The organism is Bradyrhizobium huanghuaihaiense, assembly GCF_007830635.1.
GTDB classification, from domain to species: Bacteria; Pseudomonadota; Alphaproteobacteria; order Rhizobiales; family Xanthobacteraceae; genus Bradyrhizobium; species Bradyrhizobium huanghuaihaiense.
Window position 1 is genome coordinate 165,463 of the sequence record NZ_VLLA01000011.1, and the last position, 54,788, is coordinate 220,250.

Genomic DNA, 54,788 nt, shown 5'->3' on the forward strand with positions numbered 1-54,788 from the left:
TCGACCATTTCAGCGATCATCATTCGGATGAGCGCTTCGTCTTCGACCAAGAATATGTCCAGCATAACGCACTCGGACCTAGATCCCTCCCCGCCCAGCGAAGCAGTACAAGACAGCCCAGAAGCACACACGATCAATAGCGCGCCGCAGTCAACTGGCTGCGCGTTTGGGTGCACTTCACGTCAGCAATCGTGGAAAGAGTGTGCCGAGCGACGGCATGGCCTGCCCCACTTGGTGGATGCAGATACTTCGGTGCCTCGCTCCTTTCGGCAGCTATCAGGCACGCAATTCGCTCGACCGGTGCAGAGAGGCTACTCCGTCTTCTGTCGAACGCCTAACGAATAACGACGGCGCGTATGCATGTTGGGGCAAAGAATACCTGACAATAAGTATCAGTCCGCTGCCCTCGCATAGGTTCACTCGCGAAGAGGGCTGCCGGCCGCATCAATGCAACCTGCGATTTCGCCACCTCTTTTATAAGGAGCCGCTCGTGCCGGGTTCTACTGGTGGCGTGGCATGAACGGCGCTTTGGTTCGAGGTCGCCAAGTTTGTGCACACTGAACTTTCGGCATCGAGCCCCGTTGTTGTTCATCGCCAAACTCGATGCTGGCATTGGCGACTGAGAGACTGGTGCTCCCGCCCCCAAAGAAATTGGGTTGCGAGCATGTGCGAAAAGTGCCTCGAGTTAAATGAGAAGATCACGCACTATCGCCGAATTGCAGAGGCGTTTCCGTTCGACACGCTTACGGCCGATCGTATTGCAAGCGAAATCTGCAACCTTGAGCACGCACGGGTCTCGGCGCATGCCCTTGTACCGCCCCCCAAATAAGGCCGCCTCAGCGGTGTCTTTCGAGGTCTGCGCAGGCGACTCAAACCGTCGGATGAGCAGACTGGCGAATTTATGCCAAGCGCTCGCTTTAGCCGTAGGGTACCAGGCGGCTGAGATTGATCTCGCTAATTGCTTAGAAGGCTGCTACACCGTTCGCATCACCGCGCGCTACGTGGCTGTTATCGGTGACTGAGAGCTTTGCGCTCCCGCCTCAACCCAAGAGAAGGCGGTCAGATGTCAAATTCCGGCAAATTCGACATTCGTGAGTGGCTCGTACCACCTTTGTTGGTACCGGTCTTCCTCGTACTGCTGATTGCGGTGACGGTCCTTTTATAGCGGTAAGTCCGTTCAATCACCATGCGTCAGCACTGCAAACCGGGGCGTTGAGCCAGTTCAAGCCAAACGGGAGCCCAAAATGGCAAACACGGCAATCATTAGGGATGCCTACGGTATTCCGGCAATCTTCGTTGGTTCTAAAACTGGCCGGGACGATGCGCCCTTTGTTTTTGTGAGGGTCGGAGGTGAGGAGCGCCGGATGCGTTGGTCCGAATGGCATGCTCTTCCGGCCTGGACCGGCGAGAGTCCAACCTGGGTGAGTAAAACCAGATAGCTGTGGAGTGTTTCAGCATGAGGATGGTTCGAACAGGCACATGGATCGCGGCGCTTTTGCTGGCATCGGTACTGGGCATATACACGCCAGCAGCTTTTGCCGCGGAGCCGAACTGCCGTGCCATCGAAAGCACCAGTGCGCGCCTCTCCTGTTACGATGCGGCGTTCCCCCCAAGAACCAGGAAGCCCAATGAAGCCAGCATCGAGTCGTCGTCAGGCTACAAGGATCCATTTCTCGCGGAAGAAGCCCGAACCGCCGCGAAGCTAAAGAATATTTGCCGCGGTTGCTGAGCTTCGCTTCCGAACATGCGCGCCAATTAAGAGACCCTGTAAGATGACGAACGATGCTAAAGATCGCCGAGTGGGCCGCCAACGAAAGCGCGCTCTTCATCTGGCGGGCACGGTTTTGGATGGGAGGGCTGACCGCTCTGCGAGTTCTAAGGACCAATCGGCGAGAAAGCAGCGCCTCCTTGACGGGCCAGCGGAATTCAAAGCGGTCCGCGTCGATCGTTCGAAGAAGACTTCGAACGATGCTGAGTGATCGAGATTTGTCACGCGTACGGTTGCTTGGGCCCAGAGTCATGATGCCTGCCAGCAATCAAACCCCTGGCTATTCGGTAGATAAAAGCGCACTGTCCCACTACCATCGAGCGGCCCTTAGCATCTATCGGTGGTGTGAACGCAAGTTGCGCTCCCGCTCAACCCCGCAGCGGAGCGTCAAACATGCCGGCTCAACGGTCCCCAGGACAATCCTTGACATTCGAATACCGCCTCGCGCAAGAGGCGATCAATCTCCGCCTACAGGCCGAGGGGATGCCCGTTGGCGTCCGCCGCACGGAGCTTCTGCGAAAAGCCCGGCAGATCGATGTGGCCGGGGAGCTCAATAAGTGGTTGACGTCCCCGGGACTACAGCCGCCATCTTGACTTTAGGTCTCGTTCTTATTCGACGTGTTGAACTTCAGCACGCCACGTGGAGACCAACCTTTATCGGGATTTTATTCTCACCCTCCCGGGGCTGGTAAGCCGCCGCCTGCGCTTTATTTAAGCGGGCGGCGTTTTTGCTCGAGCTGCTATGCCATTGGACGCGATGTCTGGCGGCTGATCGTGATTTCCATGTGGCTTCTAGGAACGCCGCTGGGAGAGCGGCTTTAAGCTTAATCACCTTTTTGGATCCTGGGCTACTATCGGTGACTGAGAGCTGGTTGCTCCCGCCTCCAAGCCGCGGGATGCACATGTGCAACAAGTGCGACTAGATAGACAACGAGATTGAACAGCTCCGCGGGTTGATAGCACCGGGAATGGACGCGCTTAGCCTAGCGATGATCCGATGCGCCATCGAATTGCTAGAAGCTGATAAGGCGGCCTTTAAGTGCCACGGGAGCGCGCACAAATAAGTGCGCCCGTAGTTCGCAATCTTAGTCGATGTCTGCTCTTGGCCCCTGAGCCGAACCGAGCTGCCCCGTGCTGTGATGTCCGCTCTCGGCCGTAAACCGGAACGCAAGGTCGCGCTTGCGTCGCCTGTCGCCTATGATCCGGTGGCGAAGATCGCGGCCATGGGCAGTGGACGCCATCCGCGCTGGCGCGAAGGTGCTCAAGCGATGCGTGGCCCGATCGGGCCGGCGCGGCTTAGTCGAAACTTGTCTCGGAAGGTTCATGCCCTAGCGGAATATTTTGTGGCTCCTCAGCGCCGATGAGCAGTCATAGGATTGGATTGCCCGAGCCAACGGGCTCCAGTTTCAACGCGTTCGTTTTGAACGCGTACGTAGCGCCGGGGGATCGCTCGTCAAAGCCGGCAGCATCCGCGAATAAATAACAAAGGGGGGTATCATGTCCGCGTTGTCACGCCGCGATTTCCTTGCACTTTCGACGTCAGCCGCAGCAGTTGGTCTCGCTGCGCCTGCGCGCGCTGCCATGGGACCGAACGACAAGTACGATCTGGTGATCCGCGGGGGAGAGGTCGTCGACCCCAGCCAGTCGCTGCGCGCCGAGCGCGATATCGGCATTCGCTGGGGCGTGATCGAAGCCGTCCAGGAGACGATCCCCGCCGAGCGCGCCCTGAAGAGCATCGACGCGTCGGGCAAGCTCGTGATGCCCGGCCTCATCGACCTGCATTGTCACGTCTATCCGTACGGCTCGGCAATCGGCATTCCCGCCGACGAGCTGGTGCAATTCCAGGGCACGACGACCGTCGTGTCGGCAGGCGACGCCGGGGTCAACAATCTGGCGGCGCTGCGCCGTTTCATCGTGGCCCAGACGCGGGCGCGGATGTACGCCTTCGTCCACATCGCGAACAACGGCCTTTCGGCGTTCCCGGTCGCCGAGCTCTACAATATCGACTCCGCGCAGACCGAGGCCTGCGCCATGGCTCTCGCCGAGAATTCGGACTTCCTCCTCGGGGTCAAAGTGCGGATGTCGGAGAACGTGATCTTCAAGCACGGGCTCGAGCCGCTCAAGCGCGGGATCCAGGCGTGCGAGATGTGCGGCTGGCCGGCGAAGATGATGGTGCATATCGGTGGCGTCGAGTCCAAGGAGCTGATGTCGCAGATCCTCGACCTGCTTCGCCCGGGCGACGTGCTGACGCATGCCTATTCGGGTGCCCCCAACATGTCCAACGTCTTCACCAATATCGTCCAGGAGGGCAAGCTGCTGCCCGCAGCCCTGGCGGCCAAACAGCGTGGCGTCATGTTCGACGTTGGCCATGGCGGTGGCAGCTTCGATTTCACCGTGGCGGAAGTAGCGATCCCCGGTGGATGCGCTCCGGACACCATTTCCTCCGACATCCACGTCTTCTCCGGCAATTCGCCGGGCATTCCCTTCCTGCCCAACGTGATGAGTAAGTTCATGACGCTCGGCTTCACGCTGGAGCAGGTGGTGGCAATGGCCACGACAGCCCCGGCGAAGATCATCAGCCGCGCGCCGAAGATCGGCACGCTGCAGGTCGGTGCGCCCGGCGACGTCGCCATCATGGAGCTGGTGGAGGGGCCGGTCAGCTTCGTCGACACCCGCAACAACAAGAGAGACGGGAAGGCCCAGCTCAAGCCGATCCAGACTGTCATCAACGGTGTGCCGTTCGGCCGGCCCTATCAGGCGCCGTTCGCAGTGAGGTAGCGAGCCGGCAGGCGCTCAGCGGTCGTTGAGGCTGCGTGGAGGAGCGCGGCGCGGTGCGGCGGGAGGGGTGCGGCCGCGGGGACGAGCGGTTGCCGCCGATCTTGTCGCGCGCCTCGAGTCATCCCTCCGGCAGGCCGCCTTGCCGGCCGGTTCTACCGATCCGCCGGCGGCGATCCCGTGGAGCAGGCGCAGAGGATGCGCGGCTGGATGTCGGCGGCCGAGTGGATCTTTCCTTACGACGCGGAGAAGGCCGCTGCGGCCGTTCTGTCGTCCGGCGAAAAGGCTCCATCTGGTGCCGCACGGGCGTAGATCCCAGGTCCCGGCCGGGCTTCACCTCCGGGCCGGCGAGGTGATGAATGGCGCGGGTCCCGTCAGCAGCCGCGCTGCGTGAAGCCGGGGCTGATATGGGCGCTCGCGGCGAGCGCGCCGCTGTTTCAGTGAACACGGCGCCGGAACGGTCCTATAATACGCGCCTCAACCTTGCGGTTGCTCGTTACCTGCCATCGCTGGCGGAGGCCGCCGTTCGCGTATTTGCGCTCGAGTACAGCTTCGCAAGCGGACGACGCTGAACGACCCGCCCTGCGGAGGTTTTGACAGTGGACCACGGCATCACCCTTTGACTTCGGCGCGCCTCTTGCAGATCGGAGGAGAAACGCGATGGTCGAGATATCTCCGCGGCAACCACAAACGTCTCTCGTTCGTGATGCGGGAGACGACAAGGCTCCATCTGCACGTCCGGCGGATGGTGAAGATCAGAACTCGTTCCTTTATGCGAATTGTGCTCTTGGTCTCTTTCCAATCGACCCGGTCGATCTTCACGATTTCGCAAAAGGGCAGCTGTTGGCTTTGGCGATTTTTGTGCCTGTTGCGATGGCGCTTTTCATTTTTCTTGCCTCGTAAGGGCTTCCGCCTGACGGGCGCAGCGGCGAGTCCATTATGGAGCATTGGCAGACGTCACGCCGGCAAGTGCAGCCTGCGCCTTGCAGCTTCGCTCAAGCTGACGGGGCGGGCGTGAACGTCAATTCGCGCGATCGCGGTTGAGTACGCTGGCGCGGTCTTCGCCGGGAGACAGTCGTCATATCCGTTGGGCGGACAGCCGCGCCACGAGGAATTCGATGGCGGCACGGACCCGCCGAGGCATCGCGCCGGTTCCTCGCTTGGGCCAGACGATCTGGAGCGGCATGGGGGGCGGCTCGTGGCCGACAAGGATCTGCTCGACGATCCCCTGATCGATGAGTCTGCGGACCTGCCAAAGCGGGGCGATCCCGATGCCAAAGCCGGACGCGACGGCCGCGTTGCGGGCCGCGGCGCTTTCCGACCGAAAGCGACCATGGACTTCGATACGCTGCCTGTCGCCGCCGAATGCCCATCTGTCATCGTCACCGGCTCGCAACACGCATTCATGCCGGGATAGTTCTTCTGGATGCTCGGGCCGACCATGGGCCGCGAGATAGACTGGCGAAGCGAACACGGCCCAGCTCAGTCCACCGAGGCGGCGAATCCGCAAGTTCGAGTCCGGCAGATTGCCGATGCGAACGGCGAAATCGAGCTTCTCGGCGACGAGATCGACACGCTCGTCGGACAGGACGAGTTCGAGGTCGATCTCCGGATTCCGCGTCAGGAATTGGCTCAGCACGGGAGTCACATATTCAGGGCCGAACAGGCTCGACGTGCCGACGCGGATGGTGCCGGCCAGCCGCCGGTTGCTGGCGAGCAGGTCTTCACGCGCGGCGTCGATGGTCGTGAGCGCGAGGCGGATTCGATCGGAAAATTCGAGGCCCGCTTGTGTTGGATTTAGGCGCCGCGTCGTGCGCGACACGAGCTCCACGCCAAGGTCGTCTTCGAGCCGCGCAAGCGAACGGCTCACCGATTGCAGCGATCTGCCGAGGCGCGTTGCCGCGGACGTCAGGCTTCCCTCGTCGAGGACAGCCAGAAGCACCGCGTAGTCTGCAAGCGAGGCCAACGTCATTCTTCCGAAAAGTGAGATAATATATCCATATCTCCGCATATTATCATCATAGATGTGATGTGTTGTGAATGGGCTCCCAACCACCCGGAGCTTCTCATGACGAAATCGGATTCCCGCGCAGCAAACGTCCCTCAGGCCCTGACGCCTCTCTATGGCGCGCCGATCACGCTCGACGAGGCGACGCGCGTGGCCGATGCGGCGCGTGCCGAAGCGCAACGTCATGGCTGGCCCATGGTGATCGCCGTTGCCGACAGCGGCGGCCATCTCGTCCTGCTGTATCGTCTCGATCAGGCGCAGCATGGCAGCGTGCTCGTCGCGCAGCAGAAGGCGAAGACCGCCGTCGATTTCAGGCGGCCGACCGGGGCGTTCGAATCCGCGCTGGCGGACGGCGGCCTTCACTGGCGATTGCTGGGCATGACCAACCTGACGCCTCTGGAGGGTGGCCTTCCGATCCTTCGCGACGGCAGGGTGATCGGAGCGATCGGCGTCTCGGGCATGCAGTCAACCCAGGATGCGCAGGCCGCCGCGGCAGGCGTTGTGGCGTTCGGAGCGTAATGGCTCCGGCGCGGGATCGCGGCGCGGAACAACGGCTCTGCGCGGCTGGGGATAGCGAAATCCGTACCCCGCCGGGCTTCCCCTGGCGGCTGGTATGCCCTATGACGCTGCAACGCAAAAATCCCCCCAAAAGACCCCATGATCCGCCTCGACAACGTCAGCAAGCAAGCCGGCCACCAGATCCTGTTCATCGAAGCCTCCGCGGCCCTCAACAAGGGGGAGAAGATCGGCCTTGTCGGGCCGAACGGCGCCGGCAAGACCACGCTGTTCCGCATGATCGCCGGCGAGGAACTGCCCGACGAGGGGCAGGTCTCGACCGATCGCGGCATCACCATCGGTTATTTCAACCAGGACGTCGGCGAGATGTCTGGCCATAGCGCCGTGGCCGAGGTCATGAATGGCGCCGGTCCCGTCAGCGAGGTCGCGGCCGAGCTGCGCGCGCTCGAGGCCGATATGGCCGACCCCGAAAAGGCCGACCAGATGGACGAGATCATCGCGCGCTATGGCGAGGTGCAGCACCGGTTCGAGGAATTGGACGGCTATGCGCTCGATGGTCGGGCGCGCGAGGCCCTGTCCGGCCTCGGCTTCAGCCAGGAGATGATGGACGGCGACGTCGGCAAGCTCTCGGGCGGCTGGAAGATGCGCGTGGCGCTGGCGCGCATTCTGCTGATGCGTCCCGACGTCATGCTGCTCGACGAGCCCAGCAACCATCTCGACCTCGAAAGCCTGATCTGGCTGGAAAAATTCCTGCACGACTACGAAGGCACGCTGCTGATGACCTCGCATGACCGCGAGTTCATCAACCGCGTGATCTCCAAGGTGATCGAGATCGACAGCGGCTCGCTCACTACCTACACCGGCGACTACGAATTCTACGAGCAGCAGCGCGCGCAGAACGAGAAGCAGCAGCAGGCGCAGTTCGAACGCCAGCAGGCCATGCTCGCCAAGGAGATCAAGTTCATCGAGCGCTTCAAGGCGCGCGCCTCCCATGCGGCGCAGGTACAGAGCCGGGTGAAGAAGCTCGACAAGATCGAGCGGGTCGAGCCGCCGCGCCGCCGCCAAAGCGTCGCGTTCGACTTCCCGCCGGCGCCGCGCTCGGGCGAGGACGTCGTGGCGCTGAAGAACGTCCACAAGGGCTATGGCGCCAAGCGCATCTATGACGGGCTCGACTTCATGATCCGCCGCAGGGAGCGCTGGTGCGTGATGGGCGTCAACGGCGCCGGCAAGTCGACGCTGCTCAAGCTGGTCGCGGGCGCGAGCGAGCCCGACCAGGGCACGGTGGCGCTCGGGGGCAGCGTCAAGATGGGATATTTCGCCCAGCACGCGATGGACCTGCTCGACGGCGAGCGCACCGTGTTCCAGTCGCTGGAGGACCAGTTTCCGACCGCGGGGCAGGGGTCTTTGCGCGCGCTCGCCGGCTGCTTCGGCTTCTCCGGCGACGACGTCGAGAAGCGCTGCCGGGTGCTCTCGGGCGGCGAGAAGGCGCGGCTGGTGATGGCCAAGATGCTGTTCGACCCGCCGAACTTTTTGGTGCTGGACGAGCCGACCAACCATCTCGACCTCGCCACCAAGGAGATGCTGATCACGGCGCTGTCGGATTTCGAGGGCACCATGCTGTTCGTCTCGCATGACCGCCACTTCCTGGCGACGCTGTCGAACCGCGTGCTGGAGCTGACGCCGGAGGGCATCCACCAGTTTGGCGGTGGCTACACGGAATATGTCGCGCGCACGGGGCAGGAAGCGCCGGGGTTGCGGTCGTAGGGGGTGGCTTGTAGCCCGGATGGAGCGTAGCGCAATCCGGGATTTCTCCCACGCGAGCGGTCGTGCGATGCGGATGGTCTGGACCCGGATTACGCTTCGCTTCATCCGGGCTACGAGAGCGCCGGCGGGATTCCGTAGCCCGGATGAAGCGAAGCGTAATCCGGGATCACTCTCCGCGTCTGCCAAAATTGCCGGTGATCTCGCCGCTGCCGCCCCAATCGGCGGGCAGGATGCCGGCACGAATGTAGCGATGGAGCGAAGAGTAGGGCCAGTCGATCGGTGAGGCGACGAGGCCGTGCTTGACGGGATTGAAATGGATGTAGTCGGCACATCGTTCGAAATCCGCGTCGTCGCGAATGGTGTGCTCCCAAAATCGTCGCTGCCACAGGCCGAACTCGCCGCGATGATTGCGAACAACAGGCACGCCGGAAGCGACGAGCCGGTGCGTGAACAGGCTCTTGATGCGTCGCCATCGACCGGAGAAGTCCGAGTCATTTTCCGGCAACGTCATGATGACGTGGAGATGGTCAGGCAGGATCACGATCGTGTCGATCGTGAACGGCTTTTCGATCCGGGTCGTCTTAAATGCTGCGCGCAACTGCGCGACGTTGTCCACCAACGCGGACGATCTTCGATCGTCCATCGTCGCGGGAAGAAGTAAGCGCCGCCGGGTACGAAATTTCGCCGATAGCGAACCATGCGAGAGTTTCCCGGATTGCGCTTCGCTTCATCCGGGCTACAACCAAATCGAGAGAGTTGCAATGAATTCGCGGGATGCGCGCCGATCGGCGCTCATCCGTTCGGGGCTTTTGATCGTTTGACGGTGGCTCGGCTGGCGATCTGCGCGCTTCAATGAATGATGCCCAGGCTTCGCCCGGCCGCCACCGGCCGGACGATGCCGTAGCCGTAATCGTAGTTGGGCACAGCGGCGCCCTGGGGCCGCGCCGTCGCCTTCAAGACCGCAATCATGGTTGCCGGATCCGTCGCCATCGGCGATTGCACGGTCCGCAGCGCGGCGATGCACCCGGATGCGACGCCGCATGATGTCGACGTTCCCGTATCCGGCTCGAAGCCACGCGGGCCGCGCTGGATCTTCGAGCCGAGAAACTGCGTATAGGCGGTGATGTCGGGCTTCCTTTGAGGCATGCCCGCGATAGACGGTCCTTGCGAGGAATAGCAGACGCGCGCGTCCAGGATGTCGCAACCGGCGAGCGTCAGCACTTCGTCATAGGCGTTGGCGCCCATGATCATGCCCTCCGTCCGCTGCAGACACACGGCATTGGGACAGCCGTCGCCGCAATTGCCGGCGGCGAAAACCACGTCGGCCCCGAATGCCGTGAGCAACCAGATGTACAGCCTGAAGGGGTGATTGGGATTGTCGATGTAGCGCCTGGAATCACCGGGCGGAAAATCGTCGAGGCTCGGATGAAAGATACCCCAGCTATTGTTGACCACGAGCGCGGTCTGCGGAATGGCGCCAGTGACCGCCCAGCGCCAGATCAGCATCAAGTAACCGCGCATCATTTCCGAGATCGTCGCGCTGACAGTGTGCTCCCCGGCCGGCCGCCCAAGCAGCAAGGGATAGTCGAGCAGCGTCACCTTCGGGGCCACCGCGAGCACGCCGTAGGCACACATCGTTCCGTGTCCGATGCGATGGAGTCCCGGCGTCGTCGCCACGGTCGGAGGCGTCCACGAATTGCCGACATCCAGGTCCAGGTTGAGGCCGAATCGCGTCTCAAGATGTGACTTGCAGATGCCGGTATCAACGATGGCGACGGCAACACCCGCGCCGTGAAGGCCGTTGTGCTGCAGCGTCGGGGTGTTGAGATCCTGCCGAACCATCTCGGTATCGCCGGTGGCCTTGTTGGCAGGGGGTAAAGCAAGCTGGCCGCGCACATCAGGATCCAACCAGACTGGCTCGCCATTGTTGAATCCCGGCTTGGCGAGGCTCTCGGGAGAAACGTAGGCGCGGATCAGGAATTTCTTCGATTTATCGAGCGCGAGGAGCGCGGACGCATTTTTGCCCCTGTCCCTGGTCGAGACTGCAGGTCGCTGATCGGCGCCGTCCCAGAGCGGCAAGGCGCCGAACTCACCGTCGATCAAAAAGTCGGGCGCCGCGTTCCTTTGAATGTATTCGCGCATCGCGCCGACCGGACTATCGCCCTTGAGCAGGTCGTTTGCCGCCCTCACGAGCATGCCATCCTGATTGCGCTGCGCCAGCACCCGCACATAGCCGGTGTACAATTCCCAAGGCGTCATGGCTGCCTCCGCTGCCGTGGTCAGGTTGCGCGTGGTCTCACTGCCATTCTTTCTGCGCGAGTGCGAACGTGGCCGCGTAGAACGGGCAAGCGATCAGAAAGCGCCTTATGACGATCGCGGCCCTGGCGCCCGCGTCGATGTCCTCGCGATAATGCAGTCCCGCGATCACCCGGTTCATCCCGACTCGCGCGGCCAGCGCGCGCAAGGCCTCCGCGTATTGAGGGAGCAGGTCGGCCAGGCATTCGGAGGTGAGCGTGCCAATGAGCGCGTGCCCGGCCGGATAGGCCGGGTGCCCCGGGACCTGGACCGGCGGATACAGCGTCGGGCAGACCTGGCTTGGTCGCGGCTGGTACCAATAGGGTGGGGGGGCGGCACCAGCCGGGTTCGGATATTGGAGCTTGAGCTGGACCATAGCAAACTCGCCGACCCGGGCCATGATCTTCATCAGCAGGAACGTTTGCGGGTGGGACGTGGCGCTGATGTTGAGAAGCTGCAGCCATCGCAGCTGAAAATTCTGGTTCTCCTCCACGATCTCGCCGAGCGCTTCCGGCCGCTCCGCGACAGCCAGCACCAGGACCTCGTCGATCATCTTCGCGGTGACGGGGAAGGTGGGTGGCGGCAGCGCGACCGCCGCCTGCCATTGCTTGCCGCCGATGGTCTGGGCCAGAAACTCCGGCATGATCGCGATGGCGCGCAGATCCGGATCCCATTCAGAGTCTCGGAACTTGGCGTAGTAGTCCCGCGGGATGGTGATCTCGGCAAGTGGCCGATCGGCCCGCATCGCGAACACGGGCGATCCACCGCCGCCCGAGCCGCCTGACCAGTTTCCTCCGAACCAATTGCCACCAAACCAGTTGCCTCCGAACCAATTTCCCCCCATGACGGGATCCTCCTGTGGTTCGCTGCAAATGCAGCATGGTTTCAATCCGGCAAGCCTGCCTCTCGCAAATGTTCGATGAAGCGTTCCCGCAAACCTATTTTGAACGGGCATCGCTCACGATAGGCCGAAAGCTTGAATCGAGGCTGTATCTCCAGAAGCGTCCTGGTAACGCTCCGGGCCTCATCGTTCTGACCCTTCGCAATGTAGGCGGCTGCCAGAACACGCAGGTTGGCGGACAGCCGTGCGTTCAGAGCTGCGGTCTTGCGGGCCCACACGACCGCCTCGTCGTAATTGCCGTTGATGTAATGCGCTTGGCCGAGGAACATCAGGTAGAAATATGCCTGCGTATCGGCCGGTGACAGCCGCAATCCCTGTTCAGCGCGCGTGATCGCTGATTGGCCCTCCTCAAGGTAGCCGTACACGCCACTGCTAAGGGTCCAAGCCATAGCATTTCCGGGTGACGCGCTCAACGCTCTGTCAAAGAGGTCGAGCGCTGAGTCGTAGTCCTTGAACAACAGCGCCTTGGTGTGTCCGAGAACGGCCAGCGCGAAGCCGTCTGCCGGCGCACGATCGACCGCCGCCGTGGCAAGGCGCGCCGCTTCCGCCGCATCGGGGCCGCCCTCGGCGCCCCAGCCCTGCGCGACATTGTGAATGTGCCAGAGCGCTGCATAAGCATAGGGCGTAGCATAGCTCGGATCCGCAGCGATCGCGGCCTGCAACAACTCGCCCGCACGGCCGAAGTCGAAGAAATTCATGCGATACATGAAGTCAATCGCCTTCATGAGCAGCTCGTAGGCATTGAGATTGTCCGAGCGCTTTTGCAGCGCGCGCTTCAGCTCTGCCTCGCGGACCTGGGGAGCGATGCTCCATACGATGCGTGTCGCAATGCGGCTCTGAAATTCGAACAGTTCGGAGACATCGCCATCATAATGATCTGCCCAGAGCAAGATCCCCGCTTCGACGTCCTGCAATTCCACGCCGATGCGAAGCCGCTTGTCGGCGCGTCGGATGCTGCCGCTCAGGACATATCGGACGCCGAGCTCCTGGCCGATCCTCTGGTTGTCGATCGGTCCGCTGCGATAGGGAGAGGTGGACATGCTTGAAATGACGAACAGCCCGCGGAGGCTCTGAAGCGCCACGACGATCTCATCGGCCGTCCCATCGCCGAAGTAATCGTCCACAGGATTCGCTCCCTGCGTACGAAACGGCAGCACCGCGATGTAGGGCACCTTGGCCTGGCGGCTCGCCTTGCGGCGGTCGCCCGAGGGCAGTCGTTCGGCCTCAGGCAGCAGCAGAGAATAGGCGTGAACGGGGCGTGCGAGATGCTTGAGCCGGAGCACGCCCAGGTCCTGGACTGGCACGTCGAGCCGGTCCTTGATCTGCTGGAACATCTCATCTGAAAGCACCACGCCGCCAGCCGGCGCCGACTGCTCGAGTCTCGCCGCGATATTGACGCCCTTTCCGAAGATGTCCTCGGATTCGACGATGGTCTGCGCAACGTTCAGACCCATTCGAAATTGAATCTTCCGATCGTATCCTTCCCGGGTCTGCGCGGCCGCGACTTCGGCTTGCAAGGCGACCGCACAGCGCGCGGCATCAAGGGAGGAATCGAACGAGGCGAGAAAGCCGTCCCCGGTATTCTTCACGATCCTGCCGCGGAAGGAGACGATGCACGGGTTGATCACGCCGAAACGAAGCGCTCGCAGGCGGATGTGCGTTGCCTCCTCCGCCACCTCGGTCAGGCGAGCGTAGCCCACGACGTCGGCGGCCAGAATTGCAAGTACGCGCCGCGATGGCGGGGCCGCCTCTGCAGCATCGATCCCCGGATGGTTCACCTTGACCACCCCGCTACCTTGCAGAACGGGGGCAGGATAGCAGACCATGACGCTATTGACAGCGCGCACCGGGCACCTCGTGCTCCAAACAACGTCAACGCCCGCTTGTGCGCGCGCCGACATTTTTCTGAATGACGCGGCCCCCAAATCATAAACAGCGAATCTCCCTTCCGGTGAGCGCCATGTCAGACGAGGCACGCCTGTCGTGTCCGCGAACTTGGGAAACTCGCTCCCCGAAGCGGGTAGTGGGCCTGATCCTGGCGGCCTTTTCAGCCCTATCTGCATAGAGCCACAATCGGTTTCAGCAACTTGACTGCAAAGCGGAAGGCCTGAGCGCTACCGTGTTGCGCAGTGGGGACTTTACAGCCGAAATGGAAATTCGCTGTGAATTAAATCATAAATAAACACATAAATTCGTGCCACCGGGCCCGGCGGTTGTGTTTCGCCGATTTGCTCGCTGTCGACGGTGAGGATGGGCGCTGATCGGCGCCCATCCCGTGCGGCCGTTATTCGGCTACCGCAAAATCTCGCGCAGCAACTCGCCGTCGACCTGGTGCGGCCGGACGCCCAGGAGTTGCATGATGGTCGGCGCCACGTCGAGGTTGCGCATACGGCGGATCGTCGTGTTGTTGCGGATCTGCGGGCCGGCGGCGATGAAGGTCGCGCTCATCACCGGCAGCTTTGGATCGTGGCCGTGGGCGCCGTAGAAGTTCGGCATCGACAGCGTGGTCGTCGCCGCATTGAAGGTCGCATCGCCGAGGCGGGCGACGCCGGGGTTCTGGATGCCGTCGAAATTGTACCCCGGAGCCATCAGCGCGAACACATCGCCAAAATCCTGGCCGATGGTCTTGCTGGTGCATTGCCCGATCCCAGCCTCGCACTGGAGCGGACGGGTCTCGACCACGGTGAAGAGCCGTCCGCCCTCGAGCGAGAAGTTGAATTTCGGGTTGGGATCGACCGCGTTCTTCACGGCGTCGGTGATCTGGGTGACCAGCGCGGCGTAGCTCGCGGGGTCGACGGTGCCGCCGGACTCGCGCTGCTGCAGGTTGACGTAGATGTTGACCGCCGGACCCGAGGTGCGGATCGCCACCTTGCTGGTGTCGATGCCGGCATTCTTCAGGATGTTGGTCATGCTGACCGAGGTGTGGAACGGTGCGAAGCCGTGGTCCGACACGACGATGATGTTGCTGTCCGGCCCCGCCGCCTCAGCGATCTGCTTCACCGCCTTGTCGGCGGTCTGATAGGCGAAGCGGATGTACGATTTGTAGCGGGCGACCTTGGCGGCGTCCTGGCCGGCGCCGACCGAGCTCGGGTCCTTCGGATTGGTGCCCTGGCGGGGATCGGTGAGCAGGAACTGATGCTCGGAGCCGTCCGGCTGCTCGATATAGATCATCACCAGATCGGCGTCGGGATGGTTCTTGATCGCGCGCTCGCCGATGTCGGCCTGGTAACGCACAAAGGTCTTGACCATGTCCTCGTACATCGCCTCGATCTCGATGTCGGGGAAATCAGTGAAGCCCGGGCTGAGGCGCTCCGGAATGCGGAAGTCGGCCTGCGGGCGCCAGAACCCGATGCTGTTGTTGATGTCGTCGACGTCGGCCAGCACGGGCGTGTTGCGCGGGATGTAATTGGCGCCGTAGCGGGCAAAGCGCACCACCGACAGATCGGGCGCGAGCTGCGAGACGAAGTAGGCGGCGCCGACCCGGGCGCCGCTGCCCTCGAAGAAGAACGGCGCGTTCTCGCCGCCGAGCTTGGCATAGGCAGGTCCAGTCGCCGGCGGCTTGAACGGCCCGGCCGTGATGCCGCGCGTGGCGTCGAAGAACACGAGGGTGTCGTAGTTCACCTTGTTGTCGTTGGTGGTGTCGAGTGCCGCCACCCGGATCGCGTATTTGAGGTCCTGCGTGGCCGCGCTGGTGCAGGTCGCGGTCTGCACCGAGGCGCACGAGAACGTCTCGATCGGCGTGGGCGTTGCCAGCACCGGGCTGAACGAGAAGCGGCCGGCCGCCTGCAACGCCGCGGCCACCGCCGGATCGGGCGCGAAGTTCGTCTGCGTCAGCGAAAAGCCCTGCGCGCCGAGCCCGCCGAACGCGCCGAACGGCACGGTGTAGTCGGTGACGCGGATCGGCTGGGCCGGCTGCACCACGGTGCCGTTGATCGAGATGTCGGCGCCGTCGCCGCCCGGCCACGTCGCGGTGACCACTTTCTTGCCCTGCTGACGCAGCTGCACCCATAGCGGCAGCGCCGACGGCCGCGGCGAGGGCCCAAGCGGGCTCTCGCGATAGCCGCCGATCGGCGCCGCAAAGCCGCTGAGGCTCGATGTGATCGGGCCGACGATCGCCTGGAAGGTGTTGGAGGGGATGTCGTTGTGAACGGCGGTCGAGCCGGTGGCGATCTCGATATGGGAAACCGCGGTGAGTGACGGCGAGGCCGTGATGTTCTGCAACGCCACCGCGCCATGGCGGCTCAGCCGCGCCAGTCCGCCATCGCGCGGCAGCACGCCTTCGTCGATGAACTGCCGGATGAAGTCGGGTTTTGCGCCGTCGAGCGAGATGAGGATCACCGGCGATCTGCGGCCGTGGTGATGGCCCCGATCATGGTCGCGATCGCGGACATTGTCGAAACCGCGGCCGCTGTCATCCTGATCGGCGTGTGCCGTCGCTGCAACGCCCGTCAGCGTTGCGGCGAGCGATAACGAAGAGATCAGGGAGAAGAGCTTTTTCACGTGAATGCCCCGTGCTTTTTGTTGCGCAACCTGTGCGCGATCAATCTCGAATGACGCAGAGATTATCGAGCGGGGCCGACGACGCGCGTGTGACGCCCAGGCGACGCATCTGCGTCGCTGTGTGAATGCTGTCGCAAGACTCCAAGCGGAGCTCTGTCGCGCGAGCTATGGGAACTCGTCAACGCAAGTACACGCCCGTGTGTGTTGAACGCTGCGAACTCGTTCGCTACGCTGGAGAAAATAAGGGGAGGGCGCGTGAAGCAGCTCAGGATCGGGGACATCACCATCGACGCGGTGATCGAGCGGGAGGGCCCCTGGCGGCGGCCGCAAGATTTTTTCCCGGCTTATGACGACGGCGTGTTCAGGCGTCATCTGGCGACGATGGAGCCGGAGGTGTTCGATGTTGCGCGCGGCATGATGGTCATCACCTACCAGACCTTCGTCGTGCGCACGCCGCGCTACACCATCCTGGTCGACACCTGCACGGGCGAGGACAAGGGCCATCCGCCGCCGTTCGACTTTCCCGGCAAGGAGCGCTGGCGCAACGAATTGTTCGCGCTCGGCGTCGGCTTCGAGCAGATCGATTATGTGTTCTGCACGCATCTGCACATCGACCACACCGGCTGGAACACGACCTTGCGCGACGGCCGCTGGGTGCCGACGTTCCCGAACGCCAAATACGTCTTTCACAAGGGGGAGTACGCGGCCTGGGAGGCCGAGCACGCCAAGGGCAACAATCCGCCCGGCACGGTCTTCCGTGATAATTGCCTGCCGATCGTCGAAGCCGGGCAGGCATTGCTGGTGGATGACGATTACGCGCTGGATGATACGGTCACACTGACGCCGACGCCGGGGCATTCGCCCTGCCATTGCTGCGTGAATATCTTTTCGAAGGGCCAGCGTGCGGTGGTCGCCGGCGATCTCATGCATCACCAGATCCAGTGCCGCGAGCCGGACTGGTCGGCAATGCCGGATTGGGATGCAAAACAATCAGCTGTGTCGCGGCGAAAGTTCTTTGCGTCCGTTGCGGATACGGACACGCTGATCCTGCCGATCCATTTTCCGGCGCCGACGGTGGGATGGATCAGGCCGTTGGATGGGGCGTTCGATTATCGATTCAGGCGGGAGTGACGCTCTTCACCTCGCCCCGCTTGCGGGGCGAGGGAGTTCAGCTTCGTCGTGGCGCCCTTACGCGCCGACTTCGCACTTCTTCATGAAGCTGTTCTTGGCGGCGCCGGCGAGCGGCTTGCCATCGGCGCTGACGGCCTTGGGCGCGCAGGCGTCGGCCTTGCACTTCTTCAGGAACGAGGTCTTGGCGGCGCCGGCCAGCGGCTTGCCGTCCTTGCCGACCGCCTTGCTCTCGCAGGTGTCCTCCGCGAAGGCCGAGCCCGCTGCAAAGGTGGCAACGATCGCAGCCAGCAAAATCCGCTTCATCATGGGTGTCTCCTAAACCAGAAATGGCGCTGAGGATTGGAGCCGGGAATCGTGGCGCAATCAAGCAGGATCGGCGTTGCCGGGTCGTGGTGTGCGGATATTTTCGGCGTGCGATGAATGAGTCTCGCCCTCGCGCACGGCGGGGTCGCTTTTGGGATTTTGGCCAGCTGCTTGCTGCACTGCGCGCTGACCGCGCGGTGCGAACCTGCTAGGCTCACGCCATTGCAGCAGGAACGGAGCGTTGCCATGGACGCCGTGACGAGCCCGCAGACCGCCGATCGGCATTCCCATCTGGTTCAACCTCAGGCCATGGAATGGCAGAAGACGCGCTTTCCCGGCTGCGAGGCCAAGACCTTGCTGTTCGATCGCGACACCGGCCTGATGACCGCCTTGATGCGCTTCGCGCCGGGATCGGTGCTGCCCGATCACGAGCATGTCGGCATCGAGCAGAGCTACGTGATCGAGGGCGCGCTTGTCGACAAGGAGGGGCCCGCCCAGGGCATCGCCTGCAAGGCCGGCGAATTCATCTGGCGCGAGGCGGGCAGCCGGCACGCCGCATGGTGCCCGGACGGGGCACTGATCCTTGCGATCTTCCAGGTGCCGAACAAGTTCTTCGAGGCCGATGGCCGCGTGGTCGACGCCTCCGGCCAGGATTGGGACGAGGCCTGGGGGCACACGGCGGCGCAGCGGGCGCGGAGCGCTGGATAAGACCGTTCTGCCTGGTTCAGACGCTGCCACTGATGCTTCTGACGAGCATCGTGACCTGAACGGCAATCAGCCGCCGCATCTCCTTGCCGCTCCGGGCGGTTTCGCGCAATCCCCGCATGCCGAACACGAGGCATCGCGCCAACACTTCCGGCTCATCCGCTCGCTCGTCCGTTCCCTTGGCGGACCGCGCCTGATCGCGGATGAGGTCGGCAACCAGCGACTGGAAATTGTCGTAGACCTGCCGGACTGCAGGGAAGCGAAGGTCGAAGAGATCGGCTGAATCCGGATGCGCCTCGACCAGGTCGAAGCCATGGGATCCCCAGGATTTGCAGGCGTGGAGCAGCTTGGCGTGAAGGCCATCGAGGCGGGCGATCGCGGTCCTGATCTCACGGTGCTTCTGCTCGTCCATTGCCTGGATCACCGCCGCGAACACGGCATCCTTGTCGGGAAAGAGCAGGTAGAGCGCCGGCCGCGATATCCCGGCCGCGGCGGCGATGTCGCCCATCGTCGTGCGGGCATAGCCGTAGCGCGAGAACACCTCCGTCGCGGCGGCGACGGCAAGCTGCTCTTTGGACATATGGGATTCAGCCATGATCCTCACTCACTGCTCGCTCGCCGCATCTTGACAAAATTTCGATAATTGTCAATTTGTCAGAGCTTGGCCGCAATGCCTTGGAGGGTCCTGCGATATGAACAACGACGCGCGACTGAAGACCTGGAACACCTATCAGGCGGCATGGGGACCCATCGACGAAAGCGAGCGGCGCCGGCTGCTCGAGCAGAGCGTCGCGGTGGATTGCATCTACACCGATCCCGGCTCGCAGGTTGCGGGACGGGAGGCGTTAATGGCGCGCATCGGGCAAACGCAGCTGAAATTTCCGGGTGCCCATTTCAGGAACGACAGCTTCCTCGAACACCACGAGCAGGGGCTTTTCCGCTGGACCATGTACGACGGCGCCGGCCGCGTCTTCGTCAAGGGCGAGAGCTTCGGCCGCTTTGGCGAAGATGGCCGCCTGGTTCAGGCGACCGGCTTCTTCGAGGTGCCAGCCGCCAAGGATTGATCGTTGTCGGGGGCGACGGACCGAGCCCGCCGTCGTCCCAGCTCTGTATCAGGTCCCGCGCGCGAGCAGCGCCTTGAAATCGGCCCGCGCGCGCTGGGCTTCGGCCCGCGCGACGTCCGAAGCGTCACCCATGCCGAAATAGCCATGGATCAGGCCGGGGCCTTCATGGTGCTTGACGCGCACGCCGGCGGCCTCGAGCGCCCGGGCATAGGCTGTGCCCTCATCGCGCAGGGGATCGAACCAGGCGGTGGTGACGATCGCGGGCGCAAGGCCTGCGAGGGATGGCGCGCGCAGCGGCGAAACGCGCCAGTCGCTCGCCTGAGCGGGATCGGCGAGATAATGGCCGCAGAACCATTCCATCGTGGCGCGCGTCAGGAAGTAGCCTTCGGCATTCTCGGCACGTGAGGGAAAGCGCGCGTTCTCGCCCGCATCGGCGTAGGCGCCCGCGACGTCGGTCACGGGATAGACCAGCAATTGCGCGGCGAGCTTGATGCCGGCATCGCGGCAGGCGATCGCCGTTGTCGCCGCGAGATTGCCGCCGGCGCTGTCGCCGGCAACACCGAAGCGTTTTGCGTCGCCGCCAAATTCCGCGACACGGCTAAATACGTCGCGCACCGCGGCGAAGGCATCTTCGAAGGCGCCGGGAAAGCGCGTCTCCGGCGGACGGCGATAATCGACGGAGACGACGACCGCGCCGGTCTCGATCGCGAGATTGCGCGCTTGCCGGTCATGGGTTTCGAGATCGCCCGCGACCCAGCCGCCGCCGTGGAAGAACACCACGGTCGGTGCCGGCGCCGTGCCGACCCGGTAGACACGTGCATCGAGCGGGCCGGCGCCGCCGTTCACCTTGATATCCTGCACACGATCGACCGGCGGCGGCGGGATTGCGGCGCGCGAAGCAGCCAGTGCGCGCAAGGAATCGCGGGCGCTCTGTGGCGTCATGACCGCGGGATCGCGCATCGGCATGAGCGGAATGATCTGGGCGATGACGGGATCGAGCGGCGTGGGCATGAGGTCCTCACAGGGTTCTTGGTCTTGCTTGCGGGTTAGCATAGATTTTGCGCGCCGCATCGGCAACCGGCCACGTGTTGTGATGCGCGGGGATGAACGGGCAGGGAGGCCAAGGAGTGGAATTCGAGACGCTGGTCCAGTCGCGCCGCAGCGTGCGCGGTTTCAGGAACGAGTCGGTGCCGCGCGCGGTGATCGAGGCGATCATCGAGAGCGCCAAGCGCGCGCCGTCGTCGATGAACACCCAACCCTGGCACGTTCACGTGCTTACGGGGCGTCCGCTCGAAGAAGTACGCCGCCGCAACATGGAGGAGATGATCGGTGGCGCCAAGGTCAAGCGCGACATCGTCAGCCACGGCGAGTATCAGGGCGTGCATCGCACGCGGCAGGTCGACATCGCCAAGAAGCTGTTCGGCGCGATGGGGATTGCGCGCGACGACAAGCCGATGCGCCAGGACTGGGTGCTGCGCGGCTTCCGCCAGTTCGACGCGCCGGTCTCGCTGGTGCTGACCTATGACCGCGTGCTCGACCCCGGCGCAGTCTGCCATTTCGATCTCGGCGCGCTCTGCTACGGCATCGTGCTCGCAGCGTGGGACCGCGGTCTCGGCTCCGTCATCAACGGGCAGGGCATCATGCGCTCCGACATCGTGCGCGAGGTCGCCGAGATCCCGGAGGACGAGGTCATCATGACCTGCGTCGCGATGGGTTATCCCGACGACGGCTTTGCCGCGAACGCGGTTCGCTCAGACCGCGAGCACAACGATGAGTTCGTGCGTTACGTGGGCTTTGCCGATTAGCACGACAAAGAGGAGATTGTTCTCCGGCGAAACTTTTTTTGGTGCGGAGTCGTCAGCAAGCTCTTGCAATCTCGATCGTGCGGGAGGAACAATATGCAGGCTGAAAGGTTTGTTGCTGGCGCGAGGGAATCGATATGCGGCGGCTGGCTAGCCTGGTGCGACGGTTGTTCGGCCCGCGAGTGCGGCGTCCGATCGATGATGATCCCACTCTTCCTTTCACCTCCGACGAGTTCGGGCGGCTGATCCGGAGCGGCAAACGCGAGGACATGAAGCTGCTGGCCGAAGGTCTGGCCAGCAACTCGATCCCCCGCCGCGCCAAATACCGCGCCACGCACTAGGGCAGGTATTCGAGGGGAAGGGCAGCGTTTACCGCGTGAGGGCGACCTGCTTGAACGAGGCGACTAGCGCGTTCTCCAGCTTGCCATTCATTCCGCAGAGAATGTTGTAGGCCTCTGCGCGCGGCATCGTCGGTTTGTAGTGGCGGTGCTCGATGAGTGCCGCGAAGATGTCCGAGATGGTGAGAATTCGCACGATATCGCCGATGCTTTCGGCGCACAGCCCGTCCGGATAGCCGCTGCCGTCGAGATATTCGTGATGATGCAGCACGGCATCGAGGATCTCGGGCGAAATTCCCTCGTGGTTCTTCAAAAACCCATAGCCCGCCGCCGGGTGCGTTTCGATCAGAGCGCGCTCTTCGGCATCGAGACGACCCGGCTTGTCGAGAATGGCGAGCGGGATCTGGGCCTTGCCGATGTCGTGAAACATCGCGGCCGAGTAGAGGCGCTCCAGATCGGCTTTGCCCACGCCGAGGCTGAGACCGAAGTCGATGGTGACACCGGTCACCAGCAGGCAGTGCTGATAGGTTCCCTCGTGGTGGCGGCGTACCGTCGTCAACCACTCGGACAGGCCATGCTCGATAATGCGATCGGCAATCTGGCGCCCGGCTTCCCTGGTGCCGTCGACGTCGAGCGGCTGGCCAAGGGTGACGGACGTGAACATCGTGGCGATGGCGGTCGCTGCGGTCTCGACCGCGTCGACCTGCTGCGCCTCGCCGCCCGGTGAGGCGGTCACCGGGGCGGCATGATCGGACAGGGCCGCCAGCAATTTGATCCGGTTGATCGTGCCGGGAAGCACGAGCGTGGCCCCGAGCGCATAGGCTTGCGAAATGCCGGCGTGAGAAGTGTGCTCGAGCAGGAAGACGCGTTTCCTGGCCTTTGCCAGCTTGCCGGCGCGCTTCTTGATGGCCGTGATGTTGGCGACGTCGCGCAACTCCGCGCGGACGACGATCGCGTAAGGCACCTGCGCGAGCTTGGCATCGGCGTCGAGGCGTTCGCCCACGACAGTGAACTTCTCTTCAAGGATCGAGCGGATGCCGGATAGCTTGCCGGACGTGTCGGCCAGCACCTGGACGAGTGGGCGCGCCGTCTCTGCCGCCCGGACACCGCCGTCGCTATTGACGGCGGGTCTTGAGATGGTTCGCGCGCTCGTCACGGTCTGACCTGGAGTTACGGCACTGAACTTCAATGCGTGGAACGGAGTTTCGGATCACCTGGTTTGCACGAGCCCGGCGCGGTGGCTGCCGATGCGCGTGCAGTTCTCTTCTTGCCGTCTGCAGTGATGAAGTGAACGCCGGCCGTGGTGCCGTCGATCCACACCAGCTCGCAGCGCCGATAGGCGAGCCCCGTCGACGACAGCACCATGAAGAATTCCTTCGCCTGCAGCACGTCGAGCGTACCCTCGACCTCGACTTTCGCGCCGGTCTGCGACACGTCGAGCAGAACGCAGCTGCGCCGCCAGGTGCCGTCCGAGCCCATCAGATTGACGGGCTGCCGGTGATCCATTTTCACGCGAGACGCCTTTCGACCGTCGAACCTCATCGGCTAACCCCCGCTTTTGTGCTGCGATGTCCTGGATCGCTTGAGCCTGCCCCTGCTGCGATTTCTCCCCAGCGCACCGTCCATTGGCTGGTCGACAAGAGCAGTGTTTCAAAGATGAGCTGCGCGCGTTCGCGCTGTGCGAAAGAGAGTCCAACGCCGCTGCGGTTGCTGAGGATCGCGAGCGTGGTCGCCCAGTTCAGCCGCGAGGCACGGCAGGCCATGACCAGGCCCTCGCAATTCTCGTCGGTCATGACGTGCTCGATGATCTCGATCGGAGCCCCCGAGAGCACCGACAGCGCGCTGACCAGATTTGCAGTCTCTCCGCGGATCGCAAAGCGGTTCACAGTGGAGTCGTTGAGCTTGCCGACCCGGGCGAGGGCGACGATCTCCGGCCGTGCGTTCGCATAGGCCGCCGGACAGGGTAGAGCGGGTGTTGTCGGACCGGATGCCGCATCGTGCGTCGGCGGCACGGCGGAAGCGTCGGGCTTCGCCGGCGGTGTCTTGTCGGGCAGCGTCTTGCCGGCGCGAGCGGACAACAACTTCCTGACGATGAGGTCGGGGGTATCCGGCCTGAGCGCTAGCGCCTTGATGATTTCGTCATCCTGTCCGGCCCCGGCGATCAGTGCGGCATAGGCCGCATCGGAGAATTTCGTCCCCGGGTTCTTGAGCAGCGCGGGATAAACCGGCCGGCCACCGTGCCTGATCAGCGCCTCGGTCACATCAGGCGGGATGCTGTCGCGGTCGCAGATCGCGCGTTGCTGCCGCTCGCCGCGCGAGCTCGCAATCGCAACGAGATCGGGCGCGGAAAGTGCCTGCGATTCGAGCAGGAGCGGACAAGCGACGTCCGGATCCTCGTGCAAGGCCAGCCGCAGGAGTGTCCCCTGCGGCGCCACGTTCAGTTCAGCGAGCGCCCTGCTGAGCCGCATCAGTGCGTTAACCGCGACCCGTTCCGTCAGGCGTAGCAGGACACCATCGACCACACCGACCAGCATTTGCTGGGGGTAATCGCGGTTCGTGGTAAGCAGGTGGGTGATGCCTTCGAGAATGCGCGTGCAACGCTCCGGAGGGCAAGTTGCGACCGCGTCTTCCAATTCAACAAGACTATCGGCAGGCAAATTTGCCATCATGGCAGGAGCCTGAGTTTGAAATAGTTTTGACGATTTAACGACCATCATTGCGCCTGACAGACGTTAATTTGGATTTGAGATTTTAAACGCCTGGGTATAAGATAGCCGGCGTTACAACCTAAAACGCTATCGAAATTCGGCGGGACGAGTTGCCGCAGCGTGTCCCTTCAACCGAACGCTCGCCAATTGATGCGGGCGGGGTAGGGGAATTCTTTCGGTCTAACAGGGGCACCGAAAGGGGGGAGTTCAGATCGGCGCTATTGCCGGACGCGCGTCGTTTCAGGGCGCGGCTTTTTTTCATTTGCCATGAGCAACAATGATGATGCGCCAGGATTGGCGCCAAAGATATTTCGCTTCTCCGATGTCGACGAGTTTCGCAGTTCGATACGCGGGTTGAACATCGAGTTTACGCCGTTCGTGCGACGGATTGCTGCTGAGCAGGTGATCTTGCGCCTGCCGGGCTGCGACGTGAACGTGACGCGGACGTTTCCGCGCGTCGTGGACGCGCAGCTGGTTGCCGACTGCACGGCGATCGGTTTCGCGATGGACGATCTCGAAGTTCCCATTCGCTTCAATGGCGCGCAGCGCGACCGCGCAGTCGTCGTCATCGGCACCAGCGGCGCGGCCTACAACACCATCGAGGAGGTGCAGAGGCAGATCGCCTCGGTCGTGTTTCGCCCTGAGGTGAAGGACCGCGGCTGGCCCGAGACGCAGTCGAGCTTCAAGATCTTCGAGACCAGCATGCCGGCCCTGCTCCGGTTGCGAAAGGTGGTCCGGGAGGTGTTGGCGGCTGCGTCCGAGCCGATCGATCCCGCTGAGGTTCCGTTGAAGGGGGCGGCGATGAAGGAGTCCCTGTTCGGCGCGGTCGACACCGTGTTCGCCAATCTGGTGTCCGCGCGATGGACAGTGCGGCCGAACGACGGGCGGCAGTTCAAGACCTTTCAGGACATCCGCGCGCTGTTGTCCGAGGATCTCTCGCAGCCGATCTACAGCGAGGAGGTCGCACGCAAGCTCGGCCTTTCCGTCCGCACCATGCACGACGTCGTCCGCCGCTATCGCGGCATGAGCCTGCACCGCTATCTGCGCCTGCGCCGGCTCTGGCTGGTGCGACAGCGGCTGCTCGCCGGCGCCGACAGCGTCAAGGCCGTGGCGCTCGCCTTCGGCTTCTGGCACCTCAGCGATTTCTCCAGAAGCTACCGCGATCAATTCGGCGAGACGCCGTCGCAAACGCTGGACCGCGGACGCGGAAGATAGCGCGACAAATCGATCGGGCGCGCCGCCTGCTTTCGTGCTATCTTGCCACCCATGAGCAATCGCATCCTCGTCCTCTACGGTTCCTACCGTTCCGATCGCATGGGCATCCGCCTTGCGAATTTCGTCATCAATCGCCTGCGCAGCCGCGGCGACGACGTCGAGTTCATCGACGCCAAGGCGATCGGCCTGCCGATGCTCGACCGCATGTACAAGGAATATCCCAAGGGCGCCGCCCCCGAGGCACTGGAGAAGCTGGCCGGGCAGATCCGCGGCGCCGACGGTTTCGTCTTTGTCACCGGCGAATACAATTGGGGCATTCAGCCCGGATTGAAAAACCTGACCGACCATTTCCTCGAAGAGTGGTTCTGGCGCCCGGCCGCGATCGTCAGCTATTCCGCGGGCCGCTTCTCGGGCGCGCGCGCGGCGACCGCCTGGCACGGCACGCTGTCGGAGATGGGCATGGTGGTGGTGTCGAGCACCATCGGCGTCGGCCCGATCGCGCAGAGCTTGTCGGCGGACGCCGAGCCGATCGGCGAGGGCGGCAAGGCGCTGGAACGCGTGTTCCCGCGCTTTGCGGATGATCTCACCTGGTGGATCGAGGCGGCGAAGGCGCAGCGGGCGCGGAAGGCGCCGCCGTACTGACGTCCGGTAGCCCGGATGGAGCGAAGCGCAATCCGGGGCCGCTTTAACCGCGGCGCGATTCCCGGATTTCGCTTCGCTCCATCCGGGCTACGAACCTCGCGAGCCGCGCCTTACGCGGCCCTGACCTCGCCGAGGAAGCGGTCGAACTGACCGGCGAGATCGCGCGACTGGGTCGAGAGCTGCTCGGCCGCGCCCAGCACTTCCCTGGCGGCAGCTCCGGTGTCGTCGGCGGCGCGCTGCACGCCTGAAATGTTGGTGTTGACCTCCTGGGTGCCGCGGGCGGCTTCCTGGACGCTGCGGGCGATCTCCTTGGTGGCCGAGCCCTGTTCCTCGATCGCAGCCGCAATCGCGGTGCCGATCTGGTCGATCTCGGCGATGACGTCGGCGACGTTGCGGATCGCGGCCACGGTCTCGTCGCTCGCGCTCTGGATCGCGGTGATCTGCTCGGAGATCTCGGTCGTGGCCTTGGCGGTCTGGCCCGCCAGCGATTTCACTTCGGAGGCGACCACAGCAAAGCCGCGGCCGGCATCGCCGGCTCGGGCGGCCTCGATGGTCGCGTTCAGCGCCAGCAAATTGGTCTGCTCGGCGATGCTCTGGATCAGCGTGACGACGTCGCCGATCTTCTGCGCGCCCTCGGCGAGCGCACGCGCGGTGTCGCCGGTGCGGCGGGCATTGTCGACGGCGCGGGCGGCGATCTCGGTGCTTTGCGCGACCTGACGGCCGATCTCGGAGATGGAGGATGTCAGCTCTTCGGTGGCGCTGGCAACCGTCTGCACGTTGGTCGAGGTCTGCTCGGAGGCGGCGGCGACCACCGCGGCCTGGCTGTTGGTCTGGGCCGCGGTCGACGTCATCGACTGCGCCGTGCTCTCCATCGTGGAGGACGCCCGGGAAAGGCCACCGACGAGCTCGGTGACCTTGGCCTCGAATGTGCGCGTGAGCTCGTCGAGCGCGTGGGCGCGGCGCATCTTGCCGTCGTTCTCGGCCTGCTTCTCCGCTGCGAGCCGCTCGGCCCGGATCATGTTGTCCTTGAAGACCTGAACGGCCGCAGCCATCGCGCCGATCTCGTCGGAGCGCTCGGCGCCGGGGATGGCTTCCGCAACCTCGCCGTCGGCCAGCCGCGACATCCGCGTCGTCAGATTGACGATCGGTGCGCAGACGCGGCGGCGGACGGTCACGACGAGGCCGATGCTGGCGACCAGCACGGCGGCAAGGCCGAGCAGCGCGATGACGAAGCTGGTACGCGCCGCCGACGAGGCGCCGGCGAGAACCTGCTCGGCGTTGTCGTAGAAGGCGTCGCGGACCTCGATGATGGTGCTGAGGCCGCGCTGCGTCGAGGCGTAGTAGGTGTCCATGTCGTGTTCGTACTTGCCGGTGACCGCACCGTCCTTGACCAGCTTGAGCTCCCGACCGAACTCCTCGACATAGATCGAATTGAATTTCTCCAGCGCGGCGGCGACGTTCGCCGGGGTTGCCGGATTGCCGCGCAATTCCAGCAGCGACATCACGATCTGGTCGTTGCGGCCCTGCGAGCGGCTGATGTCCGCCTTCTCGGCGTCGGTCGCCGGCTTCTTGCCGCCGACGAGATTCTTGTGCAGGCTGGAGTTGAAGCCGCCGACGTCGCGCAGCGTCATCGCGATGTTGGCGTAGCTGGCCTGCCGGTAGGCGTCGCCATTCAGGATCGCCATGCGGCGGACCTGCTCGTTGAGCAGCGCGGTCACGCCGCCATTGAGCACGGCATTGTCGGCGACGATCTTCTTGGCGGCGTCCTTGCGCGCCTCCGCCGGCCCGGCCAGCGCCTTGTCGATGGCATCGCGTAAGCCGGTGAACTTCGTATTGATGCCGTCGATGTTGCTCCCGATCGTGGTGCCGTCGTCGAACGGGCCGGGCAGCTCCTTGCGCAGCGCATTCATCTTGTCGCGGGCGCCGTCGGTCTGCTTGCGCAGCTTGTCCTGCTCGGCAAGCAGCGCGGGGTCGATGCTGGCAGGTCCGTAGAGGATGTTGGTGGAAAAGCCGCGTTCGGGATTGAGATAGCGCGGGATGTCGCTGACGGCGCGGACGATTGCGAGCCGCCCCTGGGCTTCGGTGATGCGCTCCATCGTCTGGTATTTCGTCACGGCGACGTAGACCGCGAGGCCGCCGCCCACGGTCGACAACGAGACGATGGCGGTGGTCAGGAGCGTACCGATTTTCATGGGCATTCCGGCAATTGGCGCGGGAGGACAATTATTTTGCCCGAACGATAGGCAGCCGGCGTTAATCCGCGGTTTACGCTGACGGCCGGCATGCCCTGCGCGCATGCGTCCATTCGTCTTATGCGCGAGCTTCAGGCGTAGGTCGCGCTCACGGTTCCGAACGGCCCGAAATCGGCGACGTAGGTTTCGCCGGCCTTTGGCCGCAGCATGCCGGTCAGCGTGCCCGTGCTGATCGTCTGCCCCGCCTTGAGACCGATTCCGGTCCGCGACAGCTCGTTGGCGAGCCAGGTCAGGGGTACCAGCGGATCATCGATGGCCTCTGCGGCGCTGCCGCGGCGTCGTTCCGCGCCGTTGCAATTCAGCACGACCTCCTGAGTCGCGATGTCGCGGCTGCGCCAGTTGGCGATCGCCTCGCCAAGCACGATCGTTCCCGATCCCGCGCCATCGGCCAGGATCGCCGGCATCGGCGGAAACGCCGCGTCGTGGATGAATCGGCATTCGGCAAGCTCGATACCGGGATGCAGCGAGGCGACGGCATCGCCAATCTCTTCGACGGAGAAGGGTTTTGCACGCGGCGGCAGGTCGGTGCCGAGCCGGGCCTGATATTCGACCTCCGGAATCGGGCTGCACTGCCTGGCGTGCTCGACAGTCGCGGGTGAGCCCTTGATCAGCGGCGCGAACACCCGCCCATAGATCGGCGAGGAGGTGCGAAGCTGGCGCTGAAGCCCGGGCTTCATGCCGGCGATCTTCCAGCCGACGACCTCCCAGCCCAGTTCCTCTTCCACCATCTGCGCGACGCGGTACGCCGTGTCGGCGTCCGGCGGCACAAGATGCGCATCGAGGCCGCTTTGTGGCCGGCTCTCGCGGCGCAAATCGGCGAGATGGCGGGCGAGCTCGCGTTGTCGGGACAGATCCATCGGTGCGAATCCAATCTATTTGGCGGGGCGGGCGAGGGCGGCGGACAGGGCTGTCTCCAGTTCCTCCTGAACCTGATCGAGCGCGTCGGCGGTGCGGCTGGCGCGGCACATCGCGACCGTGCCTTCGATCGAGGCGACGACGAGCGTTGCAAGCCGCTCGGCGCGGTCGGCAGCCAGTCCTTCGCGCAACAAGGCTGCGTGCATGATCCGCCGCCAATCGGCAAACACGCCGTCGGCGAGATCGAGCAGGTGCTGCTGCGCCGCCGCGTCGTCCTTCTCGCTGGGCTCGCCGACATAGCGGTCGACGGCGACGGCGAGCACGGGGCAGCCGGCCTCGAAGCCGGTTGCTTGCAACTGGCGGCGCCACGCTGCGACGAAAGCCTTGAGACCGCCGATCACGCCGCGTTCGTTCATGGCTTTCTCCAGGGGAATGGACACCTGCCGGCCGGCGAAGGTCACGGCTTCGGCGATCAATTGCGGCTTGCCGTCGGGGAAGTGGTGGCTGATCGAGCCGCGCGGCGTCGCCGTGTGGCTGACGACGTCGCGCATGCTGGTGGCGTTGACGCCGCGGCGGCTCATCAGGTCGGCGGCGCCGGCGATCATCTTGTCGCGTGTGGTGGCGGTCATCGAGAGTCCTACGATTGGCTGGCTCCATCTAGACTATGACACTTGACATAGGCAAGCCGCGCTGAAATATGACGAGTGTCATACTTGTTGAGAGGCTACCGATTTGACCATCATCACCGTGACCGCACCGGCCGGACGGCTCGGCCTGAAGCAGCGCCGGATTCTTGCGGAAAGCCTGACCGACGCCGTGCTCGAGCCGGAGGTCGGTCAGCACGCGCCGGCGGCGCGAATGGGTTTTCAGGTGCACTTTCACGATCTGCCGCCTGACTGCATGGCGATCGGCGGCCGGTTGCTGTCCGACCAGGACTCACCGCGCGACATCATCACCGTCACTATCGCGGTGATGAACGCGGCCTGGCCGGCAGAGGTGCGCGCGGAGGTGATCCACAACGTGCTGGCACGGCTTGCGGAGGCCTGCGGCATGCCGGCGCCGTCGCCGACCTGGTGGGTCAATTTCGAGATCATCGATGAGGGAAGCTGGGGATCGCGCGGCGGGGTGCTCTCGATCCTCCAGCTTCTGGACTCCGGCGTGTTCACGCAGGCGCGGATCGAGGCGATCCGCGCCGCGATTCAGCCGCCGGCCTGACTTGCTGCCAACACCAACAATCGGGAGAGAAGCACATGAGTGAAGGTCAGATCCGCACCGAGGTGCATGGCCACGTCTTCAAGATCATCATCGACAACGCCGCGAAGAAGAACGCGTTCACCCCGGCGATGATGGAGCAATTGTCCGATGCGCGCACCGCGCTGCACGACAACGAGGCCTACCGCGTCGGTGTGATCTGCGCTGAGGGCGGGGATTTCACTGCAGGTCTCGACATGCCGAAATTCTTCGGTCCCACCGCGGAGAAGCGCAACATCAAGGACGGCAATGTCGATCCGTTCGGGCTTGCAAAACGCTGCCGCAAGCCTGTTGTCACGGCCGTGCAGGGCATCGTCTTTACGATCGGCATCGAGCTGATGCTCGCCGGCGACATCGTGGTTGCGGCCGATGATGCACGCTTCTGCCAGATGGAGGCGAGGCGCGGCATCGCACCGCTCGGCGGGGCGCATTTCCGCTTCCTGTCGCGCGCCGGCTGGGGCGATGCGATGTATCATCTGTTCCTGTGCGACGAGTTTTCGGCGCAGCGCGCGCATGCGATAGGTCTCGTCCAGGAGGTCGTGCCTGCGGGCGGGCAGATCGAACGCGCCATGGCGCTCGCTGCCATCATCGCGCGCAATGCGCCGCTCGGCATCCAGGTGACCAAGGAAGCGGCGGCGAAATACGTCGAAGCCTGCGAGGCGGCTGCGATCGCCTACATTCCGAAAATCCGCGATCGCGTGCTCGGCAGCGCCGACGCGAAGGAGGGCATTCAGTCCTTCATCGAGCGTCGCGCGGCTGTCTTCCAGGGGCGCTGAGCTAGCGCGACGCCTGATCGAGCTTCGCGAGGATCTCCAGCGTCGCGCCGTCGCGCTCGCCTGCGAAGTACCGGGAGAGCGCCTGATCGAAGACGGGCTCGTCGGACACGGCGCCGAACAGCGTCATCGACGAACGGAATTTTGCGTCATCGGGCGCGCCGAGGATCGCGTTGATGGTGCGCCCCTCGACGGCGAGCACGAGGCGCGTGCATTCGATCAGGCGCGGGCCAAGCACGGGATGGGCGAGGTAGGCCACGGCCTCAGCGCGCGAGCCGATGGCGTAGCGCTGCGACATGGCGCTGAAGCCGAGGCCGGCGACTTGCGGGAAAACGAACCACATCCAGTGGCTCTGCTTGCGGCCCCGCGCCAGCTCGCCCTGGACGTCGCGAAAAACCGGGTTTTGGGCCTGGACGAACCGTTCTAGGTCGAAAGTATCGGTCATTGGATACCCCCGGAGCTGTCTCACCGACCGCGATTATGCCTAACTTTTGGCTCCCAATGTGGTAGCTGGTATAGAGTCTCTCCGGGTGGGGGTTGGGTCCCCCGGGGGTCGATTTGGGGATCTGATGGTTTCCGACGCAGCACACGCCGAAAGGCTGTTGTCGCGCCGCCGTATTGGGCGAGCGGAGACGATACTGCTGTCCTTGGCTGCCGTCGCGCTGGCGCTGGGCACTGCCGCCTGGGTCGCTGATCTCGGCGATTCGACCCCGCTGGTCACCGCCGCCCTGCCGCCGGCCAATACGCCTTCGTTCGAGGACCGCTTCGCATCGGCGTCTGGCAACCCGCCCGCCCGCGAGCTCGGGCTGCGGACGCTGGAGCGCTCCGCCATGAACGCGGTCCAGCTCAAGCTCCGCGACGCCAAGGCGATGCTCGCCCAGAAGCTTCAGGGCGACGAGTGGCGCTCGACCCTGACCGAGGACGATCGGACCGCAGTCGAGGAGCCGCGACCCGCGCAGCGTGCCGATGCCGTCCCGATGCCGCGCTCGCGTCCGGTCCAGGCGGACTTCTCCGCCCAGATTGCCTCGAGCCAGTCCTATGCCGAGACCAATCCCAGGGTCGACAACCGCAACTTCTTCGAGAAATTCACCGACAAGATCAAGCTGGCCTCCCTGACCCCCGGCGACGGCTTGCTCAGCAAGGCGCCGGACCTCGCCGCGCTCGGTTATGATTCGCGCACGGCGGTCTACGACATCTCGGCCAAGGCGCTGTACCTGCCGAGCGGCGTCGCGCTGGAAGCGCATTCGGGCATGGGCGCGCTGATGGACGACCCCCAGCATGTCGACCAGCGCATGGTCGGTGCGACCCCGCCGGCGACCTATGATCTGAAGCCGCGCGAAAAGCTGTTCCACGGCGTCCGCGCGCTGCGCCTGACCCCGACCGATGGGACCAGCGCGCTCGGCCGCGTCGGCCTGCTCACCCACAACTACATGCTCGGGCCGCGCGGCGATTCCAACGGCTGCGTCTCGATCAAGGACTATGATCGCTTCCTGAAAGCCTGGGACAATGGCGAGTTCAACCGCCTGGTCGTGGTGCCGAGCCTGAGCGGATCGGCGACCGCCTCGCAGCGCGCCAGCACCGCCTCCTGATATTTGCTAGGTGCGGCGGGGCTGCCGTTTCCCCTTCGTTAAGCCGTCATCGTCCAGAAGCAGCCCATGAGTGATCCAGCAAGTTCCGAAACCCCGCTGCGCACCACGTTCAAGATCAAGCTGAACGGTGACACGCTGGCGATTGCGACCGTCGGACAGGCCTATCAATTCCTGACCAATTTCAAATCGGTCGAGTGGATGGAATTCCGCTCGCTGCATGAGGACGCGGTTGCGGCCCTCGAAGGAGCGGCCGGCAATGCCATGCTGGCGGTGCAGGCGACCAACGCCGTGCGCGCGCTGTTCGTGAGCGCCAAGCTGCTCTGAGCGGGGGTTCCTTCCACCCCACGTCATTGCGAGCGATGGGCATCGTCATTGCGAGCGCAGCGAAGCAATCCAGACTGTCTCCGCGGAGGGACTCTGGATTGCTTCGCTGCGCTCGCAATGACGGAGTGTGGAGGTAAGGGCATTCGTCCCCACCATGTCCCGGACAAGCCGCAACGCGTGAAGCGTTGCGGCGCAGCGCCGGGACCCAGAAAAGCCGCAGGATATGCGGTGGGATGGGCCCCGGCTCAGCAGCGCATCGTCGAAGGGACGCTGCGCTGCGTCCGGGGCACGCGTGCGGCTGGATACGTTTCACTGCCTGTTGTCGCCGCGCCCGTCATCATCGTCGTGGAAGTCGTGATCGCCGCCCGGCCTGCAGGCGAAGCTGCCGGCGTCGTTGGTTAGGCCGCTGCCCTTGTAGGCGGCGATCTTCGGATAGACGCAGAGCGGCCGCGTGCCGCTGGCCGGGAAGTTCTGGGCAATGCGCGGATCGAACAGTCCGCCGGCCGGATAGGGCGAGGTCGCGTTGGTGTTGGCCGCGACGATGCGGTCCGGCGCGATGCCTTTCTCGACCCAGTCGGTGATGGCCTTGAGCTGGTTCCCGGCGAAGCTCGCCGTGGCCGCGCCGCCGCCGCAATGGGCCATGTTCGGCACCATGAACAGCCGCGCGAAATCCTCGGCGCGTCCACCCATGCGCCGGTCCATGTTCCGGTACCAGCGGGCAATCGCGGCACCCGAGAAGATGCCGTCATTGACGGAGGAGGAGATGATCAGCTTGCCGCCGCGCGCCTTGAACGGCCGCAGGTCGGTCGAGGTCGCCGCCATGAAGTCCATGCTGCTTTCGGGATAGGCCGCCGTCTTCGTGAAGATCTTCGGCGCGTCGGTGTCGAAGTTGAACTTGAACACGAAGGCTTCCTGGCCGTTCGGCCCGCCCACGGGCGTGACGACCGGCGGGGTCTGGAAGATCATCGGGATCGCGCCGGCGCCGAGCGTCAGGTTGATCGCGGTGTTGACGTTCGGGACCGGCGCGGTGACGACGTTCCAGAGCTGCCAGCCCGCGCCCGGTGCGGTCGGCGGCGTCCAGATGCCGGCATCCCAGAACCAGTTCGAATAGAGCCGCTGGCCTTTGGAGTTGACCGGCCCGGCATAGATCTTCATGAGCGCGTCCACCTGCGCGGTGGTGAGGCAGGTGCCGCCATGCGGCGTGCTGCCGTGCGAGCCGGTGCCGCAGGTGTAGCTGGCGAGCGCCGGATACACTTTCCTCGCCGTGCAGGCGTGATAATTGTCGATGATGCCGTCGACCAGACCATCGAGGGCGTCGCAGGCGCTGAGGATCGCGGCCGAGGCTACCTGGAGATCCTGCGCGGGAAACGTGTCGGGAATGAACGGCTGCCCGTTGACGTCCTTGCTGGTCGAGAGCGTGCCGAGCACCTGCTCGTTCCAGGCCTCCGCAAGACCTGCCTGCGGCAGGTTGAAGCCGGGATTTTGCGAGATCACGCCGTCGAACAGCCAGGGGAAGCGTTGCGAGGCCATCATGGCGTCACGTCCGCCGTTCGAGCAGCCCATGATGTAGGAATGGACGGTGTCGAGGCCGTAGAAATAGGAGATGATCTGCTTGGAGATCGTCGCGGTCTTCTCGATGCCGTTATAGCCGTAGTCCCGGCGTGCCTGCGCGTCGATCGCGAAGTGCGCAGAGCCGCCGGCATTGGGATCGTCGTCCTGATGTCCGCCGACGACATTGTTGGCGTTGTCTTCGTGTCCGCCGTCATTGGCCGCGACGGCCCAGCCCTGGCCGAGCTCGACGCCGGCGGCGCCCTGGGGATCGGCATTGAGGCTGCCGTCGGTGCCGCCTCCGCCCATCATCTCGAAACGGCCGTGCCAGGTGTTGGGCAGGTTGAGCGAAAAGCCGATGCCGTAGGTGAAATGATCGGGGTCCTGCGTCGAGACGCGCTTGTTGATGATGCCGATCACGTTGCAATAGCCGGACTTCTGCGTCGCGCTCAGGATCTGCGTGTTCGGCAGCGTGAGGCCGGTGAGGGCGGTACAGGACGCTCGCGGCGCGACGCCGCTCGGCGGAAATCCGTGCGCAATGGCCTGCGTGCCGAGAGCGGCACAGCCGGCCATGATCGTCGATGCGAGAAATAGGCGTTTCATCTCAGTCCCTCCCAGTTTCATCAATGATGGTCGAGCGGACGCACCGCATGAGGTCGCGTCCGTTCAGGCAGTGTCGTTGACGATGTCGTTGCCAAAGCAGAGGTGACGGTGCGCGATGTGCACGCAACGCGCAGACGCGTGCTGCGCGAGTCGATCGCACCGCGATGCGTAAGCGCACGCAGCTCGGCGCCCATCTCTGATGAAGCACGGACGTCATCCCCCTAGGCCCCGCTCGTGTCACGGCGGGCTTTCACGATCCTAGGGCGGTCGATGTTGCCGTGTCAACATGACGCGGCGCGCGAGTGCGCAGCGCAACCTGTCGTAGAAGCTGTGCTCGAAAAGCGCGCGATCCCGCCGGCTTCTCGATCCGGCCCGGCTGCGATAAACTCAAGCGTCGAATCCCGGATGGCCGGGACGGATGCCGCAGCAACGGCTTGCGAAAGATCATCGTCGATGGGGCCGGAGAAAGCGGGCGTCAGGAAGCGATCGTCCAAGGGCGCGCAACGCCGGCCGCCGGTTGCAAAGCCGCCGCGGTCCGCGCCGCGCGCTGCGGCGGCCGCAAAGCCCGTCCGGCCCAAGTTGCTCGCCTCCGACGATCTGTCCCATTCGCTCGGCTATCGCATCCGGCGCGCCCAGCTCTGGGTCTTCAAGGACGTCAGCCGGCGGCTCGCCGCTTTCGACATCAGTGCGGCACAGTTCTCCGTCCTGTCGGTGATCGAGGCCAATCCGGGTGTCAATCAGCTCGCCATTGCGCAATCGCTGTCGATCGAGCGGGCCGGGCTCGGGCGCCTCGTGGATCATCTGGAGCGGCGGGGCCTCGTGCAGCGGTCGGCCTCCGCGATCAACCGCCGCTATTACGTGCTGTATCTGACGCAGGCCGGGGCCGCGTTGCTGGATCGGTTACGCCCGGCGATTGCCGAGAGCGAGAAGACGCTTGCGGCCAAGATCGGACCGCGCGCGTTCAAGGAATTGCAGCGGGCGCTCTCGGTCTTTCTCGAGGACGTCTGAGGCCTTCGGCAAGCCCTTGGTTCGGCGCGCCGTTTTGGCGGCCGATGGCCGCGGCGCCATGCATTCTGGCAGCTTGAACTCTGCGCCAGGAACAGGCAAACGGTCCGCCAAGGCCGTGGCCAAAGCCGGTTCACAAGGCCACCCATCTCGAGCCTGACTTCAAGGGAGAGCCCCATCATGAAACGCCGTACATTCCTCAAGGGCGGCGCGGTCGCCGGCGCGACGACGCTGGTTGCAGCACCCGCGATTGCGCAAAGCGCGCCCGAGATCAAATGGCGCCTGACCTCGAGCTTCCCGAAGTCGCTCGACACCATCTACGGCACGGCGCAGACCTTCGCGAAATATGTTGCCGAGGCCACCGACAACAAATTCCAGATCCAGACCTTTGCGGCGGGCGAGCTCGTCCCCGGCCTGCAGGCGCTCGACGCGGTCAGCGTCGCCTCGGTCGAGATGGCGCAGACCCCGCTCTATTTCTACATCGGCAAGGAGCCGGCGCTGGCCTACGCCACCGGCGCGCCGTTCGGCATGAACCATCGCCATCAGGAGTCCTGGTGGCACTTTGGCGGGGGCGCCGACCTCACCAACGAGGCGCTGAAGCCGTTCAAGGCGCACGCCATCCTGTGCGGCAATTCCGGCACCCAGATGGGCGGCTGGTTCCGCAAGGAGATCAAGACCGTCGACGATCTCAAGGGTCTCAAATTCCGTATCGCCGGCATGGGCGGCCATGTGCTGGCACGGCTCGGCGTCGTCCCGCAGCAGCTCGCCGGCGGCGACGTCTATTCGGCGCTGGAGAAAGGCTCGATCGACGCCGCTGAATTCGTCGGTCCCTATGACGACGAGAAGCTCGGCTTCCAGAAGGTCGCAAAGTACTACTACTTCCCCGGCTGGTGGGAAGGCGGCGCCATGCTGCACATGATCGTCAATGACGAGAAGTGGGCGTCGTTGCCGAAGCAATATCAGGCCATTCTCAACCAGGCCGGCTCCGCGGCCGGCGCCTGGATGCTCGAGAAATACGACAGCGTGAACCCGGCGGCGCTGAAGCGGCTGATTGCCAACGGCGCTGAGCTGAAGGCATTCCCGCAGCCGGTGCTGGAGGCCTGCTACAACGCGACCCAGGAGCACCTGAACGAGCTCGCCGGCAAGAGCGATCTGTTCAAGCGCACCAAGGACAGCCACGACGCGTATATGAAGGAGCTGCTGTTCTACACGCAGATCGCGGAGAATTTTTACGACAACTACCTGCTCAGCAAGATGCGCAACAAGAGCTGAGCGTGAGGAGGGCGCGGTGCTTGCGCCGCGCCCGGCTCTCGTAGGTGGGCAAAGGCGCTCTTGCGCCGTGCCCACGTTCTCTCGCTTCATTTGCAATGGTGGGCACGCTTCCGCCTTCGCTCGTTGAGCTTCGGCGGACAAGTCGCTTTGCCCACCCTACGGGTTCTGAGTGTGTGGCGCGTAGCCCGGATGGAGCGCAGCGTAATCCGGGCTACGGGACTGCCGCGCCCAGCCCCAGCTTCGTATAGATGCGCCTTGCATAGGCGCCGAACGCATCGGTGGTCTTGAGCGGCAGGTCGCGTGGGAAGGGCAGGTCGATCGGGAAATAGTCGGCCATCTTGGCCGGGCCCGCGGTCAGCACCGCGCAATGCGAGGACAGGAACACCGCTTCCTGGATCGAATGCGTGACGAAGATGATGGTCTTGCCGCTCTCGCGCCAGATCCGCAGCATCTCCAGATTCATCTGCTCGCGCGTCAGCGCATCGAGTGCGCCGAACGGCTCGTCCATCAGGATCAGCTTGGGATCGTGGATGAAGGCGCGCGCGATGGCGGTGCGCTGCTGCATGCCGCCGGAGAGCTCTCGCGGATATTTCCGCTCGTAGCCGGCGAGCCCGACCAGGTTGAGCAGGTCGCGCGCCCGCTCGCGCGCGGCCTTCATCGGCAGGCCGACGATTTCGGCCGGCAGCAGCACGTTGTCCAGGATGGTGCGCCACTTCAAGAGCAGCGCCTGCTGGAACACCATGCCGATGTCGCGGGTCGGATCGAACGGGCTCTTGGCGTTTCCTATTCTGACAGTGCCGCCGTCGGCGCCGTGCAGGCCGGCAAGAATCTTCATCACCGTGGTCTTGCCGCAGCCGGAGGGGCCGACCAGCGAGACGAGCTCACCTTCCTGCACGTCCATGGTGACGTCGGACACCGCGAGAAACTCCGCGCCGCCGCTGCGATAGACTTTTCGCACGCCTCGCAGGCTGATGAAGGGCTCCGCCGTCATGCCAGCCATTTATCCAGATTGGCGGCGACGAACGCGTCGTCGCTGAGGTCGGCGTGCTCGCGGCAGACGCGGTCGATCTCCTCCTTCTGACCGGGGCTGAGGCCCTCGCTCGGATCGAGGCACCACAGGCCCCGCAGCAGGCCCTGGCGCCGCAGCACCTCGTGGCAGCCGGCGATGCAGCCGTGGAAATTGTTGGCGACGTCGAAGAAGGCGCTGTTGCAATCGGTAACGCGGGCATCGAGCGCGAGCAGATCGGCCGGCACGCTGTCCTTGTGCCGCGCCGCCTTGCAGCGCTCGAACTGCCTGATGGCGCTTGCGGTCCAGACCGACCAGTGGCCGAGCAGGCCGCCTTTGAAATAGGTGCGCGTGGTAACGCCCTTGTCGCGCAGGTCGAACGGCAGCATCAGGTCGAGCAGGATGTGGTCGTCATTGCCGGTGTAGAGCGCGACGCGGTCGAGCGCGCCGGCCGCCGCGACGCCGCGCAGCACGTCGAGGGTGCGGTAGCGGTTGAACGGCGCGATCTTGATCGCGACGACGTTGTCGATCGCGGCAAAGCGCTGCCAGAACCGGCTGGGCAGGATGACGCCGCCGACGGCAGGCTGGAGATAGAAGCCGACCAGCGGGATCTCGGCGGCGACCGCCGTGCAATGCGCGATGATCTCGTCCTCGGAAGCGCTCTTCATCGCGGCGAGGCTGAGCAGGCCGGCGTGATAGCCAATGTCGCGCGCGGTGCGGGCCTCAGCTGTCGCCTGGCCTGTGGGACCGGCGAGGCCCGCAACCATCGCCAGCGGACGTTTTGTCCAATTCGCGGCGGTCTCGGCGGCAAGCTCGAGCACGGGACGATAGAGGCCGACGTCGCGGATCGCGAATTGCGTGGTGTGGACGCCGACGGCAAGGCCGCCCGAGCCGGCGTCGATGTAGTACCGCGTCAGCGCGCGCTGATGCTGTTTGTCGAGCTGGCGTTCGGCGGTGAGGGCGAGGGGATGGGCCGGCAGCACGGTGCCCTCGGCGATCAGCTTGCGGACGTCTGCGTTGATCTGGCTGTGGTGCATGATGTCCTATCCGAATTCGGGGCCGGCGACGGCGAATGGCAATTCCTCGGCCATGGTGGTGGCGGGGCCGAAGCGCATGCGCTGGAACGGACGCTCGATGGTCCAGCCCGAGACCGTCAATCCTTCCAGGAACACGGCTTGCGACGCAACGGCGTCGATCAGGAGAGGGGCGGTCTCGGAGCGTACGATCGCGTGAACCAGGGCCAGCGCTTCGGCGGCATGATCGGCAAACAGCGGGCCGATATGGCGGGCGGTCCTGCCGTCCCGGACCAGCGCGATGGCGCCATGCGCGGCGACGATGCGCGAGCCGGAGCGCCGCGCGAACGCGGAGAGGAGGGCAGTTCGATCGAAGCCGGTGGCGCGCCGGTCCCGCGTACGAAGCGCGTCGATGCTCGCGGATGACGATGGCGGCGCGTCGGCCCGCGCGGGCTTCACCAGCCTCAAGCGGCGCAATTGCAGCGTCGGCGTGAAGCCGAGCGGGCCGTAGACGGCGGCACCATCAGGTGTGGCGTCGAGCCAGCTGGTCAGGTCGTTCTTGCGCGCGGTTTCCAGGCAGGCATCGACGAGGCGCGTTGCAAGGCCGCGGCGGCGATGTGTGGCCGAGACCAGCACCATGCTGATCCAGGCGTTGTTGCCGGAATAGGGCAGCAGCGCCGCGGTCGCGACCAGCCGCTTGCCGTCGCGAATGCCGAACACGATGCCGTCGCGCAGGAAGATGCGCCAGTCCTCTTCGGTCTGGTTCCAGTGCGCCTCCGTCGACAGCGCGAGCCCCGGGATCGCGTCGTCGACGCCAAGCTTGAGGATGGGCAGATCGTCAGTAGCGTCCATCGCGCACCTCGTATTTGGTGGGCTTGCCGAGGCTCGGCATGGCGCGGGACACCCAATCGGCAGTCCAGGCGATGAGCTGCTCGGTACCGACCACCGGCAGGCCGAACAGCTCGACGGCCTTCGAGGTGTCGGTGAGCCACGCGGTCGGCTCCTCCTCGCCTGTCAGCACTGGTGCGCGGCCGAAGCGGGCGCCGAATTTTTGCGCGAGATCGCGCACGGCGAGGATGTCATGGCCGCTGACGTTGATCGGCGAGATCGGCGCGGTGCAATGCGCCAGGCACCGCAGCGCCTGCGCTGAGGCATCGCCCTGCCAGATGAAGTTGACATGACCGATGCTGACGTCGATCGGCGTACCGTTGAGGACCTTCGTGGCGATGTCGTGCAGCACGCCGTAGCGCATGTCGATCGCGTAATTGAGCCGGAACAGCCGGCCGGGCGTTGCAAATTTGTGCGAGAAATATTCGAACATGCGCTCGCGGCCGACGCAGGACTGGGCGTATTCGCCGGGCGGGTTCGGCGCCATGTCCTCAGTCGAGCCCTTGCCGTCGACGGGCACGAAGGGATAGACGCAGCCGGTCGAGAACGCCACGATCCGCGACGAGGAGAAGGCCTGCGCCACCAGCGCCGGCACATGCGCGTTCATTGCCCACGTCAGCGACAGATCGCCCTCGGCGCCGAACTTGCGCCCGGCCATGAACACGACGTTCGGCGCCTTCGGCAGCGCGTTGATCGCGGTCTCGTCCAGCAGGTCGCAATTGATGGTCTCGACGCCGCGGGCGTGCAGCCAGTCCTTCACACCCGCGTCGCTGAAGCGGGCGACGCCGATGACGCGGCGATCCGGCGCGGCAGCTTTCGCCAGCCCCGCCAGCGTCGGGCCCATCTTGCCGGCGACGCCGAGGACCATGATGTCGCCCTCGACCTTGTTGAGGTCGTCGATCAGCGCCTGCGTCGGCCGGCACAGGAGATCGTCGAGGGCTGCGATATCGGGAATCGTCTTCGGCAGCGTCTGGCGGGTGAGGAGCATGAGATGGTCCTTCAGGTTTGCCGTTCTTAGGTTTGTCGTTCTCAGGTTTGTCTTGCATCGCCCACGACGAACATGCGTTCGAGCGCGAGCACGAGGCCGTAGAGGGCGACGCCGAGCAGCGTCAGCAGCACCACGGCCATCACCATCGCGGGCGTGTCGAGCGAGGATTGCACCTGGATCATGAGGTAGCCGAGCCCGCGCTCGGAGGCGATGAACTCGCCGACGATGGCGCCTGCAACGGCGAGGATGGCGCCGACCTTCATGCCGGAGAATACGTAGGGCAGCGATCCCGGCAGCTGGATCTTGCGGAACAGCGTCCAGCGCGAGCCGCGCAGCGATTTGACGAGGTCGAGCAGGTCGGGCTCGACCTCGCGCAGGCCCCGCGCGGTGGTGAGCAGGATCGGGAAGAAGCAGATGCTGAAGGCGATCAGGATATTCGGCACGATGCCGTAGGAGAACCAGACGATGAACAGCGGGCCGAGCGCGACCTTCGGGATCATGTTCAGTGTCACGAACAGCGGCAGCAGCACGAGGCTGAGCAGCGGCGCCCAGCTGAAGATCACCGCGAGCGCGACGCCGACGAAGGCGCCGAGCGCAAAGCCACCGAGGATCTCGACCGCGGTGACCAGCGTGTTGGCACCCCAGGCGTAGCTCGCGGTTCCCAGTGTCTGCACCGTCGCGAGCGGCGAGGGCAGGATGAATTTCGGCACGTGGAAGGCGTCGACCGCGACCTGCCAGAGCACGAGCACGGCCAGATGCACGATCAGGACGATCGCAAAGCTGCGCGCGGTGCGTGCTCCGCCTGCTGTCACGGTCTGCTCCCTGTTGCTCGCGGCCTCTTCGCCACGATGTCAGCCTAATCGGCCTTGGGGCAAGGTTCAACCAGTTGGTTGATTATGGCCGGAGCGACTGCAGCACGAGATCGACGACATGCCGACGCCGGGCGCGGCGCTGGGCGCGGCTCGACAGGTCCTTGCCGAAGATGGCCGACAGCGTCGGCGTGTTGGAGAAGAAGAAATAGCTGAGGCCCGCGATGGAGATGTAGAGCTGGACGGGGTCGATCCCTTTGCGGAAAAGGCCGCTGCGGACACCTTCATGGAGGATGTGGGAGACGCTCTTGACCAGCGGCGAATGCATGGCCTCGAGCCGGGTGGAACCGCGAACGTGGCGGGCGCCGCCGCGGTTCTCGTCGTTCAGGAGCACGATGAAATCAGGGTTTGCCGCGAGGTGGTCGAACGAGGCCTCGATCAGCCGGCGGATCGCCTTGTCCGGCGGCAGGCCTTCGAGATTGAGCTTGCGCTCCTGCTCGCGGATGTCCTCATAGACCCATTCGAGCACGGCGAGGTACAGCGCGTCCTTGTCGCCGAAATAATGATAGACCAGTTGCTTGTTGACGGCCGCGCGCTCGGCGATCTCGTCGACGCGGGCACCGGCCAGGCCGTGCCGTGCGAATTCGAGGCGCGCCGCGGTGAGCAGCTTCTTGCGGGTGGCGGCGGGATCGCGCCGCTGCGGCACGGTGTCGCCAGATCGTTTTGCAGGCATTTCCAACCAAACAGTTGACAAGCGGGAGGCGGACTTGTTGCATTGGTATCCTCACAAGGGGAGAGCGACAAGCCGGGTCGCTGGCAATGAGGAGGATGCGATGAAGCGTTTTCAGGCGGCTTTTGTGGCCCTGATGCTCGGTTTGCCGGCGGTACCGGCGAGCGCAGGCGAGGCGGTCAACCTGATCCTGAACTGGACGCCGACCGCCGATCACTCGCCCTATTATTACGCCAAGGCGCAGGGCTGGTACGAGAAGGCCGGCATCGACCTCACCATCGAGACCGGCAAGGGCTCCGGCGTCTCCGCCGCCAAGGTCGGCTCCGGCGGCTCGCCCTTCGGCGTCGCCGATCTCGCCACCATGCTGGTCGCGAAAAGCAAGGGCGCCGACACCGTCGCGGTGATGAGCGTCTATGCCAACACCGGCCAGACCTTCTACTGGCTGAAGAGCTATGGCGTGAACGGCGTCAAGGATTTTGCCGGCCACAAGATCGGCAATCCGCCCGGCGATGCCTCGCGCGTGATGTGGCCGGCTTTCGCCAAGGCCGCAGGGCTTGCGCCCGATGCCGTCGGCTTCGTCAATGTCGGGCCGACCGCGAAGATCGCGGCGCTGAAGAGCCACACGGTGGATATCATCAGTGACTTCTACAACGAGCACGATCTCAAGGTGATCGAGTTCGGGCAAGACCTCGGCTACGTCAACTGGAAGGACATCGGCCTCAATCCGTACGGCAATTCGCTGATCGTCAACGGCGCGTATCTGCAGAAGAACCCGAAGCTGGTTGAGGATTTCGTGCGCGTCAGTCAGAAGGCCTTCGCAGCCTGCGTCGCCGACGCCGCGCCGTGCCTGAAGGCGCTGCTCGACCAGGTCTCCGGCCTCGACAAGGAGAACCAGGAGCGCCAGTGGGAGCGCATCAAGTTCCTGATGACGGACGAGTTCACCACCACCAAGGGGCTCGGCTGGATCGACGGCGAGCGGATGAAGAAGGATTACGAGCTGGTCCAGACCTATCTCGGCATGGAGAAGCCGTTCGACGTGACCACGGCGTTCACGACCAAGATGCTGGATCCCGCCATCAAGATGGATGCCAGCAAGGTGAAGAAGTAGGGGCCTTGTAGCCCGGATGGAGCGTAGCGAAATCCGGGACGGTGTACCGGTTGCGACAGGTTTCCCGGATTGCGCTTCGCTCCATCCGGGCTACAGGCGGAAGCGCTCGCCCCACACACCGGTGTCATGCCCCGCGAAGGCGGGGCATCCAGCACGCCGCGGCCTATCGACTGACCCACTCACGTCTCGGAGTACTGGATCGCCCGCCTGCGCGGGCGATGACAGTTGGGGGGAGGCACGTACCCCACGGAGAAATTAACCGGCCGTTAACCAAATCCGCCGCATCGTTAACCATTCAATAACAGGGAACGAGTCGGCCGCCATGGAGGCTGCAGCAAAAGTCCAACGTCAGATGGTGCGCCTGCGCGGGCGCTCCTATGTCGCCTTTGTGTTCGTGCCGACGGTTCCGATCCAGGACTGGCTCCAGGAGATCGACGCCACCATCGCGCGGTCGCCGGGCTTCTTCGCCGGCCGGCCCGTGGTGATCGACCTGTCCTCGGTCGATCTCAGCCAGGCCGGCATCGCTCATCTGCTCACCAGCCTGCAGGACCGCAACATCCGCGTGCTCGGCATCGAGGGCGTCGAGGAGGGGCGGTTGACCCCGACGATGCCGCCGCTGCTGTCGGGCGGACGCAGCTGCGTGGTCGAGCCGACAGCGGCCAAGAAGCCTGAGGCGAAAGCCGAGACCAAGCCGACCTCGCTGCTGCTGGAGGCTCCCGTGCGCTCGGGCCAGACCGTGATCTTCCCCGAAGGCGACGTCACCATTCTCGGCTCGGTCGGATCCGGCGCCGAGGTCGTCGCCGGGGGCTCCATCCACATCTACGGCGCGCTGCGCGGGCGCGCCATGGCGGGCGTGAACGGTCACACCAGCGCGCGCATCTATTGCCAGAAGATCGAGGCTGAACTGCTTGCAATTGATGGCTTTTACCAGACTGCGGACGACATTGACGCCGCTCTGCGCGGCAAGCCGGCGCAGGCCTGGCTGCAGGGGAATACCATGCGAATTACAGCACTGAACTGACCAGCAAAGGAGACATTTCAGATGAGTAAGGTACTGGTCGTGACATCAGGCAAGGGCGGGGTCGGCAAGACCACGACGACCGCCGCGCTGGGAGCTGCACTGGCGCAGCGCGGCGACAAGGTCGTCGTCGTCGATTTCGACGTCGGCCTGCGCAACCTCGATCTCGTGATGGGCGCCGAACGCCGCGTCGTGTTCGACCTCATCAACGTGGTGCAGGGCGTCGCAAAGCTGCCGCAGGCCCTGATCAAGGACAAGCGGCTGGAGAACCTCTGGCTGCTGCCGGCTTCGCAAACCCGCGACAAGGACGCGCTGACGGAAGAGGGCGTCGGCAAGGTCATCGCCGATCTGCGCAGCCGCTTCGACTGGGTGATCTGCGACAGCCCGGCGGGCATCGAGCGCGGCGCCTCCATGGCGATGCGCTTTGCGGATGAAGCCGTGATCGTCACCAATCCGGAAGTGTCCTCGGTGCGCGATTCCGACCGCATCATCGGCATGCTCGATTCCAAGACCGTGCGGGCCGAGAAGGGCGAGCGGGTCGAGAAGCACATCCTCATCACCCGCTACGATCCCTCCCGCGCCGCGCGCGGCGAGATGCTGACCATCGACGACATCCTCGAGATCCTCGCAACGCCGTTGCTCGGCATCATCCCCGAGAGCCAGGACGTGCTGAAGGCCTCCAACGTCGGCACGCCGGTGACCCTGTCGAATGCGGATGGAGCGCCGGCGCGGGCCTATATGGACGCGGCCAAGCGCCTCTGCGGCGAGAACGTGACGATGCATGTTCCCGCCGAGCGCAGAGGTCTGATGGATCGTCTGCTGCGACGGAGGGCTGCATGAGCATGGGTTTGCTTCGACTTCTCCGCGGCAACAAGGCCTCGGCACCGGTCGCACGCGAACGGTTGCAGATCCTGCTTGCCCATGAGCGCGGTATGCGCGGCCAGCCCGATCTGCTCGGTGTGCTGCGCGAGGAAATCCTCGCCGTCGTGTCCAAGCATGTGACGCTGGACCCGACCAAGGTCATCGTCCGGCTCGAGCGCGGCGACGAGGTCTCGACCCTGGAGGTCGATATCGAGGTGCCCAACGACATCGAGCGCAAGAAAGTGGCGGTCGCGTAGGGGACGCGGTCGACGACCCGCAGTTTTGGGGTGGGTGAGAAGGCGGTCCGCCGGGCATGGCGGGCCGCCTTTGTCGTGCGGCGGTATGGACGGAACGGGGCCCGGGACTCCGTCGTTTTAGGAAATGCGCGGGGGTGATCGAGCCACCCCGTGGTTCGCCAAACGGGAGAGCGTCCATGATATCCGAGGTCCAGGTCCATACCATTGCACGGCAGATGCTCGAAAAGCACGGTTTTGCTGCGATTGCGAAGGCCGCGGAGCAGGCCCAGGCCTGCGAGGGTCGCGGCGAGGCCGACGAGGCCAAGGAGTGGCGCCACATCGAGGCCGCCATGAAGATCATGCGCGGTCCCACCCAGGGCTGACCGCGGAAACGGGAGCGCTCAGCGCTCCTCGCGATCCGTTCCCTGTGCCGGGGCGCGGTGTTGCGTCTGCGGCTGGCTGCGTTCGCCGGTTTCCTTGCAGGGGAGCTGTTCCCACGTTCCGTCCGGCGCCTGCTGATAGGCGCTACAGGACGACGATGTCGACTTGTCCTCGCTTTTCTGGGTGTCGGAATTCTTCGCCAGCGCCGGGGCAGTCAGCGCGGAGCCGGCCATGAGAGCTCCGGCGAAAACGAGATAGGCAATCCGCATGGGGTTCTCCTGTTCGAGGAGGCCGCATGCTGGCGATGATTGTGACGATTATTTGCCGGCGCGGCGGTTCCGCCGCGCGATGCTTAACGTCTCGAAGACGCGTTTCTTTGGCGCGGACCGGTGTCCACCTCGCGCGAAAATGATTCTAGCCGCCCTTGCTGCGGATCAGGCCGGCGAGGTTGGTCTTCTGCGCCTCGCACCAGCCGGGCATGCCGAGGCGGCGCTGGTCCATGTCGGTGGCCTGCGTCGCGACCGCAACCTCGGCCATCAGATCATCGTCCTGCTTCTCGCCCATCTTGCCGCCGGTGTGCATCCAGGCGATCGCCTTGCGCACCTTCTCGGTGGTGCCGTCGGGCAGCTGCATCTGCTGCGCCTTCTGCACGAGGTCCTGATAGGCGAGATCGGTGCCGGGACATTCGACCTTGGCGGCGAAGGCCTGCAGGACCATCGTCACGTAGGTCGCGCGCGGCGGCGCGTCGCCCGCCTGGGCCGGCGCGGCAAGCAGCAAAAGGCCCGTCAGCAGAAAACCAGTGCGCATCCTTGGTACCTCCTCGATTTTTGGGGGAGGCTAGCGTCCGGCGCGCCGCTCCGCAATGGTGCCGGCGCGCAATTGTCGCGCCGCGTTGCGGCGCGCTAGATTGGCGGCAGAGGACCCGGAGAGCGATATGAGCCTGTTCAGTGCGCCGTTCGATCCCGCAACCGACACGGCGCTCGTCATCGGCGCGGGCAACGGCATCGGCCGCGCGATCGCGCAGGCCCTGGTCGGTGAGGGCGTCCGAACCGTGTTTGCCGATATCAGCGCGGAACGGGTGAGTGCCGCGATCAGCGCAAGTGTGAGGCCTGAGCTGGCGGTGCCTTGGGTCGGCGATCTCGCCGGGCTGGACGCCTGCGATGCGCTGCTCGCCGCCTCTCATGCCGCGCTGGGCGAGGTCTCGCATTTCGTGCACAGCGCCTCGCCGCCGCGGCGCGAGGCCGATCACGCGCTCGCGGTCGATCGCAGGACCTGGCAGGAGATGCACGCCGTCAATCTCGATGCCGGCTTTCATCTGGCGCGCGAGATCGCAAAGCGGCTGATCGCAGCGAAGCGGCCCGGCTCGTTCCTGTTCCTCACCTCGCTGCATGCGGGCACGCCGCGCAACCTGCCGCATTACTCGACGGCGAAGGCGGGAATGGCGATGCTGGTGAAGGAACTGGCGAAGACTTTCGGGCGGCACAACATCCGCGTCAATGCGCTGGTGCCGGGTGCAATCGCAGCGGGCGGGTTCGTAGCGGACGCGTCCCTGGCGAGACACATTCCGCTCGGGCGTCTCGGCGCGGCGAATGACCTCGCGCCGATGGCGCTTACGGTGCTGTCGAACAAGCTCTCAGGTTACGTCACCGGCGCGGCCTTCGTCGTCGACGGCGGATTGTCGCTGACGAACTGGTTCGAAGCGCCCGCTCTCGACACTCTTTCTTGACGCGTTTTCTTTACGCGAACCGGCGTCCACTTCGCTCGAAAACGCTATGGCCTAGCTAGCGCTGCCAGGCTGGCACGGGATCGAGCGGCGTGCGATAGACCTCGTTGTCATCGCGGTCGGTGACCCGCACCGCGCAGCCCTTCTGCTGCAGCTCCGGCTTCACCTGCGACAGCTCGCAGGCGAGCTGATCGGCGCGATCGGAGGCAACCTCGATGTCCTCGAGGATGATTCCGCCCTGGTTCTTGAACTCTTTACCAACCACTAGATCGAAGGAGTAGTACGGCATCTGAAGTCCCCCGGTGTGACGACCCAAGTCTCAGTTGCGAGTCCTGAAAACAAGTCTTGAAAACAAGTCTTCAGCGGAAGTCCCGACACGTCTTGGATAGTACCACTGAGTCGATCTTTATCGAATGAACAAGCCGCACAATCTCTGTGCCTATGGCGCAGAAATGATGTGCAGCGCGCGAGCTCGGTAAGGTTTTATTAAATATGTTGGCGCGATCATAAGGCATGGAATTGCAACAGAACCGGGCTCCGGGAACCGGCAGTTGCAAGAGAAGGCCGGCGGCATAAATCCCGACGGCCTTTTCTCATGATGGATGACGATCGTAGCATCGCTTCCCGTAGTAACCCGGACTCAACGCATCACATCGACTCGGACAGCGTTCGTGACGTTGTTGCTCCAAGGCGCGATGAGATTTTAGCGCAGCGGCATCGGCGGACGCACGACCGGTCCATCGTCATCGGCAACCGCTTGCGTCGTCGCGACCGGTGCAGCCGGCGGCGCGGCTGCGGCAGCTTGCGACGGTGGCGGTGCGAGTGGCGCCGGTGAATAGGCCGGCATGTAGGTGTGCGACACGACCGGCTTCGGCTTGCGAACCGGCGTTGGAGCCGGCGCGCGCGGCGGCAGCGCGGACACGCGTGCGCGCGGATCGACGGGCGGCTTCGCTTCGACGACCGGCTTCGGTGCAGGCGGCTTCGCCATCTCGCGTGCCATCTGCTCCTGGCCGGCCTTCAGCTCGGCGATGTTGGCCTTGAGTGTTTCGATCTGCTGCGCCATGGCCGCGAGATCTCGCGTCATCGATTGTACCGACTGTGCTGCGTCGGTCGGTGTTGCCGCGGGCGCGGCTGCTGCAACCTGAACTGCAGGCGGACTAGCAGGTTGATCGGCCGCAGCTTGCGCTGCAGGTTGATCGACCGGTTGATCCGTCGCGGCTTGCGCCGCAGGCGGGACCGCCTGCGCGGCGGCGACTTGTGCAGTCTGCGACGCCGAAGGCAGCAGCGAGGTCAAGACCGGCGTCCACTCGGCGAGCATCTGTTTGGCGGTATCGCCGTGCTTCTCCCAGGCAACCGTGGCAGCCGCGCTGCCGCCGGCAAACAGGAATGTGAGAAAGGCGCCGCGCAGCCACTTGCCGGCAGCGGAACGTTTGGGCCGGCCGGGACCATCGCCGGCCGCGACGCGCACGGCGGTGTCGACCGAGGGCGCTGCCGCAGGCGGCTCCAGGACGGGACTGAACTTCGGCTCAGGACTGAACTTCGGCTCGGGACCGGCTTTGGGCTCCGGGGCGAATTTCGGCTCAGGGCGGGGCGTGATGTCAGGCGCCAGTGCCGGCGCCGCGCTGATGGGGCGCGAGGCCATCACGATCTCGGGCGAGATCTGAATCGCATCGTGCGGATCGTTGTCCTTGACCGTGTCCTTCACGATCTCATCGACGATCTGCTTGCTGTTCAACGTTGCGAGCATCGCAGCTCCTTCGAAGCCTTCGTCGTTTCGCATTGGCGCGAGCCGATCTGTTGAGGTGAGCCCCATCCAACCTGGTGTGCCCGGGCAGATGACGCACGAGTCCAGCCGGGTTTGACCAAAGCAAGGCGAGGGGATGGAGATGATGCGACGCTCTTCCGCCGTTTGTGGTGATGGAACCCGGCTGATCGAACACGCGCAATTGTTCCGGCTTGCCTTGTTTTCAGCACGATTTGGGCAGCATCTAGTGGTGCTGGGGGTGCTGCTATTCCGCTATCGGGGGGCCGGTGGTGCCAAAATCTGTTCTCGCTTTCTTCGTCGTTGCCTTGCTGCCGCTGGGCGGCTGCATGCAGACGACACTCTCGCCGTCGACCGACGCGAGCATGACGCCGCGCGACCGGCAGTTGCTCGCGCACACGCCTTACGCCCAGGCCAGCGTGCCCGAGCAGTATCTGCGTCACATCGTCGATTATCCGCGCAAGGAGATGCCGGGCACGATCCTGGTCGATACCGACGCGCGCTACCTCTATTTCGTGCTGGCCGACGGCAAGGCGATCCGCTACGGCGTCGCAGTTGGTGAGGAGGCGATGGCCTTCTCCGGCGTGGCGCGCGTCGGTCGTCTCGCAGAATGGCCCGACTGGGTGCCGACGGCGGACATCCAGGCGCGGCTTGGACCGTATCCGGCGCGCGTGCACGGTGGTCCCGCCAATCCGCTGGGCGCGCGGGGCATCTATCTCTATGTCGGCAACAAGGACACGCTCTACCGCATCCACGGCACCAACCAGCCCGAATATATCGGGCAGGCGATCTCGTCGGGCTGCATCCGGATGCGCAACGAGGACGTGATCGATCTCTACGACCGGGTGAAGCTCAATTCGACCGTCGTGGTGCTGCCGCCCGGACAGAATGCGCAGGCCGGACCAGGCGCGCGCTGGCGCGGATAGGGCGTTCGGGCGAGGAGCGCGCTGCTTGCCGACAATTTTATCCATTGTCTTGCGCGAGCCGTAACGCTTCGCGTCTAGCGTGCAGCGAGCAAGGGGTTGCTCGCATGTATCTCGTCAAGAATTCGCCGCGCGCACTGTTGGCCGCGCTGATTCCGCTCGCCATCGTCGAAGCTGTGCTGATGGTCTTTGCCATCGCGGGCGGGCAGGTGACCGATCCCGCAGGCACACCGGCGCCGGACAAGATCCTGGTGCTCTTCGCAGGCCGCATGGCCATCAATGCGGCCTTCCTGTTTGCCGGGCACGTCGTGCTGCGGCAATGGACAATCTCGAGCCGGCTCGCCTATGGGCTGATGGGCGGCGTCATGGCCGCGGCGAGTTACGCCATTGCCATCCGCAACCACATCCAGCTGGCCGCACCCGGCGACGGTACGGTGGTGACGATCGGTCTGTTGCCGACGATCGCGGGAATGATCGGCGGATTCCTCTATGGTCAATTTGCCGGTCTCAGTCCGGTGGCGCGCGCGACAGGCGTGGCCGCCGCCGCTGATGCACCGGCAGTGTCGCCGCCAATCGTATTCGACGGACCGGTCCGGGTCCGCACGTCGATCGCCGGCATCGCGATCGCGGCCCTGATGCCGACGGTGCTCGCAACGCTGCTGCCCTACACGCTGGTGCCGCTCCTGATGAACGGTTTCGCAGACAAGAGCACTGCTCATATCTTTGCGGCCGTGATCCCGGCGCAAACCTTCATGGTCATGATGGTGATCTCGGTTATTCCTTCGAGCATCTTCATGCTCTGCGTGCACCATGTCGCGCGGGCCATGAGCCGCCGCAGCGCGTGGGAATACGCGGCGATCGGAGGCGTGGCGGCGCTCGCCTGCGTGCTGCTGCTGGTATTGGTCCTGCCGATCCTCGCTGCTCTCCTGGTGCCGGCGGCGTTCTGCGGCGCCGTCATGGGCGCGCTCTATCGCCGCTTCGCCGGCCTCGAGCCGGTGCCGTTGCCGGAAGCGGTGATCGCGACCGATCCGAACGCGCTGGTCGGCGCCGACCATCCGTCGCGACGCCAGCACGGCGTCATCCTCAGCAACTGATCGCCAGGACGGAAACATGAAAGAGATTGCGGCGCTCGGTGCGGGAATGGTGATCGCGGCCGTGGCAGCGGCCTGGTTCATGACCGGACCCGTGGTGGTCAACGCAGAACTCAAGCCGCTGCAGGCAAGCGCGAACATGCCGGTGTTCAAGCCGGTGCCGTCGGAGCTTGCGCGCTAGGACGCCGACAACGATCACATCGTTTTGAAGCGGTGACGGGTGAACGGCTTCACAGCCGATCGGCTCCGACTGCGCTATGCCTTGATGGCTCGTTGCCATTGGAGGCATCATGCAAAAATACTTTGATCCATTGAATGAGAACGACCGCCGCATTGTGCGGAAATGGCGCCTGGCCACGTTCGGTTTTTATGGCTCCATCCTGGCCGGAATAGTCCTGTACGTCGCGCTGCACTGGAATCCGGAGGTCAATTATGCCTCGGCCGATTCCGCTGCACACGCGAAGCTCATGGGCAGGCCCGGCGGACTCGCGCCGTTCTCGCCCTAGTTTTCAGGCCGCGCGACGTGCCACTGCAGGGTCGTGGCCGTGCCGTTGGCGTCGCCCGGCGCCTTGTCGGCCGGCGAGGTGTAGAGCGGGCGGTAGCGGTACGCCCACATCTTGCTGCCGTCGTTGCGGTTGATCACGGTGAAGTCGCCGACGGCCTTGGCGTCGGCGGTTGCGGCCAGCGGCACCCAGGTCTCGGTGCACTTGCCGTTGCAGTTCGATGTCTTGCCGGTGGTGTCGCGCTCGTAGGTGTAGAGGGTCATGCCCTTGAGATCGACCAGCTTCGGGCCCTGCTTGGTCAGGACTACCTTGGCCGGTGCGGTCGTCGCTTCGGGCTTGGGCGGAGGAGGGGCATCGCCGCCGCCATGGCCGTTCGCGAGCGCAGGGACGGCCGAGAGCGCGATGGCCGCCGCGACGATGATGAACCTGGACATCCAAAACTCCCGAACGGCAAAGTTAATCGCGCGTTAAGCGCCGAATAGGGCCGACCGTAGCAGCCGAAGGTTAGTTCCAGGTTTCGCCGCACTGCGACGATTACGTACAAAATTGGCTCACTCGCGCAGTGGGGCGCGGCTGAGCTCGTTGCCGGCGGCGATCGCCTTGCGCAGGAGCCGCATCAGCTCCTCGCCTTCCTTCGCGCTGAGGCCGCGCAGCATGATGCGCTGCGCGGACTCGACTGCCGGCGTGATCTTGCGCAGCGCGCGCCGGCCCTCGTCGGTGATCTCGAGTTCGCGGGCCCGGCGGTCGCGGGGACTGGCACGGCGCTCGATGAGATCCTTCTGCACCAGGCGATCGATCACGCCGGTGATGGTCGTGCGGTCATAGGCGATCAGGCCTGCGAGCGTCACCTGGTCGAGCCCCGGATTGGCCTTGATGGTCGCGAGTGCGGCGTATTGCACCGGTGTGAGGTCGAAGCCGGCATCCCCGACCTCGGCCAGGAACACCGCGACCGCGATCTGCTGGAACCGGCGCGCCAGATGCCCGGGCATGTCATTGTTGTCTTTCACCGAATTCTCCTTGAGCGCAGGGACGGTGCGGATCATTGACAAGTATACTGATAGTCAGCATACTGATCAATATCGAAGACGACGTTGACGGGAGAGGTGCTCATGCAATTCCATCTCAATGGATTTCAGCCGGGAGACCCCGAGATCGCCGATCCCGCCGAGCGCGTTCAGGCCCCGGGCGCAGCGGGCGCCGTGCCTGAAGAGGTCGATGTCCTCATCGTCGGCTGCGGGCCCGCGGGCCTCACGCTCGCCGCACAGCTTGCGCAATTTCCTGACATCAAGACCTGCATCGTCGAGCAGAAGCCGGGCCGCCTGCTGGTCGGGCAGGCCGACGGTATTGCCTGCCGCACCATGGAGATGTTCCACACCTACGGCTTCAGCGAGCGCGTGCTGAAGGAGGCCTATTGGGTCAACGAGACGACGTTCTGGAAGCCGGATGAGCGGACGCCGGACAAGATCGTCCGCAGCGGACGGGTGCAGGACGTCGAGGACGGGCTGTCTGAATTCCCGCACCTCATCCTCAACCAGGCACGCATCCATGACGGCTTTCTCGACATCATGCGCAAGGCGTCCGCCAAGCTCGAACCCTATTACAGCCGCCGCCTGATCGACCTCGAGGTCGATCCGGCCGCAGGTCCTGCCGACCATGCCGTGACCGTGCGGCTCGAACGCGTCGATGCGGGAAACGAAGGCAAGGTCGAGACGATCAGGGCGCGCTATGTCGTCGGCTGCGACGGCGCGCGCAGCACGGTGCGCAAATCGATCGGCCGCGAGCTGCACGGCGATTCCGCCAACCATGCCTGGGGCGTGATGGACGTGCTGGCGGTGACCGAT

The 54,788-nt window shown here is 64.5% G+C and carries 57 protein-coding genes and 1 pseudogene (2 of these 58 only partly in view); 28 read left to right on the forward strand and 30 right to left on the reverse strand.

The annotated features are described in order from the left end of the window. Positions 1 to 65, reverse strand: the start of a protein-coding gene (locus IQ16_RS22765) for a response regulator (protein ID WP_018644718.1). It extends 337 nt beyond the left edge of the window; only the first 65 of its 402 coding nucleotides appear in the window; it begins with the start codon at positions 63 to 65; the stop codon falls past the left edge of the window. Positions 66 to 3,265: 3,200 nt separating this feature from the next. Between IQ16_RS22765 and IQ16_RS22785 the strand changes: the two genes are divergently transcribed. After that, positions 3,266 to 4,546 (forward strand): amidohydrolase family protein, encoded by a 1,281-nt coding sequence (locus tag IQ16_RS22785; RefSeq protein WP_026312258.1) that lies wholly within the window; start codon positions 3,266 to 3,268, stop codon positions 4,544 to 4,546. Between the two features lie 657 nt (positions 4,547 to 5,203). Further along, entirely contained in the window at positions 5,204 to 5,446 is a 243-nt protein-coding gene (locus IQ16_RS22790) for a hypothetical protein (protein WP_145831764.1), read from the forward strand. 175 nt (positions 5,447 to 5,621) lie between these two features. On the opposite strand, the gene IQ16_RS22795 is transcribed toward IQ16_RS22790, so the two are convergent. Further along, positions 5,622 to 6,515 carry a LysR family transcriptional regulator gene (locus IQ16_RS22795; RefSeq protein ID WP_018644713.1) on the reverse strand — a complete coding sequence of 298 codons (894 nt, stop codon included), beginning with the start codon at positions 6,513 to 6,515 and terminating at the stop codon, positions 5,622 to 5,624. Positions 6,516 to 6,611: 96 nt separating this feature from the next. Here IQ16_RS22795 and IQ16_RS22800 point away from each other — a divergent pair, with 96 nt between their 5' ends. Then, positions 6,612 to 7,070: a GlcG/HbpS family heme-binding protein gene (locus IQ16_RS22800; protein WP_018644712.1), complete on the forward strand. Its 459-nt coding sequence runs from the start codon at positions 6,612 to 6,614 to the stop codon at positions 7,068 to 7,070. A 138-nt stretch (positions 7,071 to 7,208) separates the two neighbouring features. After that, entirely contained in the window at positions 7,209 to 8,831 is a 1,623-nt protein-coding gene (locus IQ16_RS22805) for an ABC-F family ATP-binding cassette domain-containing protein (RefSeq protein WP_018644711.1), read from the forward strand. A gap of 166 nt (positions 8,832 to 8,997) precedes the next feature. Here the strand turns inward: IQ16_RS22805 and IQ16_RS22810 are convergent. From IQ16_RS22810 to IQ16_RS22830, 5 genes and pseudogenes are all read right to left on the reverse strand, one after another. Further along, positions 8,998 to 9,530, reverse strand: a pseudogene (locus IQ16_RS22810) (REP-associated tyrosine transposase). Positions 9,531 to 9,680: 150 nt separating this feature from the next. Further along, positions 9,681 to 11,054, reverse strand: a complete 1,374-nt coding sequence (locus IQ16_RS22815; protein ID WP_158646945.1) for a S8 family serine peptidase — start codon at positions 11,052 to 11,054, stop codon at positions 9,681 to 9,683. A gap of 73 nt (positions 11,055 to 11,127) precedes the next feature. Beyond that, positions 11,128 to 11,970 (reverse strand): phosphatase PAP2 family protein, encoded by an 843-nt coding sequence (locus IQ16_RS22820; RefSeq protein ID WP_026312255.1) that lies wholly within the window; start codon positions 11,968 to 11,970, stop codon positions 11,128 to 11,130. 41 nt (positions 11,971 to 12,011) lie between these two features. Then, complete coding sequence (locus IQ16_RS22825; RefSeq protein WP_244635815.1) at positions 12,012 to 13,874, reverse strand: adenylate/guanylate cyclase domain-containing protein; 1,863 nt, start codon at positions 13,872 to 13,874, stop codon at positions 12,012 to 12,014. A 445-nt stretch (positions 13,875 to 14,319) separates the two neighbouring features. Beyond that, entirely contained in the window at positions 14,320 to 16,527 is a 2,208-nt protein-coding gene (locus tag IQ16_RS22830; protein WP_145831765.1) for an alkaline phosphatase family protein, read from the reverse strand. Between the two features lie 255 nt (positions 16,528 to 16,782). Here IQ16_RS22830 and IQ16_RS22835 point away from each other — a divergent pair, with 255 nt between their 5' ends. Then, positions 16,783 to 17,658: an MBL fold metallo-hydrolase gene (locus IQ16_RS22835; RefSeq protein ID WP_018644705.1), complete on the forward strand. Its 876-nt coding sequence runs from the start codon at positions 16,783 to 16,785 to the stop codon at positions 17,656 to 17,658. Positions 17,659 to 17,715: 57 nt separating this feature from the next. Here the strand turns inward: IQ16_RS22835 and IQ16_RS22840 are convergent, their stop codons facing one another. Further along, positions 17,716 to 17,964 carry a hypothetical protein gene (locus IQ16_RS22840; protein WP_018644704.1) on the reverse strand — a complete coding sequence of 83 codons (249 nt, stop codon included), beginning with the start codon at positions 17,962 to 17,964 and terminating at the stop codon, positions 17,716 to 17,718. Positions 17,965 to 18,207: 243 nt separating this feature from the next. On the opposite strand from IQ16_RS22840, the gene IQ16_RS22845 reads away from it, so the two are divergent. Next, on the forward strand, positions 18,208 to 18,669 hold the full coding sequence (locus IQ16_RS22845) for a cupin domain-containing protein (protein WP_018644703.1): 462 nt from the start codon (positions 18,208 to 18,210) through the stop codon (positions 18,667 to 18,669). A gap of 16 nt (positions 18,670 to 18,685) precedes the next feature. Here the strand turns inward: IQ16_RS22845 and IQ16_RS22850 are convergent, their stop codons facing one another. Beyond that, positions 18,686 to 19,261 (reverse strand): TetR/AcrR family transcriptional regulator, encoded by a 576-nt coding sequence (locus IQ16_RS22850; protein WP_145831766.1) that lies wholly within the window; start codon positions 19,259 to 19,261, stop codon positions 18,686 to 18,688. A 97-nt stretch (positions 19,262 to 19,358) separates the two neighbouring features. On the opposite strand from IQ16_RS22850, the gene IQ16_RS22855 reads away from it, so the two are divergent. After that, the gene (locus IQ16_RS22855) at positions 19,359 to 19,730 is read left to right on the forward strand and encodes a nuclear transport factor 2 family protein (protein WP_018644701.1); all 372 of its coding nucleotides are present in this window, start codon (positions 19,359 to 19,361) and stop codon (positions 19,728 to 19,730) included. A 48-nt stretch (positions 19,731 to 19,778) separates the two neighbouring features. On the opposite strand, the gene IQ16_RS22860 is transcribed toward IQ16_RS22855, so the two are convergent. After that, on the reverse strand, positions 19,779 to 20,741 hold the full coding sequence (locus IQ16_RS22860) for an alpha/beta hydrolase (RefSeq protein ID WP_018644700.1): 963 nt from the start codon (positions 20,739 to 20,741) through the stop codon (positions 19,779 to 19,781). A 116-nt stretch (positions 20,742 to 20,857) separates the two neighbouring features. Here IQ16_RS22860 and IQ16_RS22865 point away from each other — a divergent pair, with 116 nt between their 5' ends. Both IQ16_RS22865 and IQ16_RS22870 read left to right on the forward strand, forming a co-directional pair. After that, complete coding sequence (locus tag IQ16_RS22865) at positions 20,858 to 21,535, forward strand: nitroreductase (protein WP_018644699.1); 678 nt, start codon at positions 20,858 to 20,860, stop codon at positions 21,533 to 21,535. A gap of 134 nt (positions 21,536 to 21,669) precedes the next feature. Next, positions 21,670 to 21,873 (forward strand): hypothetical protein, encoded by a 204-nt coding sequence (locus tag IQ16_RS22870; RefSeq protein WP_026312250.1) that lies wholly within the window; start codon positions 21,670 to 21,672, stop codon positions 21,871 to 21,873. A 28-nt stretch (positions 21,874 to 21,901) separates the two neighbouring features. Here the strand turns inward: IQ16_RS22870 and IQ16_RS22875 are convergent, their stop codons facing one another. Genes IQ16_RS22875 through IQ16_RS22885 form a run of 3 tightly spaced genes read right to left on the reverse strand, consistent with a single transcriptional unit; the run spans position 21,902 to position 24,539 of the window. Beyond that, the gene (locus IQ16_RS22875) at positions 21,902 to 23,026 is read right to left on the reverse strand and encodes an HD-GYP domain-containing protein (RefSeq protein WP_018644697.1); all 1,125 of its coding nucleotides are present in this window, start codon (positions 23,024 to 23,026) and stop codon (positions 21,902 to 21,904) included. Positions 23,027 to 23,055: 29 nt separating this feature from the next. Then, positions 23,056 to 23,412 carry a PilZ domain-containing protein gene (locus IQ16_RS22880; protein ID WP_018644696.1) on the reverse strand — a complete coding sequence of 119 codons (357 nt, stop codon included), beginning with the start codon at positions 23,410 to 23,412 and terminating at the stop codon, positions 23,056 to 23,058. Beyond that, positions 23,409 to 24,539: a DUF2336 domain-containing protein gene (locus tag IQ16_RS22885; protein WP_018644695.1), complete on the reverse strand. Its 1,131-nt coding sequence runs from the start codon at positions 24,537 to 24,539 to the stop codon at positions 23,409 to 23,411. The genes IQ16_RS22880 and IQ16_RS22885 overlap by 4 nt, the downstream gene beginning before the upstream one ends. Before the next feature lie 306 nt (positions 24,540 to 24,845). Here IQ16_RS22885 and IQ16_RS22890 point away from each other — a divergent pair, with 306 nt between their 5' ends. Both IQ16_RS22890 and IQ16_RS22895 read left to right on the forward strand, forming a co-directional pair. Further along, on the forward strand, positions 24,846 to 25,793 hold the full coding sequence (locus IQ16_RS22890) for an AraC family transcriptional regulator (protein ID WP_018644694.1): 948 nt from the start codon (positions 24,846 to 24,848) through the stop codon (positions 25,791 to 25,793). Between the two features lie 51 nt (positions 25,794 to 25,844). Further along, the gene (locus IQ16_RS22895; protein WP_018644693.1) at positions 25,845 to 26,435 is read left to right on the forward strand and encodes an NADPH-dependent FMN reductase; all 591 of its coding nucleotides are present in this window, start codon (positions 25,845 to 25,847) and stop codon (positions 26,433 to 26,435) included. A gap of 110 nt (positions 26,436 to 26,545) precedes the next feature. Here the strand turns inward: IQ16_RS22895 and IQ16_RS22900 are convergent, their stop codons facing one another. The 3 genes from IQ16_RS22900 to IQ16_RS22910 all read right to left on the reverse strand — a co-directional run bounded on the left by IQ16_RS22900 (position 26,546) and on the right by IQ16_RS22910 (position 30,171). Further along, positions 26,546 to 28,627, reverse strand: a complete 2,082-nt coding sequence (locus IQ16_RS22900; protein ID WP_018644692.1) for a methyl-accepting chemotaxis protein — start codon at positions 28,625 to 28,627, stop codon at positions 26,546 to 26,548. Positions 28,628 to 28,758: 131 nt separating this feature from the next. Further along, a complete protein-coding gene (locus IQ16_RS22905; RefSeq protein ID WP_018644691.1) occupies positions 28,759 to 29,544 on the reverse strand; it encodes a 2-keto-4-pentenoate hydratase in 786 nt (261 codons plus the stop codon). A 15-nt stretch (positions 29,545 to 29,559) separates the two neighbouring features. After that, on the reverse strand, positions 29,560 to 30,171 hold the full coding sequence (locus IQ16_RS22910) for a TetR/AcrR family transcriptional regulator (RefSeq protein ID WP_018644690.1): 612 nt from the start codon (positions 30,169 to 30,171) through the stop codon (positions 29,560 to 29,562). Positions 30,172 to 30,274: 103 nt separating this feature from the next. On the opposite strand from IQ16_RS22910, the gene IQ16_RS22915 reads away from it, so the two are divergent. Then, entirely contained in the window at positions 30,275 to 30,757 is a 483-nt protein-coding gene (locus tag IQ16_RS22915) for a tautomerase family protein (RefSeq protein WP_018644689.1), read from the forward strand. Between the two features lie 35 nt (positions 30,758 to 30,792). Then, on the forward strand, positions 30,793 to 31,569 hold the full coding sequence (locus IQ16_RS22920; protein WP_018644688.1) for a crotonase/enoyl-CoA hydratase family protein: 777 nt from the start codon (positions 30,793 to 30,795) through the stop codon (positions 31,567 to 31,569). Position 31,570: 1 nt separating this feature from the next. Here the strand turns inward: IQ16_RS22920 and IQ16_RS22925 are convergent, their stop codons facing one another. Beyond that, positions 31,571 to 32,011: a DUF1810 domain-containing protein gene (locus tag IQ16_RS22925; protein ID WP_145831767.1), complete on the reverse strand. Its 441-nt coding sequence runs from the start codon at positions 32,009 to 32,011 to the stop codon at positions 31,571 to 31,573. Positions 32,012 to 32,204: 193 nt separating this feature from the next. Between IQ16_RS22925 and IQ16_RS22930 the strand changes: the two genes are divergently transcribed. Together IQ16_RS22930 and IQ16_RS22935 are read left to right on the forward strand one after the other, a co-directional pair. Further along, positions 32,205 to 33,155 (forward strand): DUF2778 domain-containing protein, encoded by a 951-nt coding sequence (locus tag IQ16_RS22930; protein ID WP_026312249.1) that lies wholly within the window; start codon positions 32,205 to 32,207, stop codon positions 33,153 to 33,155. 66 nt (positions 33,156 to 33,221) lie between these two features. Beyond that, the gene (locus IQ16_RS22935; RefSeq protein WP_018644685.1) at positions 33,222 to 33,479 is read left to right on the forward strand and encodes a hypothetical protein; all 258 of its coding nucleotides are present in this window, start codon (positions 33,222 to 33,224) and stop codon (positions 33,477 to 33,479) included. A 309-nt stretch (positions 33,480 to 33,788) separates the two neighbouring features. Here the strand turns inward: IQ16_RS22935 and IQ16_RS22940 are convergent, their stop codons facing one another. Next, the gene (locus IQ16_RS22940; protein WP_018644684.1) at positions 33,789 to 35,630 is read right to left on the reverse strand and encodes a tannase/feruloyl esterase family alpha/beta hydrolase; all 1,842 of its coding nucleotides are present in this window, start codon (positions 35,628 to 35,630) and stop codon (positions 33,789 to 33,791) included. 453 nt (positions 35,631 to 36,083) lie between these two features. On the opposite strand from IQ16_RS22940, the gene IQ16_RS22945 reads away from it, so the two are divergent. Then, complete coding sequence (locus IQ16_RS22945) at positions 36,084 to 36,638, forward strand: MarR family winged helix-turn-helix transcriptional regulator (RefSeq protein ID WP_018644683.1); 555 nt, start codon at positions 36,084 to 36,086, stop codon at positions 36,636 to 36,638. Between the two features lie 177 nt (positions 36,639 to 36,815). Further along, positions 36,816 to 37,907 carry a TRAP transporter substrate-binding protein gene (locus tag IQ16_RS22950; RefSeq protein ID WP_018644682.1) on the forward strand — a complete coding sequence of 364 codons (1,092 nt, stop codon included), beginning with the start codon at positions 36,816 to 36,818 and terminating at the stop codon, positions 37,905 to 37,907. A gap of 211 nt (positions 37,908 to 38,118) precedes the next feature. Here the strand turns inward: IQ16_RS22950 and IQ16_RS22955 are convergent, their stop codons facing one another. From IQ16_RS22955 to IQ16_RS22980, 6 genes are all read right to left on the reverse strand, one after another. Next, positions 38,119 to 38,907 carry an ABC transporter ATP-binding protein gene (locus IQ16_RS22955; protein ID WP_018644681.1) on the reverse strand — a complete coding sequence of 263 codons (789 nt, stop codon included), beginning with the start codon at positions 38,905 to 38,907 and terminating at the stop codon, positions 38,119 to 38,121. Beyond that, complete coding sequence (locus tag IQ16_RS22960; protein ID WP_018644680.1) at positions 38,895 to 39,950, reverse strand: dihydrodipicolinate synthase family protein; 1,056 nt, start codon at positions 39,948 to 39,950, stop codon at positions 38,895 to 38,897. The genes IQ16_RS22955 and IQ16_RS22960 overlap by 13 nt, the downstream gene beginning before the upstream one ends. A gap of 6 nt (positions 39,951 to 39,956) precedes the next feature. Continuing rightward, positions 39,957 to 40,778 (reverse strand): GNAT family N-acetyltransferase, encoded by an 822-nt coding sequence (locus tag IQ16_RS22965; RefSeq protein ID WP_018644679.1) that lies wholly within the window; start codon positions 40,776 to 40,778, stop codon positions 39,957 to 39,959. After that, positions 40,765 to 41,802, reverse strand: a complete 1,038-nt coding sequence (locus tag IQ16_RS22970) for an NAD-dependent epimerase/dehydratase family protein (RefSeq protein ID WP_018644678.1) — start codon at positions 41,800 to 41,802, stop codon at positions 40,765 to 40,767. Before IQ16_RS22970 ends, IQ16_RS22965 begins: the two co-directional genes overlap by 14 nt. A 41-nt stretch (positions 41,803 to 41,843) precedes the next feature. Further along, on the reverse strand, positions 41,844 to 42,614 hold the full coding sequence (locus IQ16_RS22975) for an ABC transporter permease (RefSeq protein ID WP_018644677.1): 771 nt from the start codon (positions 42,612 to 42,614) through the stop codon (positions 41,844 to 41,846). An 82-nt stretch (positions 42,615 to 42,696) separates the two neighbouring features. Beyond that, positions 42,697 to 43,344 (reverse strand): TetR/AcrR family transcriptional regulator, encoded by a 648-nt coding sequence (locus IQ16_RS22980; protein WP_018644676.1) that lies wholly within the window; start codon positions 43,342 to 43,344, stop codon positions 42,697 to 42,699. Positions 43,345 to 43,444: 100 nt separating this feature from the next. On the opposite strand from IQ16_RS22980, the gene IQ16_RS22985 reads away from it, so the two are divergent. The 5 genes from IQ16_RS22985 (at position 43,445) to IQ16_RS23010 (ending at position 46,947) form a co-directional block, all read left to right on the forward strand. Next, positions 43,445 to 44,449 carry an ABC transporter substrate-binding protein gene (locus IQ16_RS22985; protein WP_018644675.1) on the forward strand — a complete coding sequence of 335 codons (1,005 nt, stop codon included), beginning with the start codon at positions 43,445 to 43,447 and terminating at the stop codon, positions 44,447 to 44,449. A 322-nt stretch (positions 44,450 to 44,771) separates the two neighbouring features. Further along, complete coding sequence (gene minC / locus IQ16_RS22995; protein ID WP_018644674.1) at positions 44,772 to 45,470, forward strand: septum site-determining protein MinC; 699 nt, start codon at positions 44,772 to 44,774, stop codon at positions 45,468 to 45,470. A 21-nt stretch (positions 45,471 to 45,491) separates the two neighbouring features. Next, positions 45,492 to 46,307 (forward strand): septum site-determining protein MinD, encoded by an 816-nt coding sequence (gene minD, locus IQ16_RS23000; RefSeq protein WP_018644673.1) that lies wholly within the window; start codon positions 45,492 to 45,494, stop codon positions 46,305 to 46,307. Beyond that, positions 46,304 to 46,585 (forward strand): cell division topological specificity factor MinE, encoded by a 282-nt coding sequence (gene minE, locus IQ16_RS23005; protein ID WP_018644672.1) that lies wholly within the window; start codon positions 46,304 to 46,306, stop codon positions 46,583 to 46,585. Before minD ends, minE begins: the two co-directional genes overlap by 4 nt. A gap of 176 nt (positions 46,586 to 46,761) precedes the next feature. Next, the gene (locus IQ16_RS23010; protein WP_018644671.1) at positions 46,762 to 46,947 is read left to right on the forward strand and encodes a hypothetical protein; all 186 of its coding nucleotides are present in this window, start codon (positions 46,762 to 46,764) and stop codon (positions 46,945 to 46,947) included. A gap of 18 nt (positions 46,948 to 46,965) precedes the next feature. On the opposite strand, the gene IQ16_RS23015 is transcribed toward IQ16_RS23010, so the two are convergent. Together IQ16_RS23015 and IQ16_RS23020 are read right to left on the reverse strand one after the other, a co-directional pair. Further along, positions 46,966 to 47,214, reverse strand: a complete 249-nt coding sequence (locus IQ16_RS23015; protein ID WP_018644670.1) for a hypothetical protein — start codon at positions 47,212 to 47,214, stop codon at positions 46,966 to 46,968. Between the two features lie 145 nt (positions 47,215 to 47,359). After that, complete coding sequence (locus tag IQ16_RS23020) at positions 47,360 to 47,752, reverse strand: hypothetical protein (protein WP_018644669.1); 393 nt, start codon at positions 47,750 to 47,752, stop codon at positions 47,360 to 47,362. A 127-nt stretch (positions 47,753 to 47,879) separates the two neighbouring features. On the opposite strand from IQ16_RS23020, the gene IQ16_RS23025 reads away from it, so the two are divergent. Then, a complete protein-coding gene (locus IQ16_RS23025) occupies positions 47,880 to 48,671 on the forward strand; it encodes an SDR family NAD(P)-dependent oxidoreductase (protein WP_018644668.1) in 792 nt (263 codons plus the stop codon). A gap of 55 nt (positions 48,672 to 48,726) precedes the next feature. On the opposite strand, the gene IQ16_RS23030 is transcribed toward IQ16_RS23025, so the two are convergent. Continuing rightward, positions 48,727 to 48,957, reverse strand: coding sequence for a DUF6894 family protein (locus tag IQ16_RS23030; RefSeq protein WP_018644667.1), 231 nt, complete (start codon positions 48,955 to 48,957; stop codon positions 48,727 to 48,729). Between the two features lie 414 nt (positions 48,958 to 49,371). Then, a complete protein-coding gene (locus IQ16_RS23035; protein WP_026312248.1) occupies positions 49,372 to 50,415 on the reverse strand; it encodes a hypothetical protein in 1,044 nt (347 codons plus the stop codon). 344 nt (positions 50,416 to 50,759) lie between these two features. Here IQ16_RS23035 and IQ16_RS23040 point away from each other — a divergent pair, with 344 nt between their 5' ends. The 4 genes from IQ16_RS23040 to IQ16_RS23050 all read left to right on the forward strand — a co-directional run bounded on the left by IQ16_RS23040 (position 50,760) and on the right by IQ16_RS23050 (position 52,950). Then, the gene (locus IQ16_RS23040; protein WP_051123013.1) at positions 50,760 to 51,356 is read left to right on the forward strand and encodes a L,D-transpeptidase; all 597 of its coding nucleotides are present in this window, start codon (positions 50,760 to 50,762) and stop codon (positions 51,354 to 51,356) included. Between the two features lie 104 nt (positions 51,357 to 51,460). Next, positions 51,461 to 52,447: a hypothetical protein gene (locus IQ16_RS23045; RefSeq protein ID WP_018644665.1), complete on the forward strand. Its 987-nt coding sequence runs from the start codon at positions 51,461 to 51,463 to the stop codon at positions 52,445 to 52,447. A 16-nt stretch (positions 52,448 to 52,463) separates the two neighbouring features. Next, entirely contained in the window at positions 52,464 to 52,625 is a 162-nt protein-coding gene (locus tag IQ16_RS45775; RefSeq protein WP_018644664.1) for a hypothetical protein, read from the forward strand. A gap of 109 nt (positions 52,626 to 52,734) precedes the next feature. Further along, positions 52,735 to 52,950, forward strand: coding sequence for a hypothetical protein (locus tag IQ16_RS23050; RefSeq protein ID WP_145831768.1), 216 nt, complete (start codon positions 52,735 to 52,737; stop codon positions 52,948 to 52,950). On the opposite strand, the gene IQ16_RS23055 is transcribed toward IQ16_RS23050, so the two are convergent. Then, positions 52,947 to 53,381: a COG4315 family predicted lipoprotein gene (locus IQ16_RS23055; protein ID WP_018644662.1), complete on the reverse strand. Its 435-nt coding sequence runs from the start codon at positions 53,379 to 53,381 to the stop codon at positions 52,947 to 52,949. The two genes, IQ16_RS23050 and IQ16_RS23055, sit on opposite strands and share 4 nt — an antisense overlap. Before the next feature lie 117 nt (positions 53,382 to 53,498). Then, complete coding sequence (locus IQ16_RS23060; protein ID WP_026312246.1) at positions 53,499 to 53,954, reverse strand: MarR family winged helix-turn-helix transcriptional regulator; 456 nt, start codon at positions 53,952 to 53,954, stop codon at positions 53,499 to 53,501. Between the two features lie 102 nt (positions 53,955 to 54,056). On the opposite strand from IQ16_RS23060, the gene IQ16_RS23065 reads away from it, so the two are divergent. Beyond that, positions 54,057 to 54,788: the start of an FAD-binding monooxygenase gene (locus tag IQ16_RS23065; protein ID WP_026312245.1), read on the forward strand. It continues 1,191 nt past the right edge of the window; only the first 732 of its 1,923 coding nucleotides appear in the window; it begins with the start codon at positions 54,057 to 54,059; its stop codon lies beyond the right edge, outside the window.

Bases quoted from the DNA above. Each gene is read 5' to 3' on its own strand.
- IQ16_RS22785 (WP_026312258.1), top strand. From the start codon at position 3,266: ATGTCCGCGTTGTCACGCCGCGATTTCCTTGCACTTTCGACGTCAGCC.
- IQ16_RS22790 (WP_145831764.1), top strand. From the start codon at position 5,204: ATGGTCGAGATATCTCCGCGGCAACCACAAACGTCTCTCGTTCGTGAT.
- IQ16_RS22795 (WP_018644713.1), bottom strand. From the start codon at position 6,515: ATGACGTTGGCCTCGCTTGCAGACTACGCGGTGCTTCTGGCTGTCCTC.
- IQ16_RS22800 (WP_018644712.1), top strand. From the start codon at position 6,612: ATGACGAAATCGGATTCCCGCGCAGCAAACGTCCCTCAGGCCCTGACG.
- IQ16_RS22805 (WP_018644711.1), top strand. From the start codon at position 7,209: ATGATCCGCCTCGACAACGTCAGCAAGCAAGCCGGCCACCAGATCCTG.
- IQ16_RS22820 (WP_026312255.1), bottom strand. From the start codon at position 11,970: ATGGGGGGAAATTGGTTCGGAGGCAACTGGTTTGGTGGCAATTGGTTC.
- IQ16_RS22840 (WP_018644704.1), bottom strand. From the start codon at position 17,964: ATGATGAAGCGGATTTTGCTGGCTGCGATCGTTGCCACCTTTGCAGCG.
- IQ16_RS22845 (WP_018644703.1), top strand. From the start codon at position 18,208: ATGGACGCCGTGACGAGCCCGCAGACCGCCGATCGGCATTCCCATCTG.
- IQ16_RS22850 (WP_145831766.1), bottom strand. From the start codon at position 19,261: ATGGCTGAATCCCATATGTCCAAAGAGCAGCTTGCCGTCGCCGCCGCG.
- IQ16_RS22855 (WP_018644701.1), top strand. From the start codon at position 19,359: ATGAACAACGACGCGCGACTGAAGACCTGGAACACCTATCAGGCGGCA.
- IQ16_RS22860 (WP_018644700.1), bottom strand. From the start codon at position 20,741: ATGCCCACGCCGCTCGATCCCGTCATCGCCCAGATCATTCCGCTCATG.
- IQ16_RS22870 (WP_026312250.1), top strand. From the start codon at position 21,670: ATGCGGCGGCTGGCTAGCCTGGTGCGACGGTTGTTCGGCCCGCGAGTG.
- IQ16_RS22880 (WP_018644696.1), bottom strand. From the start codon at position 23,412: ATGAGGTTCGACGGTCGAAAGGCGTCTCGCGTGAAAATGGATCACCGG.
- IQ16_RS22885 (WP_018644695.1), bottom strand. From the start codon at position 24,539: ATGATGGCAAATTTGCCTGCCGATAGTCTTGTTGAATTGGAAGACGCG.
- IQ16_RS22890 (WP_018644694.1), top strand. From the start codon at position 24,846: ATGAGCAACAATGATGATGCGCCAGGATTGGCGCCAAAGATATTTCGC.
- IQ16_RS22895 (WP_018644693.1), top strand. From the start codon at position 25,845: ATGAGCAATCGCATCCTCGTCCTCTACGGTTCCTACCGTTCCGATCGC.
- IQ16_RS22900 (WP_018644692.1), bottom strand. From the start codon at position 28,627: ATGAAAATCGGTACGCTCCTGACCACCGCCATCGTCTCGTTGTCGACC.
- IQ16_RS22905 (WP_018644691.1), bottom strand. From the start codon at position 29,544: ATGGATCTGTCCCGACAACGCGAGCTCGCCCGCCATCTCGCCGATTTG.
- IQ16_RS22910 (WP_018644690.1), bottom strand. From the start codon at position 30,171: ATGACCGCCACCACACGCGACAAGATGATCGCCGGCGCCGCCGACCTG.
- IQ16_RS22920 (WP_018644688.1), top strand. From the start codon at position 30,793: ATGAGTGAAGGTCAGATCCGCACCGAGGTGCATGGCCACGTCTTCAAG.
- IQ16_RS22925 (WP_145831767.1), bottom strand. From the start codon at position 32,011: ATGACCGATACTTTCGACCTAGAACGGTTCGTCCAGGCCCAAAACCCG.
- IQ16_RS22935 (WP_018644685.1), top strand. From the start codon at position 33,222: ATGAGTGATCCAGCAAGTTCCGAAACCCCGCTGCGCACCACGTTCAAG.
- IQ16_RS22940 (WP_018644684.1), bottom strand. From the start codon at position 35,630: ATGAAACGCCTATTTCTCGCATCGACGATCATGGCCGGCTGTGCCGCT.
- IQ16_RS22945 (WP_018644683.1), top strand. From the start codon at position 36,084: ATGGGGCCGGAGAAAGCGGGCGTCAGGAAGCGATCGTCCAAGGGCGCG.
- IQ16_RS22950 (WP_018644682.1), top strand. From the start codon at position 36,816: ATGAAACGCCGTACATTCCTCAAGGGCGGCGCGGTCGCCGGCGCGACG.
- IQ16_RS22955 (WP_018644681.1), bottom strand. From the start codon at position 38,907: ATGGCTGGCATGACGGCGGAGCCCTTCATCAGCCTGCGAGGCGTGCGA.
- IQ16_RS22960 (WP_018644680.1), bottom strand. From the start codon at position 39,950: ATGCACCACAGCCAGATCAACGCAGACGTCCGCAAGCTGATCGCCGAG.
- IQ16_RS22965 (WP_018644679.1), bottom strand. From the start codon at position 40,778: ATGGACGCTACTGACGATCTGCCCATCCTCAAGCTTGGCGTCGACGAC.
- IQ16_RS22970 (WP_018644678.1), bottom strand. From the start codon at position 41,802: ATGCTCCTCACCCGCCAGACGCTGCCGAAGACGATTCCCGATATCGCA.
- IQ16_RS22980 (WP_018644676.1), bottom strand. From the start codon at position 43,344: ATGCCTGCAAAACGATCTGGCGACACCGTGCCGCAGCGGCGCGATCCC.
- IQ16_RS22985 (WP_018644675.1), top strand. From the start codon at position 43,445: ATGAAGCGTTTTCAGGCGGCTTTTGTGGCCCTGATGCTCGGTTTGCCG.
- minC (WP_018644674.1), top strand. From the start codon at position 44,772: ATGGAGGCTGCAGCAAAAGTCCAACGTCAGATGGTGCGCCTGCGCGGG.
- minD (WP_018644673.1), top strand. From the start codon at position 45,492: ATGAGTAAGGTACTGGTCGTGACATCAGGCAAGGGCGGGGTCGGCAAG.
- minE (WP_018644672.1), top strand. From the start codon at position 46,304: ATGAGCATGGGTTTGCTTCGACTTCTCCGCGGCAACAAGGCCTCGGCA.
- IQ16_RS23010 (WP_018644671.1), top strand. From the start codon at position 46,762: ATGATATCCGAGGTCCAGGTCCATACCATTGCACGGCAGATGCTCGAA.
- IQ16_RS23015 (WP_018644670.1), bottom strand. From the start codon at position 47,214: ATGCGGATTGCCTATCTCGTTTTCGCCGGAGCTCTCATGGCCGGCTCC.
- IQ16_RS23020 (WP_018644669.1), bottom strand. From the start codon at position 47,752: ATGCGCACTGGTTTTCTGCTGACGGGCCTTTTGCTGCTTGCCGCGCCG.
- IQ16_RS23025 (WP_018644668.1), top strand. From the start codon at position 47,880: ATGAGCCTGTTCAGTGCGCCGTTCGATCCCGCAACCGACACGGCGCTC.
- IQ16_RS23030 (WP_018644667.1), bottom strand. From the start codon at position 48,957: ATGCCGTACTACTCCTTCGATCTAGTGGTTGGTAAAGAGTTCAAGAAC.
- IQ16_RS23035 (WP_026312248.1), bottom strand. From the start codon at position 50,415: ATGCTCGCAACGTTGAACAGCAAGCAGATCGTCGATGAGATCGTGAAG.
- IQ16_RS23040 (WP_051123013.1), top strand. From the start codon at position 50,760: ATGCAGACGACACTCTCGCCGTCGACCGACGCGAGCATGACGCCGCGC.
- IQ16_RS23045 (WP_018644665.1), top strand. From the start codon at position 51,461: ATGTATCTCGTCAAGAATTCGCCGCGCGCACTGTTGGCCGCGCTGATT.
- IQ16_RS45775 (WP_018644664.1), top strand. From the start codon at position 52,464: ATGAAAGAGATTGCGGCGCTCGGTGCGGGAATGGTGATCGCGGCCGTG.
- IQ16_RS23050 (WP_145831768.1), top strand. From the start codon at position 52,735: ATGCAAAAATACTTTGATCCATTGAATGAGAACGACCGCCGCATTGTG.
- IQ16_RS23055 (WP_018644662.1), bottom strand. From the start codon at position 53,381: ATGTCCAGGTTCATCATCGTCGCGGCGGCCATCGCGCTCTCGGCCGTC.